Below are 55,917 nucleotides of genomic sequence, written 5' to 3' on the forward strand. Positions count from 1 at the left end.
GCGACCGGGCGGCCGGAACGGACGCGCTGGATCAACAGCCGCCTGCCATGAACAGTCAGCCGGGCATTACGGTGGGACACGAAGACCTCCGTGTGGTGCAGTCCTAGACAGCTCCACCACACCGGAGGTCTTCGCCTTTGATCAAGACCCCCGTGTCAACAACGCTCGTGATCAATACATCTAGGGCGTGTTCCGGCCCTCGTCCGTCAGCTCACGCGGCGGGCCCGGTGCTTGACGCCGCGCAGCCTGACCGTGGCGGGCAGGCTCGCGAGGCCCGCCGAGTCCCGGGCGTGGGCGAGGGTCTCGGCGCTGAAGCGGTGCAGTGCGTCGGCGGGCGCGGCGTGGGGTTGCAGGGCGAGGTCCGCGCGCGCCCGCGGCCTGCCGCGCCGCCCGGTCAGGACGACCCTGGCCCGCTCGACGCCGTCCCGCGTCTCCGCCTCGCCGGCCATGGCGTTCTCCAGGGCGCGCCCGCGCAGCAGGGCGCCCTCGCCGTCGCCGGTCTCCACCAGGACCTCCGCGAGGCGGCGCCTGCGGAGCTGGGCCGCAAGCCACCACAGCGTGAGCAGCACGAGCAGCGCGAGGGCGCCGATGACGACCGGCCAGAACCATCCGGCGTCCCGCCAGCGGGTCCGGTCCCCGGCGTCGAGCAGGACGTCGTGCCGTCCGTCGTGCATCCACCAGGAGGGCGGCGGCGCACCGAGCCCCACGGCGAGCACCGAGCCGCCGAGGACGAGCAGGACGAGCCCCGCCAGGGCCAGGAGTACGCGGTTGACGGTGCGCAGCATGGCGTTCACCCCTTCCTGCCGGGCCGGGCGACATGGATCGAGACCCCGGGCGGACGGACGAGCCCGAGGTCGTGGACGCCGTCGGCCAGTGCCGCGTCGAGGTCGCCGCGTACGTCGTCGGGGTCGCGGAAGTGCGAGACGGCACGCACGCGCACCTTGGAGCGCTTCACGCGGACCCGCGCGGACTGCACGCCCGGCACGTCCATCGCGCGGTCGCGCAGCATCGTGGCGGCGGCGGTCCGTGCCAGCCCCGCGTGCACGTCGGAGTCGGTGCGCCGCATCGGCAGGAGGCCGCGCTGCCCCGGGGTGACGGCGAGCAGGAGCAGCCAGAGGCCGAGCGCCGCGGCCACGCCCGCCCCGACGAGGACCGCGGTGTCGTCGAGGGGTCGCTCCCCCAGCTCCCCGGCGAGCTCGCGCCGCCAGTGCATCGCGGGGCGGTCGGCGCGTACGGCGACGACGTCGTACAGGAGCAGTCCCGTACCGGCGAGGAACAGGACGGCGAGCAGCGTGGCGGGCACCCGGCGGCGGGACCAGAACCGTCCGGACCCGCGGCCCTCCCCGGCGAGCGTGGGCGGCGGCCCGTGTCCGCCGGCGGAATCCGGCCGGCCCGGCTCGGCCCCGGGCCGTGTCTCCTCGGGCCGTGTCTCCATGGGCCGTGTCTCCTCGCCGTGGGCCTCTTCGGAGCGGGCCTCTTCGGCGAGCGGCAGCGGCCGGGTGCCGTCGCCGTCCTTGGCCTCCCTCATCGTGTCCTCCCCTGTGCCGCGGCGCGGACCCGCGCCGAGTGCAGCCGCTCCACCTGGACCGCCACTTCGGGCACCTCCATGCCCGCCAACGTCCGCACGCGCTCGGCGACATGGCGGCGCACCTCGCCGCAGCGGCCGCCGATGTCGCAGGGGTAGTCCAGTTCGAGGCTGACGCGGACGCGGGCGCTGCCCTGGTTCACGGCGACCGTGGCGTGCGGCGGTGAACCGTCGGCCGGCACCTCGTCCACGGCCTCACGCGCCGCCCGCGCGGCGATCTTCGCGACGACCCGGTCGGCGATCCGGGTGGCGCCGCGCTCCCCCGGCGCGACCTGTGCCGCCACCGCTCACCCCCGCCGGTCGCCGCGCGAGCGGAAGAACTCGCCGGGTTCCAGGTCCCCCTCCAGGAACCGCCCGGCCACGAAGCCGACGGCGCCCAAGGCTGCCACCAGCAGGAACGCCCCGAATCCACCGAAGTATCCGGCGAAGCCGAGCGCCATCCCTGCCACCATGCCGATCACGGCCATGCTCATCGTGCGCTCCTCATCGTGCACTCCCTGCTGGTGCTACTGGAGGCGGCCCTCGGGTTCCTCGTCGTCCTCGTCGGGCAGCTTCACATCGCTCACGGCGATGTTGACCTCGACGACCTCAAGACCGGTCATGCGCTCCACGGCGGCGACCACGTTCTCCCGCACGTCACGGGCGAGATCGGCGATCGAGACGCCGTACTCGACGACGATCTCCAGGTCGAGCGCGGTCTGCACCTCGCCGACCTCGGCCTTCACTCCGCGCGAGACGGACTTCGTGCCGCCGGGCACCCGGTCGCGCACGGCGCCGAAGGTCCGCGCGAGGCCGCCGCCCATCGCGTGCACGCCCTCGACGTCACGCGCCGCGAGCCCGGCGATCTTCTCGACGACGCCGTCCGCGATGGTGGTCTTGCCGCGGCCCCCGGGGGCGCCGCCGCCACTCGTATGCCCGGTCCGGCCTCCCGCCGAAGCTTCCGTCGAGGAGTCCTGCCGCAGCGTCTGAGACGTCTTCCGCTGTCCGATGTCGGTCATCGCCGTCTCCCGTCCGTTCCGAAAGGGGATCTGTCTTCTTCCGCCACATTAAGTCCGGTTACGCCGCAGCGCTCCGGGGATGCGGCAGGCTGGGGAGCATGACGGGTGACGGTTGGAGCCAGACGGTACGACGGCAGCTCGGGCTCGGCAGGGTGCTGCCGCTCGGTGGCCCGGAAGACGGCACATGGGTGACGGAGGCGGCGGCGGACGGAGCGCTGCGCGGGGCGGCGCGCGAGGTGAGCGGCGTACGCCTGGGCACGCTCCGCATCGCCCTCGCCGATCCGGAGGACACGCGGGCCCCGGCCGTGCCGCCTCCGCCGAGCGCGCTGCCGCCGGGGCCGCTGCGGATCACGGCGGACTTCGCGGCCGTCTCGACCGCGCCGCTGCCCGCCGCGGCCGACCGGCTGCGCGCGGCGCTCCGTACGGCGGCGGACCGGCTCGGCCTGGTCGCCCCCGAGGTGGACCTGCGCGTGACGGCGCTGCTCGACGACGCGGACGGAGCCGAACGGGTGACGCCGGGTGCTCCGGCCGGCGTACGCCAGGAGCCGGACGAGGGTGCGGCTGCGCCTGACGGCCACGGCGACGCGTCGCGTGCGGGACGTGCGGCGCTCGCCGTTCCCGGGGTGGTCCGGCTGACGCGCGCGCTGGGCCCGGCCGTGCACATCGAGGAGCGCCCCTCGGCCCACGCGCTGCCGCGCCGTCACGCGCGCGTGGAGCTGGCCACCGGCGGCGGCCACCGCGCCCTCGACGTGGCGCTGGCGGTCCGCGCGGCGGTGGCGGCGGCCCTGCCGGACCATCCCTCGGTGGCGGTACTGGTCACCGACGTGGACTGAGAGCCTGTGTCATAACCCCGGCCGGGCTCACGGCACGGGCTCGCTCAGGGGACGGGCCCACACGTGGCGCGGGCCTTCAGTCGCCGAGGCCCGCGAGGTCGCGGAGCCTGCGGCCCTGAGCGGCGCGCTCGGCGGTGCGCTGCTCCTCGTACGTGCGGTCCGTGGCGCCCTGGAGCAGCGCCTTGGTCTCGATGACGGCGTCGCGTGGCGCGGCGACGAGGGCGGCGGCCAGGTCGTTCGCGGCGGCGCCGAGCTGGTCCGCGGGGACGACGAGATTGGCGAGGCCCACCCGCTCGGCCTCGTCCGCGTGGACGAAGCGTCCGGTGGCGCAGATCTCCAGGGCGCGGGCGTAGCCGACGAGGCCCACCAGCGGATGTGTGCCGGTGAGGTCGGGGACCAGGCCGAGGCTGGTCTCGCGCATGGCGAACTGCACGTCGTCCGCCGCGATCCGCAGGTCACAGGCGAGCGCGAGCTGGAAACCGGCACCGATGGCGTGCCCCTGGACGGCGGCGATCGACACGATGTCGCTCCGCCGCCACCAGGTGAACGCCTCCTGGTACTCGGCGATCGTGGCATCGAGGACACGGTCCTCGCCGCGTGCCATGTCTATGAAGGACGGCTCGCCGTCGAAGCCCTCGGGCGTGAACGCCTGCCGGTCGAGGCCCGCGGAGAAGGACTTGCCCTCGCCGCGCAGCACCACGACACGGACGCTGCCCGGCAGCAGCTGACCCGCCTCGGCCAACGCCCTCCACAGCGCGGGAGATTGGGCGTTTCGCTTGGCCGGGTTGGTCAGCGTCACCGTGGCGACGGCCTCGTCGATGGTGAGGCGTACGCCGTCCTTGTCGAGAACCGGTGCGAGCTCGCTGTCGGTCGAAGCCATGGGTGCCTCCGGTGGGGTGCGGTCGGGCCGGGCGCGCCTGAGCGCCCGTAAGTGACTGCACAGTAACCACCCGGCCGATCGCGTGACCGACCGGGTGGCCACCATCGGACCATGGAGCAGCGCGCCGCCGAGATCAGCCGGCGGCGGCCTTCTTGCCTCGCGTCGCCCCGCCGCGTCCCCGCAGCGTGACGCCGGACTCGCTCAGCATCCGGTGCACGAAACCGTACGAACGGCCGGTCTCTTCGGCCAACGCCCGGATGCTCGCACCGCCGTCGTACTTCTTCTTCAGGTCTGCCGCGAGCTTGTCGCGCGCGGCGCCGGTCACCCGGCTGCCCTTCTTCAGAGTCTCGGCCACCCGTGCCTCCTCATGGGAAGTGCGCTCTGGACTTCTCATGATCACCCCTCGTGGGCTTCCTGGCCACCCATTCGGCAAGGTCGGTACGACGATGTTCGGCGCTCCGGATGCGTCCACCACGAGTGGAATTAACGATTCCGCACCAGGGAATTTCCGCACGAGAACCGGCGCCACGGAGAACAAGCAGGTCAGGGGCGTCCGAAGCAGGCGCCTTCCCCACCCCACAGCGGGGCGACAAAATCCGTGTAGGACACACCTCGGTACGAGGACAGCTCACACAGATGAGGGATCACGGATCGGCCGAATGATCCATACCCAGTGGATCAGTGGTTCGATCACGCGGAGTGGACGCCGTCGCGGGCGGCGGGGCGACCGCCGCCGCGACGGGGCTCAGGCGAGGGCCACCAGGTCCGCGTAGTCCTGGCCCCACAGGTCCTCCACGCCGTCCGGCAGCAGGATGATCCGCTCCGGCTGGAGGGCCTCCACCGCGCCCTCGTCGTGGGTGACGAGGACGACCGCGCCCTTGTAGGTGCGCAGGGCGCCGAGGATCTCCTCGCGGCTCGCCGGGTCGAGGTTGTTGGTGGGCTCGTCGAGGAGCAGGACGTTGGCCGACGAGACGACCAGGGTCGCGAGCGCGAGCCGGGTCTTCTCACCGCCGGAGAGCACCCCCGCGGGCTTGTCGACGTCGTCCCCGGAGAAGAGGAACGAGCCGAGCGTCTTGCGCACCTCGACCAGGTCGAGGTCGGGGGCGGCCGAGCGCATGTTCTCCAGGACCGTGCGCTCGGGGTCCAGGGTCTCGTGCTCCTGTGCGTAGTAGCCGAGCTTGAGGCCGTGGCCCTCGATGACCTGGCCCGTGTCCGGCTTCTCGGCGCCGCCGAGCAGCCGGAGCAGCGTGGTCTTGCCCGCGCCGTTGAGGCCGAGGATGACGACCCGCGAGCCCTTGTCGATCGCGAGGTCGACGTCGGTGAAGATCTCCAGCGAGCCGTACGACTTCGAGAGCCCCTCGGCCATCAGCGGCGTCTTGCCGCACGGCGAGGGCTCGGGGAAGCGGAGCTTGGCGACCTTGTCGCTCTGGCGGACCTCCTCCAGGCCCGCGAGGAGCTTGTCCGCGCGGCGCGCCATGTTCTGCGCGGCCACGGTCTTGGTGGCCTTCGCGCGCATCTTGTCGGCCTGCGAGTGCAGGGCGGCGGCCTTCTTCTCGGCGTTCTGCCGCTCGCGCTTGCGGCGCTTCTCGTCGGACTCGCGCTGCTGCTGGTAGAGCTTCCAGCCCATGTTGTAGACGTCGATCGCGGAGCGGTTGGCGTCCAGGTAGAAGACCTTGTTGACGACCGTCTCGACGAGGTCGACGTCGTGGGAGATCACGATGAAGCCGCCGCGGTACGTCTTCAGGTAGTCGCGGAGCCAGACGATCGAGTCGGCGTCGAGGTGGTTGGTCGGCTCGTCCAGGAGGAGCGTGTCGGCGTCCGAGAAGAGGATGCGCGCCAGCTCGATGCGGCGGCGCTGACCGCCGGAGAGCGTGTGCAGCGGCTGGCCGAGCACGCGGTCGGGGAGGTTGAGCGCGGCGGCGATGGTGGCGGCCTCGGCCTCGGCGGCGTAACCGCCCTTGGTGAGGAACTCCGTCTCCTGGCGCTCGTACTGCTTGAGGGCCTTCTCGCGGGTGGAGCCCTGGCCGTTGGCGATGCGCTGTTCGTTCTCGCGCATCTTGCGGATCAGCGTGTCCAGGCCGCGCGCGGAGAGGATGCGGTCGCGGGCGAGCACGTCGAGGTCGCCGGTGCGGGGGTCCTGCGGGAGGTAGCCGACCTCTCCGGAGCGCGCGATGGTGCCGCCCGCGGGGGTGCCCTCGCCCGCGAGGCACTTGGTGAGGGTGGTCTTGCCCGCTCCGTTGCGGCCGACGAGGCCGATGCGGTCGCCCTTCGCGATACGGAAGGTGGCGTTCTCGATGAGGATGCGGGCGCCGGCGCGCAGCTCGATGCCGGAAGCGGTGATCACGGGGGTACTCCTGAACAGGGTGGACGGCGAGAGGGACGACTGCGGGTGGTCGGGACCGGTGTCTACGCCGTCCAACTGAGGAGAGGAGCTGCCATGGCAGCCATTCTAACGGCCCGACGCAACTAGTTTTCTGGTCGCCCGGCGCCGCCGTCCCGGCCGCCGCCGCCCACGGCGCCGCGCCCGCCGTCGCGCCCCGGCACGCCGTTGCCGAGGGGGGTGCGGCCCGGAACGATTCTCCCGTAGTCGTCGACCGCGATGACCTGGGAGGTCCAGGGGACGGCCCGGCCCGTGCAGGGCTGGGCGACCATGAGGGCCCCGCCCCGCCGGAGCGCGCGTGCGGGCTCGAAGGCGCAGCCGGGGCGGGCGGGCAGCACCCAGCGCAGATCACCGTCGGCGGCGCGGTAGGCGGCGATGCGGTGCGGGGTGACGACGGCCAGCATGCGGGCGCCGGGGCTCAGCGGGCGCAGCACTCCCGCGCCGCCGCGGGCCCCGGGGGTGCGCAGCCAGGCGGCGCCGGCCGGGATGGCGCGGTGCCAGCGCACGGAGCCGCCGTCGCGGGCGGTGTCGGTGACCAGGCCGTCGCTCCAGAGCGCGAAGGCGTGCCCCGGAGCGGCGAGCAGCGTGACGGAGGCGCGCCCCTTCCGCGTGTACGTCCAGCGGGCCGCGCCGCTTCCCCGGTCGTACGCCTCCACGGCGCCGCCCCTGGTCCGCAGCCCGGTGGCGCCGCCGTCCCCGGGCGCGTGGACGGTGAGGCGGTCGCCGTAGGGGGCCGGCCGCGAGTGGTGGGCGGCGGTGATCAGTGGCACGGCGAGCAGCGCGAGGGCCACGGGCAGGGCGATACGGGTGCCCCGGCGGGCGGCGGGCGGCGGAGCGGACATGGGCCCCCCTTCGGTACCTGTGCCACGGATCAGGCGCAGAGCGTAGCGGCGGGGTCCGCACGGGCCGCCGGGGGCGCGGGCGACACGGCGGGCGGGGCGGCCCCCGTCGCCCGTTCGGCTCTGGGCCGGGGGCCGCTCACTCGCCGCCGGTGTGCACCTGGAAGGCGGCACGGCGCACGGCCTTGGCGAGCGCCGGGTCGGGGTGCGCCGCGGCGAGCGCGACCAGGACCTGGACCGTACGGGGGTGTCCCGCGCGGCGCACCTCGTCGAGCAGGGCCGGGACCGTGGGCTGGACCGCCGACTCCAGGTGCCGCACGAGCAGGTGGGCCTCGCCGTGGTCCGCGACGGCCGCCGCGGTGTCGATCCAGAGCCAGGTGGACTCCTCGCGGCTCAGGACGAGGTGGACGTCCTCGGGGTCGGCGCCCTCCTGCTCGGCGAGCCAGAGCAGGGCGTACGGGCGCAGGGACGGCTCGTCCACCACGGTCCTGACGTCGGGCTCGGCCGGGGCGCCGACCACGCGCAGGGCCTCGAAGGCGAGGCCGCGCAGCAGGGCGTCCTCGCCGCGGGCGGCGGTGAGCAGGTCGGTGACGGCGCTGCCGACGGGGCGGGCGGCGAGCCAGGCGCGGTATTCGGCGCGGGCGGCGTTGGGCCGCAGGCGCGCGCAGCCGCGCAGCATGTCCTCGGCGGACTGCTCGATGTGCCCCGCGGGGCTCTGCGCGGCGACGCAGATCTGCTCCAGCTTGACCCAGACCGCCCAGCTGCCGAGCGGGGTGAGCGTGGCCTGCCCCTCGGCGTAGGTCAGCGCGCCGACGGCGGCGAGGCCGCGCAGGGCCCAGTCGAGCAGGGCGGGCAGCGGGACCGCCTCCGCGCTCTGGTCGGCCGCGGGTTCGGGCTGGTCGTAGGGGATCTCGCAGCGCTCCGTGCGCAGTTCCTCGACACGCTGCTCCAGGAGGTCGAGGAGCTGCGGCACGGGGACGGGCCCCGCCGAGAGCTGGAGGAAGGAGAGCAGCTGCGGCATGGCCTCGACGGCTTCGGCGACCGCGGCGGGCGGCAGGTCGGCGGGCGCGGGGTGCGCGAGCGACCAGGCGTCGAAGAGGGCGACCCAGCCGCGCAGCACGGCGGTGTCGTCGCGGTTCCAGGCGCGCAGCCGCCAGCCGGGGCGGGCGCTGTCGCCGTGCACCTCGATGAGGCCCGCGAGGCGTGCGGTGTCCCAGTGGGCCCGCACCTGACCGGGGGTCAGTCCCAGCTCCGCGGCGGCCCGTCGGGCGGTCGCGTCCGAGAGGGTGCCCTTGCCGTCGGGGGTCGCGCCGCCCGGGCCGGGGCGCAGCGCGGCGTCGGCCCAGCGGGCGATCCGCACGGCGTCGGCGAGGCCCGCGCGCGCCCCGCGCGCCAGCTCCGACGGCGGCGGCGTGCCCTCGGGTGGCCGGGGCGTTCGCCGGCGCGTGCGCCGGTGGCTCACCGCGCCCGGGGCGGCGGAGAGGGGGCGCGCTGGGTCGCGCTGGGCGTCTCCTCGCCGGTCGGCCCTCGGGGAGGGGGCGCGGACGAGTCGGAGCCTGGAGTCGCGCGGGGTACGGGACGTCACGGGAGCAGTCTTCCTGTTGACGGTCCGAAAACCCAAACGGAATGGCGACGGCGGCTCTTGGGGCCCGCGCCCGGGGGCCGGGGACTCCTCCTCGTCATGGTGGCCGAGGGGTCACATCAAGGGGACGAGGAAGCGGCGCAGCGCCTCCTCGTAGCCCGCGGGGTCGGCGTTCCACATGGCGCCGTGGGGCGCGCCGTCGACGGTGTGGGTGGTGACGAGGTCCGGGCGGCGCCCGGCCAGTGCGCGGGAGAGGCCCCAGGGCGCGACGACGTCGTCGGGGCCGTGCACCAGGAGGGCCGGCACCCGCAGCGCGCCGGGGTCGGCGGCCGCGGGGGCGCGGTCGTCGCGCAGGCCCGTGCGCCCCTGGGCGGCGCGCACCGCGAGCGGGAGGAGCGGGCCGGGGGTGCGCCGGGCCGAGGCGAGGGCGCGCAGGGTGGTCTCCCAGTCGAGCACGGGGGAGTCCAGGACGAGGCCGCTGATGTGCTCGCGCAGGGCCGAGCGGGCGGCGGCGTGCAGGCACATGGTGGCGCCGGTGGACCAGCCGTGCAGGACGACGTGGCGGGCGCCGCCGCGCACGGCGTAGCGGATGGCGGCGTCCACGTCGCGCCACTCGGTCTCGCCGAGGTGGCCGAGGCCGTCCGGGGAGCGGGGCGCGCCCGGGTCGCCGCGGTAGGCGATGTCGAGCACCGGGAGCCCGAGCCGCCGCAGGAAGTCCAGGACGACCATCGGGTGTTCGCGGGTGGTGCCGAGGCCGTGCACGGTGATGACCCAGGTGTCGCGGGTGCCGGGCACGAACCAGGCGGGCAGGCCGCCGAGCTCGCCGGGGACGACGACGTCCTGGTGGTCGATGCCGAGCGCGGTGCGCGGGTCGCCGACGTGGACCTGCGGGGTGAGCCTGACCTTCGCCCCGGCGTGCAGGGTCCCCCGGGTGACGGCCCGGAGGCGGCGTACGACGGTGTCGGCCTTGTGCGGCACCGATTCCAGGACGGGGCCGACGACGGCGTGGACGCCGTCGCCGGTCAGTCCGTAGGTGCCGGGACGCCGGCTGGCGATGGCGCGGGTCAGCGTGACCCGGTCGGGGGTCGTGGCGTGCACGGTGAGCCGGGGCTCCGTCGGCAGGGGGCGGCCCGCCGGGGCCCTGAGGGCGGCGTCGCTCGCGAACCGGCCCGCAGCGATCGCGGCTGCGGCCGTCCCCAGGGCGGCGGTGACTGCGGTGACGGCCGCTGCCGTCGCTTTGGCTGGACGCACCGCTCCAGTGTCCGGGCCGGGGCGCCGGGGGGCCAGTGGGCGGCGGCCACGGGGTGACGTGGCGGCGGAACGCCAGCGGAGCCGCTCCCCGCTCCGTCGGGCCGCGGACCAGGGGCCGAAGTTGCGTATCGCTCGTGCCATGGAGACCTTCTGCCCGCGATGGGCGGCGGCACCGTCGCGGATGACGGCGCGGATGACGGCGGCGGCCGGGCGGCGGCACCGTCAGGGTCGCGGCTGCCCGTATCCCCGCAGGCGCTCCTGGGCCGCCTTGAGCTGGTCTCCGGTCAGGAGCGAGGGGGTACGGCCGGGGACCGAGGAGGCGGTGAGCCAGAGGCGGCACATCCACTCCAGCTGGGCGGTGCGGTCGTAGGCCTGGGTCAGGGAGGTCCCGTAGGTGACCGTGCCGTGGTTGCGCAGGAGGCAGCCGGTGCGTTCCCGCAGGGCGTCCAGCATGGCGTGGGCCAGTTCCTCGGTGCCGTAGAGCGCGTAGGGGGCGACGCGGACCGGGCCGCCGAGGAGGCCCGTCACGTAGTGGACCGGCGGCACCTCGTCCACCAGCAGGGACACGGCCGTGGCGTGCACGGCGTGGGTGTGGACGACGGCCTTCGCGTCGGTGGAGCGGTAGACCGCGAGGTGCATGGGCAGCTCGCTGGTCGGCGCCAGGCCGCCGATGACCTGCCGGCCCGCCAGGTCGACGCCGACCACGTCCGCCGGGCGCAGCCGGTCGTAGGGGACACCGGTCGGGGTGATCAGGACCGTGTCGCCGACGCGCACGGAGACGTTGCCCGACGTGCCGACGACGAGTCCGTCCCGCACGGTCCTGCGTGCGGTGTCCACCAGCTCGTCCCACGCCGCCCCGACCGCCTCGTCCGGGGCCGCCTCGTCCGGGGCCGCCTCGTCCGACGCCGCGCCGTCCGGGGCCGCCCCGGGGACGTTCCGCTCCGTGCCCTGCCCGGGGTGCTGCCGCTGCTCGGTCATGCGGCGATCCTGCCAGCCGGAGGGGGCGCGCTGAAGGGGTCCGCGCGCCGGTCCGTACGTCTTTCCGCCCCTCCGGTCGCGGGGCGCGGGTGACGCGCGAGCGGCCTTCGCCGGACGTCGGGTGACCAGGATCTCCTCGCCGGTTTCCGGGGCCGCACGAGGACCCGGGCCCGGGCGTGCCCCCAGATGGCGGAGGGCGACACTCCGCCCGATTTGCAGGGCCCGGAGGGTCCGTCCGTACTCTCGGAAACGGAGGCTCGGTCGATGCGGAGCGAACGCACTCCACTTCGGGTCACCGCACCGCCCGGCCGAGTTCATCTTCCGTTCACCCGGGTTACCTAACTTCCCATTGCCACTGACGTCCAACAGAAGCCTGGGTAAATGGAACACATCACGCTTCTCCTCGGGATCGTGATCGTCACCGCTCTCGTGTTCGATTTCACGAACGGTTTCCACGACACTGCCAACGCGATGGCGACGACCATCTCGACCGGCGCTCTCAAGCCCAAGACGGCGGTGGCCATGTCCGCCGTGCTCAATCTCGTCGGCGCCTTCCTCTCCGTCGAGGTCGCCAAGACGATCTCCGGCGGCATCGTCAACGAAGACGGCCTCAAGACCGAGGTCATATTCGCCGCGCTCGTCGGCGCGATCCTCTGGAACCTGCTGACCTGGCTGGTGGGCCTGCCCTCCAGCTCCTCCCACGCGCTCTTCGGCGGCCTCATCGGCGCCGCGGTCATGTCGATGGGCTGGTCGTCGATCAACGGCGGCACCGTCGTCACCAAGATCCTGATCCCGGCCCTCGCCGCGCCGCTCGTGGCGGGCCTCGCCGCGATGGTCGCCACGCGCCTGACCTACCGGATCGGCCGCGACACCGACACCAGGGCCACCGCCAAGGGCTACCGCGCGGGCCAGATCGCCTCCGCCGGCCTGGTCTCGCTGGCCCACGGCACGAACGACGCGCAGAAGACCATGGGCATCATCACGCTCGCCCTGGTCACCGGCGGAGTCCTGAACCCGGGCGCGAACCCCCCGATGTGGGTCATCGTCTCGGCCGGTGTGGCCATCGCCCTCGGCACCTACCTCGGCGGGTGGCGCATCATCCGCACCATGGGCAAGGGCCTGACCGACCTCCAGCCGCAGCAGGGCTTCGCCGCCCAGACCAGCGCCGCGACGGTCATCCTCGCCTCCTCGCACCTCGGCTTCTCGCTCTCCACCACCCAGTCCTGCTCCGGTGCGGTGATGGGCGCGGGCCTCGGCCGCAAGGGCGGCGTGGTCCGCTGGTCCACGGCCACCCGCATGTTCGTCGCCTGGGGCCTGACCCTGCCGGCCGCGGGACTGGTCGGCGCGGGCGCCGAGCTCCTCACCAAGCAGGGTGCCTGGGGCGTCGCGGCCACCGCCGCGTTCCTGATCGCCGGCTCGGCCGTCATCTGGGTGCTCTCCCGGCGCAACGCGGTCGACCACACCAACGTCACCGCCGACGAGATCCGCCACGACGACGGCGGCCCCGCGGAGCCCGCGGGTGTCGTGACCACCGCGATCGCCGCCGTCACCCCGCCCCCCGCGGGCCCGGTGACGGCCGCCGACGCCTCCACGGACGACCCGGTCAAGGCCACCATCGCGGGCCCGACCACCGCCACGACCGGAGCCATGGCGGACCCCGCCCGGCCCGCGACGGTATAAGGACGGATCAGCATGAACATCGACTGGGCAGCACTCGGCTCCGTCTTCGGAGTCAGCCTCGTGGTCACGGTGGCCCTGGTGGGCCTCTTCACCCTCGGCATCGTCGGCCTCTCCAAGCAGGAGACGGCCTCCGCGTCGGGCGGCGGCTCCGCGGCCCTGGCCCGCACCGGCGCGTACGCCTGCTTCGCGCTCTGCGCGGCGGCGGTGGCGTACGGGATCTTCCTGATCGTCGTCTGACGAGCCGGGCCCGAGAGGGGCGCGTGGCGTACTGAACGCCACGCGCCCCTCTTGCGCGTACGCACCCCTCATGCGCCTACGGGCCCCGGCGCGGCATGTGGGCCCCGACACACTCCTCCGGCGCAGGTCAACGGCGAGTTGACGGGCGTTCGCGAGGCGTGGTGGACTGCCGGGGCCAACTACGGCGGCAGCAGAGGAAGCCGGTGCGAATCCGGCGCGGTCCCGCCACTGTCAGCGGGGGAACTCCCCCGCGAGCCAGGAACTCTCACCGCCGATCACGTCGAACCAGGGCGCGGACACCCTGAGTGAGGACATCTGCCATGCGCGGCGATCGTGACTTCGCGTACGGCGCCGCCGCCGGATTCCTCGGTGACCTGCTGCTCGGCGATCCCCGCCGCGGCCACCCGGTCGCCGCGTTCGGACGTGCCGCGGGCGCCGTCGAGCGGGTGCTGTGGCGCGACCACCGCGGGTGGGGCGCACTGCACACCGCGGTATGCGCCGGAGGCGCCGCCGGGGCCGCCGCCCTCGCCTCCGCCCTCGTACGCCGCTCACGCGCAGGCTCGGTCACGCTGACCGCCGCCGCGACCTGGTCCGTGATCGGCGGGACCTCGCTCGGCCGTGAGGCGCGCGCCATCGGCGGTGCCCTGCGGGACGGCGACATCGAGGCGGCCCGCGAACGGCTGCCGCACCTGTGCGGGCGCGACCCCCAGGCCCTCGACGCGGACGGCATCGCGCGGGCCGTGGTGGAGTCCGTCGCCGAGAACACCTCCGACGCGGTGGTGGGCGCGCTGGTCTGGGGCGCGATCGGCGGTGTGCCGGGACTCGTCGCCTTCCGCGCCGTCAACACCCTGGACGCCATGGTGGGCCACAAGTCCCCCAGGTACCGCCGCTACGGCTGGGCCTCCGCCCGTCTCGACGACGTCTTCGGCTGGCCCGGCGCCCGGCTCACCGCCGTACTGGCCGTCCTCGCGGGGGACTCGCCGCGCGGGGCGGTACGGGCGTGGCGCGCCGACGCCGCGCGGCATCCGAGCCCCAACGCCGGTCCCGTCGAGGCCGCCTTCGCCGGGGCGCTCGGGGTACGGCTCGGCGGGACCCTCTCGTACGCGGGGCGGGTCGAGCACCGGCCGGTCCTGAACACCCACGGCCGCCCCGTCGGGGGCGGCGACATCGAACGGGCCGTGCGGCTCTCCCGGCGGGTCGGCCTGCTGGCCCTCGGCGTCTCGATCGCCGCACGGGCGGGACTGCGTGCCGTCGGCAGCAAGAGGAAGGGGCTCCCCTCATGAGTGGTGGACTGCTCGTCGCCGGGACCACGTCGGACGCCGGGAAGAGCGTCGTCACCGCGGGCATCTGCCGGTGGCTGACCCGCAAGGGCGTGTCCGTCGCGCCCTTCAAGGCGCAGAACATGTCCCTGAATTCCTTCGTCACCCGCGAGGGCGCCGAGATCGGCCGGGCGCAGGCCATGCAGGCGCAGGCCGCCCGCGTCGAGCCGACCGCGCTGATGAACCCGGTGCTGCTCAAGCCCGGCGGAGACCGCTCCAGCCAGGTCGTGCTGATGGGCAAGCCGGTGGGCGAGATGAGCGCGCGCGGCTACCACGGGGGGCGCCAGGCCGCCCTCCTCGACACCGTCGTGGGGTGCCTGGAGGAGCTGCGGGGCACCTATGACGCCGTGATCTGCGAGGGAGCGGGCAGTCCCGCCGAGATCAACCTGCGGCGCACCGACATCGTGAACATGGGCATCGCGCGGGCCGCCCGCTTCCCCGTCCTCGTGGTCGGGGACATCGACAGGGGCGGGGTCTTCGCGTCGTTCTTCGGGACGACCGCGCTGCTGAGCGCCGCGGACCAGGAGCTGGTCGCCGGGTACCTGGTCAACAAGTTCCGGGGCGACGTCTCCCTCCTCGAACCGGGGCTCGACATGCTGCTCGGCCTCACCGGCCGGCGCACGTACGGCGTGCTGCCGTTCCAGCACGGGCTCGGCATCGACGAGGAGGACGGCCTGCGCGTCTCGCTGCGCGGCGCGGTCCGCGAGTCCGTTCTCGCCCCGCCGGTCGGCGACGACGTGCTGCGGGTCGCCGTGTGCGCGGTGCCGCTGATGTCCAACTTCACGGACGTGGACGCGCTGGCCGCCGAGCCGGGCGTCGTCGTGCGGTTCGTGGACCGGGCCGAGGAGCTGGCCGACGCCGACCTCGTGATCGTGCCGGGCACGCGCGGCACCGTGCGCGCCCTGCGGTGGCTGCGGGAGCGCGGCCTCGCCGACGCCCTGGCGCGGCGCGCCGCCGAGGGGCGGCCCGTGCTCGGGATCTGCGGCGGCTTCCAGGTGCTCGGCGAGCACATCGAGGACGACGTGGAGTCGCGGGAGGGCTCCGTGGACGGGCTCGGACTGCTGCCGCTGCGGGTGCGGTTCGCCCGCGAGAAGACGCTGGCCCGACCGGTGGGCGAGGCCCTCGGGGAGCCGGTCGAGGGGTACGAGATCCACCACGGCGTGGCCGAGGTCGGCGGCGGCGAGGCGTTCCTCGACGGCTGCCGGGTCGGGGAGGTGTGGGGCACGCACTGGCACGGGTCGCTGGAGAGCGACGGCTTCCGGCGCCGCTTCCTCGCCGAGGTGGCGCGCGCGGCGGGGCGCCGCTTCGTCCCCGCGCCCGACACCAGCTTCGCCGCGCTGCGGGAGGAACAGCTCGATCTGCTCGGCGACCTGATCGAGGAACACGCGGACACGGACGCGCTGCTCGGCCTGATCGAGAACGGGGCGCCCGCGGGGCTGCCGTTCATACCGCCGGGGGCGCCGTCGTGAGCACCCCCGAAGTCACCCCCGTCACCTCAGTCAAGGAGGCCCCGTGAGTACCCCGTATCCCTTCACCGCCCTCGTCGGGCAGGACGATCTGCGGCTCGCGCTGCTGCTGAACGCCGTCTCGCCCGCCGTCGGCGGCGTGCTCGTACGGGGTGAGAAGGGCACCGCCAAGTCCACCGCCGTGCGCGCCCTTTCGGCGCTGCTGCCCGAGGTGCCGGTCGTCGCCGGGTGCCGGTTCTCGTGCGACCCGGCCGCTCCGGACCCCAACTGCCCCGACGGGCCGCACGAGGCGAGCGGCGCGACCGCGCGTCCCGCGCGCATGGTGGAGCTACCGGTCGGCGCGTCCGAGGACCGGCTCGTCGGCGCCCTGGACATCGAGCGGGCGCTCGCGGAGGGCGTGAAGGCCTTCGAGCCGGGGCTCCTCGCCGAGGCGCACCGCGGCATCCTCTACGTGGACGAGGTCAACCTCCTCCACGACCACCTGGTCGACCTCCTCCTGGACGCCGCCGCGATGGGCGCCTCGTACGTGGAGCGCGAAGGCGTCTCCGTGCGGCACGCCGCGCGGTTCCTCCTGGTCGGCACCATGAACCCCGAGGAGGGCGAGCTGCGCCCGCAGCTCCTCGACCGGTTCGGGCTCACCGTCGAGGTGGCCGCGTCCCGTGAGACCGACCAGCGCGTGGAGGTCGTACGGCGCCGCCTCGCCTACGACGACGACCCCGAGGCGTTCGCCGGCCGCTGGGCCGGCGACGAGGCCGCGCTGCGCGAGCGCGTCGTCGCGGCGCGGGCGCTGCTCCCCCGGGTCACCCTGGGCGACGGCGCGCTGCGCCAGATCGCGGCGACCTGCGCGGCGTTCGAGGTCGACGGCATGCGCGCGGACATCGTGATGGCCCGCACGGCGACCGCGCTCGCGGCCTGGGCGGGGCGTACGGACGTCGAGAGCGAGGACGTGCGGCAGGCCGCGCTGCTCGCGCTGCCGCACCGGAGGCGCCGCAATCCGTTCGACGCCCCGGGGCTCGACGAGGACAAGCTTGACGAGACGCTGGACGAGGCGCGCGAGGACGACGGTCCCGAGCCCCCGGACGGCGACGGCGGGCCCGGCGGCGGTGGCGGCGGGCAGCCCCCCGCCGACGGCGGCCCCGACTCCCCCGGCCTGCCGTCCCAGAACCAGGGCGAGGGCGAGGGCTCCGGCCAGGAGGACGCGCCGGCCCCGCAGGCGCCCGCCCCCGGCGGCCCCGGCGAGCAGCAGGCCGTACCCGCCACCGAGCCGTTCCGCACGAAGGCGCTGAGCGTCCCCGGCATCGGCGAGGGCGCGGCCGGGCGGCGCTCGCGGGCCCGCACCGAGCATGGGCGCACGACGGGTTCGCGGCGGCCCCAGGGCTCGCTGACCAAGCTGCACCTGGCCGCGACGGTGCAGGCCGCCGCCCCGCACCAGCGGGCGCGCGGGCGTTCGGGCACCGGTCTCGTCGTACGCCGTGACGACCTGCGGCAGGCCACCCGCGAGGGGCGCGAGGGCAACCTGGTGCTCTTCGTCGTGGACGCCTCCGGTTCGATGGCGGCCCGGCAGCGCATGAGCGCGGTCAAGGGCGCGGTGCTCTCCCTGCTCCTCGACGCCTACCAGCGGCGCGACAAGGTGGGTCTCGTGACGTTCCGCGGCTCGGCCGCCGAGGTGGCGCTGCCCCCGACGTCGTCGGTGGACGCCGCCGCCGCGCGCCTGGAGACGCTGCCGACCGGTGGGCGCACGCCGCTCGCGGCCGGGCTGCTCAAGGCGCACGACGTGCTGCGCGTGGAGCGGCTGCGGGACGCGGCCCGGCGTCCGCTGCTGGTGGTGGTGACCGACGGGCGGGCCACGGGCGGTGTGGAGCCGGTGGCGCAGGCGGGCCGCGCGGCCCGGCTCTTCGCGGCCGACGGCGTGGCATCGGTGGTCGTCGACTGCGAGTCGGGCTATGTACGGCTCGGCCTCGCGGGCCGGTTGGCGGGCGAACTCGGCGGGACCGCCGTGACGCTCGACGAGCTGCGGGCGGACTCGATCGCCGGGCTCGTCAAGGACGTACAGGGACACGGAAACCACTCCAGGAAGGCCGCGTAATGCCGCAGGGACAGCCGAGTGTCGTACCGGACGACGGACTCACCACGCGGCAGCGCCGCAACCGTCCGCTCGTCTTCGTCCACACGGGCATCGGCAAGGGGAAGTCGACCGCCGCGTTCGGGCTCGCGCTGCGGGCCTGGAATCAGGGGTGGCCGATCGGTGTGTTCCAGTTCGTGAAGTCGGCGAAGTGGAAGGTCGGCGAGGAGAACGCGCTGAAGGTCCTCGGCGCCTCCGGCGAGGGCGGCACGGTCGCCTGGCACAAGATGGGCGAGGGCTGGTCGTGGATCCAGCGCGCCCCCGCCGAGGGCGAGCAGACCAACGAGGACAAGGCCCGCGAGGGCTGGGAGCAGGTCAAGCGGGACCTCGCGGCGGAGACGTACAAGCTGTACGTGCTCGACGAGTTCGCCTACCCCATGCACTGGGGCTGGATCGACGTCGACGAGGTCGTCCAGGTCCTCCGCGACCGTCCCGGCACCCAGCACGTCGTCATCACCGGCCGCAACGCGCCGCCGGAGCTGGTCGACTTCGCCGACCTGGTGACCGACATGTCGAAGGTCAAGCACCCGATGGACGCGGGCCAGAAGGGCCAGAGGGGCATCGAGTGGTAGCTCGCCTCGTCATCGCGGCGCCGTCGTCCGGCAGCGGCAAGACGACCGTCGCGACGGGCCTGATGGCCGCCTTCGCGGGGGCCGGGCTCGCCGTCTCCCCGCACAAGGTCGGGCCCGACTACATCGACCCCGGCTACCACGCGCTGGCGACCGGCCGCCCCGGCCGCAACCTCGACGCGTACCTGTGCGGGCCCGACCTGGTCGCGCCGCTGTTCGCGCACGGCGCGGCCGGGTGCGACCTGGCCGTCGTCGAGGGCGTGATGGGGATGTACGACGGGGCCGCGGGCCAGGGCGAACTGGCCTCCACGGCCCATGTCGCGAAGCTGCTGCGGGCGCCGGTCGTCCTGGTCGTCGACGCCTCGTCGCAGTCGCGTTCGGTGGCCGCGCTGGTCCACGGCTTCGCCTCGTGGGACCCCGGGGTGCGGGTCGCGGGCGTCATCCTCAACAAGGTCGGCTCCGACCGGCACGAGGCGCTGCTGCGGGAAGCCCTGGACGAGTCCGGGGTGCCGGTGCTCGGTGTGCTGCGCCGGGCGGCGCGGGTGAACACGCCCTCGCGGCACTTGGGCCTCGTGCCGGTCGCCGAGCGGCGGGCGGAGGCGGTGGATTCGGTCGCGGCGTTGGCCTCGCAGGTGCGGGACGGGTGCGACCTGGACGCCCTGTTCGCCCTGGCGCGCAGTGCGGGTCCCCTGCCGGGGGAGGCATGGGAGCCCGCGTCCGCGCTCGGGGCGTCACCGGCTTCGCCGCGTCCGTCCTCGAACGCCGGACGGGCTCTGTCCCGCCCCGTCGTCGCCGTCGCCGGCGGGGCCGCCTTCACGTTCTCCTACGCCGAGCACGCCGAGCTGCTGCGCGCCGCCGGCGCGGAGGTCGTGACGTTCGACCCGCTGCGCGACGAGCGGCTGCCCGAGGGCACGGCCGGCCTCGTCATCGGGGGCGGGTTCCCCGAGGTGTACGCGCCCCAGCTGTCCGCCAACGAACGGCTGCGCGAGGCCGTGGCGGAACTGGCGCTCTCCGGGGCGCCCGTGGCCGCCGAGTGCGCGGGGCTGCTGTATCTGACCCGTGAGCTGGACGGGGAGCCGATGTGCGGGGTCCTCGACGCCAAGGCGCGCATGTCGGAGCGGCTGACCCTCGGCTACCGGGAGGCCGTGGCCGTCTCCGACGGTGTCATCGCCGCCGCGGGCACGCGGATGCGGGGGCACGAGTTCCACCGCACCGCGGTCGAGCCGGGGGCGGGGGCGTCGCCCGCCTGGGGCCTGCACGCGCCGAAGCGCCGCGTCGAGGGCTTCGTCCAGGGGAACGTGCACGCCAGCTACCTGCACACGCACTGGGCCTCGGAGCCCGGCGTCGCGCGGCGCTTCGTCGAGAGCTGCGCGCCGTGACCGCACGGCGGCGCGGCTCAGCCCGCGACACCCACCACGAGCCAGATGAACGCGGCCCCGGCCACCGTGCACAGCAGTGTCGAGCGCGCCGGGTGGTCGTGGTGCGCCTCGGGCAGGATCTCGGCGGCGGCGAGGTAGAGCAGGGCTCCGCCGAAGAAGCCGAGGTAGCCGCCGAGCAGCCGCTCCGGGATGGTGAAGAGCAGCGTCGACGCGGCGCCTGCCACCGGGGCCGCCGCGTCCGCGAAGAGCATCGCGAGCGCCTTGCGGCGGGCGTTCCCGTACAGGCTGGTGATCGTGTACGTGTTGAAGCCGTCCGCGAAGTCATGGGCGACCACCGCCAGCGCCACGGCCACGCCCATGCCGCCGCCGACCTGGAACGCCGCACCGATCGCGACGCCGTCCATGACGCTGTGCCCGACCATCGCCGCGGCGGCCGTGAGCCCCACCTGGGGGACCCTGCCGCTCTCGTGCTCCCCCGCGCCGTGGGCGGCCTGGCGGCCCGCCAGGAGCCGTTCCACCAGATGGGCGACGAGGAAGCCGGCCACGAACAGGAGCAGGGCCGCCGGTACGCCGAAGACGGGCCCGCCCGTGGCCTCCAGCGCCTCCGGCAGCAGGTCGAGGCCGACGACGCCGAGCATGAGGCCGCCGGCGAGGCCGAGGACCAGATGGCGCCGGTCGGTGACCCGCTGGGCCGTCCAGCCGCCCACCAGGGTCATGAGGAAGGCGCCGAGCGCCACGAACACCGCCATGCGCCCTTGCTAGCGGATTGACGCCCCCTGAGGCGCGTACGCCACCCGGTTTCCCCCACGTTTCCCGTCCTGCCTCCCACCACCTCGTACGAAAGGCCCCCTCCATGGATGACGCCCAGGTTCTCGTCGTGGGTGTCGGCGCCTGTGAGGCCGCCCCGGAGGAGGAGGTGCTCGGGCTGATCCGGGACACCGTCCGCGCCGCCGGTCTCTCCGAGCGGTCGATCGCCGCGCTGGCGACGGTGGACGTGAAGGCGGCCGAGCCGGGGATCGCCGGTGCCGCGGCGCGGCTCGGGGTGCCGGTGGTGGCGTACGCGGCGCGGGACCTCGCGGAGGTCTCCGTGCCGAACCCGTCCACGGCGTCCAGCGCCGCCGTGGGCACGCCGTCCGTGGCGGAGGCGGCGGCGCTGCGGGGCGGCGGCGAACTCCTGGTCCCCAAGCGGAAGTCGGCGCCGGCGGGCCGCCCGCCGATGGCGACGTGCGCGATCGTCCGCAGGCCGGCGCGTCTCGCGTACGAGGAGCAGCCCGCCGCCGTGCCGCACACCGACCCGGAGCCCGTGCCGGGGCCCGACCTGCGGCACCACGGGGACGCGGAGGTGCGGGACGGCGGGGCCGGCCTCACCGACCTCGCGGTCAACGTGCGGTCCGACACTCCTCCCGCCTGGCTGAAGGAGAAGATCGCCGCCTCGCTGGACGATCTGGCGGCCTACCCCGACGGGCGGGCCGCGCGGGACGCGGTGGCCGCGCGGCACGGTCTGAGCCCGGACCGCGTGCTGCTCACCGCGGGCGCGGCGGAGGCCTTCGTCCTGCTCGCGCGGGCGCTGAAGGTGCGTCATCCCGTGGTCGTGCATCCGCAGTTCACCGAGCCCGAGGCGGCGTTGCGGGACGCGGGGCACGAGGTGGAGAGGGTGCTGCTGCGGGAGGAGGACGGTTTCCGTCTCGACGCGGCGGCCCTGGAGCGGGTCCCGGAGTCGGCGGATCTGGTGATCGTCGGCAATCCCACCAACCCCACGTCCGTCCTCCACCCGGCGGCCTCCATCACCGCGCTGGCCCGCCCCGGGCGCGTCCTCGTGGTCGACGAGGCGTTCATGGACGCGGTGCCGGGCGAGCGGGAGGCCCTCGCGGGCCGCACCGACGTGCCCGGGCTCGTGGTGCTGCGCAGCCTCACCAAGACGTGGGGCCTCGCGGGGCTGCGGATCGGCTACGTCCTCGCCTCCCCCGACGTGATCGCCACGCTGGAGCAGGCGCAGCCGCTGTGGCCGGTGTCCACGCCCGCGCTGGTCGCGGCGGGGGCGTGTGTGGCGCCGCGGGCGCTGGCGGAGGCCGGCCACGCGGCGCACCGCGTGGCCGCGGACCGGGCCCACCTGCTGGCGGGCCTCGCCTCGCTCGCGTCCCGCGGGGTGCGGGTGGTGGGCCCCGCGGAGGGGCCCTTCGTCCTCGTACGGGTGCCCGGGGCGGAGGCGGTGCGGGAGCGGCTGCGGGGGGCGGGGTTCGCGGTGCGGCGCGGCGACACGTTCCCTGGCCTGGGGCCCGGCTGGATACGGCTCGCGGTCCGCGACCGGGCCACCACGTCCCGCTTCCTCCCCGCCCTGGCCGCGGCGCTCCCCTGAGCCCGCGGGGCACCAACCCCACCACTCCGCGGCGGATTCTTTCCCACCACCCGCCCGTCTCTCCGCGGCCGACACGGCGACGTAGGGGCGGCTTCGTCGCCGGCCCGGGCCCCGAACCGCCTCGCCCCTACGCCACGACCCGCCCGTTGAGGATCACCCTGCGCGGTGTCGCCAGTGTGCCCACGTCCTTTCGGGGGTCCGTCCCGTAGACCACCAGGTCGGCCGGGGCGCCCTCCGTCAGGCCCGGGCGGCCGAGCCAGGTGCGGGCGGCCCAGGTCGTGGCCGAGAGGGCCGCCACCGGGGGGATGCCCGCGCGGGTCAGTTCGGCGACCTCCGCGGCGACCAGGCCGTGGGCCAGGGAGCCGCCCGCGTCGGTGCCCGCGAAGACGGGGATTCCGGCGTCGTAGGCCGCGCGGACCGTGTCGTAGCGGCGTTCGTGGAGGCGGCGCATATGGGCCGACCAGCGCGGGAACTTCTTCTCGCCGCCCGCGGCCAGGTCGGGGAAGGTCGCGATGTTCACCAGCGTGGGGACGATCGCGACGCCGCGCTCCGCGAAGAGCGGGATCGTGTCCTCCGTGAGGCCCGTCGCGTGCTCGACGCAGTCGATGCCCGCCTCCACCAGGTCCCGCAGCGAGTCCTCCGCGAAGCAGTGGGCCGTCACGCGGGCGCCGAGCCGGTGGGCCTCCGCGATGGCCGCCTCGACCGCGTCGCGCGGCCAGCAGGCGGTCAGGTCGCCCGCCTCGCGGTCGATCCAGTCGCCGACGAGCTTGACCCAGCCGTCGCCGCGCCGCGCCTCCCTGGCGACGTACGCGACGAGGTCGTCGGGTTCGATCTCATGGGCGTAGTTGCGGATGTAGCGGCGCGTGCGCGCGATGTGCCGGCCCGCGCGGATGATCTTCGGCAGGTCCTCGCGGTCGTCGATCCAGCGGGTGTCCGAGGGGGAGCCCGCGTCGCGGATGAGGAGCGCGCCGGTCTCGCGGTCGGTCAGCGCCTGCTTCTCCGCGGTGGCGGCGTCCACGGGTCCGTGCGCGTCCAGGCCCACGTGGCAGTGCGCGTCGACGAGGCCGGGCAGGGCCCACCCCTCCACGGTGACGGTCTCCGTGGCCGGGGTGACCGGGCGGTCGTACGTCACCCTGCCGCCGACCACCCACAGTTCGTCCCGTACGTCATCGGGCCCGACGAGCACCCGCCCCTTCACGTGCAGCACCGCGTGATCACTCATGGCAGCAGCTTAGGAGGCGGTGCCGACGGGCGGTACGGGGCGCAGGGAAGCCCCGCTGCGGGGCGTCGGGAACGCACCGTATGCGGCGGTCGGTAGGCTCGTGCACCGCAGCCGGACGAACTCGTGAGCGAAGTGAGCAGTGACGTGAGCAGTACTGTGACGCACCCCTTTCTGGACCTGGCCCCGCTGAGCGCCCGGCACTTCGCCGCCATCGAGGCGCGCGTCGCCCGGCTGCTCGGCACCGAACAGGACGTCGTGATCATGCAGGGCGAGGCCCTGCTGCCCCTTGAGGGGTGCATCCGCTCCGCGGCGCGGCCCGGCACGACCGCGCTGAACGTGGTCACGGGCCCGTACGGGCAGACCTTCGGGAACTGGCTGCGGGACTGCGGCGCGGACGTCGTCGACCTCGCCGTGCCGTTCCACACCGCCGTCACCGCCGAGCAGGTGCGCCGGGCCCTCGCCGAGCGCCCGGAGATCGACTTCGTCTCGCTGGTGCACGCGGAGGCCGCCACCGGCAACACCAACCCCGTCGCGGAGATCGGCGCGGTCGTGCGCGAGCACGGCGCCCTGTTCATGCTGGACGCGGTCGCCTCGGTGGCCGCCGAGCCGCTGCTCCCGGACGCGTGGGGCGTGGACCTGTGCGTGATCGGCGCCCAGAAGGCGATGGGCGGCCCGGCCGGCGTCTCCGCGGTGTCGGTGAGCGAGCGGGCCTGGCAGCGGATCGCCGCGAACCCGCGGGCGCCCCGCCGTTCCTACCTCTCCCTCCTGGACTGGAAGGAGCGCTGGATCGACGCCGGGCGCAAGGCCCTGCTGCACGCGCCCGCGCAGCTGGAGATGCTGGCGCTCGAAGCGTGCGTGGAGCGCATCGAGACGGAGGGCCTCGACGCCCTGATGGCGCGGCACGCCACTGCCGCCGCGGCGACCCGCGCGGGCGCGCTCGCGCTGGGCGGCGGGCTGCGCCCGTACGTGCACGAGGCCGCCGACGCGGCTCCGGTCGCCACCACGCTGCGCGCGCCCGAGGGCGTCGACGCCTCGGCTCTCGTCGCCGCGGCGCTCGCCGCCGACCCGGTGCTTCCGCTGGTCGCCGGGGGCGGTGCCCTCGCCAAGGAGATGATCAGGGTCAACCACTACGGGCCCGACGCCACCCGCGGCGTCGTCCACGCCTCGCTGGCCGCGCTCGGCGCCGCCATGGGCGAGGCCGGTCTCTCCGTGGACCTGGAGGCGGCCCGGCGTGCGGTGACGGACGCCTGGAACTGACCGGCGACGGCCCCCGCGCTGCGAAAGCGCGCCGGGGCCCCTTCCCCCGGAGCGCTCCCGCATGGCAGCGTGCCGGGCATGACCACGTTGCCGGACGGACGCCGCATTCCTCCGCTGACCGCCGACGAGCCGGCCATGCTGGCCGCTTGGCTCGATCTGCACCGCGCCACGCTGGCCGTGAAGTGCGCGGGGCTCGACGACGAGCAGACACTGCGCACCCCGGTGGAGCCGTCCACGCTCTCGCTGTTCGGGCTGGTGCAGCACCTGGCCGAGGTCGAGCGGAACTGGTTCCAGCGGGTGTTCGCCGGGCGTGACGTCCCGCTGCTGTACGGGATGCCGCCCGGCGGGTTCGCCGTGGACAGGTCGCGGACGTTCGCCGACGTGCTCGCGGTGTGGGAGCGCGAGGTCGCCGTGAGCCGGGAGATCTGCGCGGGGCGCGGCCTGGACGAAACGGGCCTGCTCGACCCCGAGCAGACGGCGGTCACCGGCGGCGAGAGCGTGGTCAGCCTGCGCTGGATCCTGGTGCACCTCATCGAGGAGTACGCGCGCCACAACGGCCACGCGGATCTGATCAGGGAACGCATCGACGGCGTGACAGGAACGTGAGGGGGACATGCAGGAACATGAGGGGGACATGAGGGCACCCGGAGCGCCGGCCGCGACCGATAAGCGGGGCCGGAATCGGAATCGGGTGTTCTATTGCAGCGCTCTCCGCACCCCTTCCGCCAATTCACCCGCACATTCTCATGAATTCTTTATCAGCACAGCTTCCCGTATTCTTCTGCCCGCTTTCCCGGGACCTAAACACTAAGATTTCGACAGCGTAAAACACCGCAATCCGGACGCGTTCGCCAGAGGTTGCAGCTCTGTGACGTACTCCACATCGCGGGCGTTTTGTCCGCTATAACCCGGCCAAATCAAGACAAAAGCCCGTGACTTCATGCGTGCGCGCACCCCCGCGTGATAACACATGATCCGCGCTTGTGTAACCCCCTTCCCCGATGCAATCCGAGAAATTGCTCGGTAAATTCAATCCGCATGACCGCTGCACAAGCCGATCTACCGACCGACCTGCAAGCGAAATTCCTGGAAATGCCCGAGGGGTTGCGCATCGACAGCCCCGCCGTCGCCGACGGCGCCGCGATCTGGCGGATCGCCCGCGACTCCAAGGTGCTCGACCTCAACTCCTCGTACAGCTACCTGCTGTGGTGCCGCGACTTCGCGGAAACCTCCGTGGTGGCCCGGGGCGCCGACGGGGAGCCGGTCGGTTTCATCACCGGCTACTTCCGGCCCGAGCGCCCGGACACCCTGCTGGTCTGGCAGGTTGCCGTCGATCACGCACAGCGCGGCCGCGGTCTGGCCGGCGCCCTGCTCGACGGGCTGACCGCGAAGGTCGCCGCCGCGCACACGCTGACCACCATCGAGACGACCATCACGCCGGGGAACACCGCTTCCGAGCGGCTGTTCCTCTCCTACGCGCGGCGCCACGGCGCGGCGGTCGAGCGGAAGATCCTCTTCGACGCGGGTCTTTTCCCCGATGACGGGCACGAGCCAGAGGTGCTCTACCGCATCGGGCCGATCGGCCACTGACCGGTTTCGCTCCCCCCGCATGTCCGCAACCCCCCACTCCCACGTCTTTCCATCTCCCAGGAGATCCGCTGTGACCATCACCCAGCCCGACCTGAGCGTCTTCGAGACCCTGGAGTCGGAGGTGCGCAGCTACTGCCGCGGTTGGCCTACGGTCTTCGACCGCGCGCAGGGCAGCCGCATGTTCGACGAGGACGGCCACGAGTACCTCGACTTCTTCGCCGGAGCCGGTTCGCTCAACTACGGCCACAACAACCCGGTCCTGAAACGCGCGCTCATCGACTACCTGGAGCGCGACGGCATCGCGCACGGGCTCGACATGTCGACGACCGCCAAGCGCGCCTTCCTCGAATCGTTCCAGAACATCATCCTGCGCCCGCGCGACCTTCCCTACAAGGTCATGTTCCCGGGCCCGACGGGCACCAACGCCGTGGAGTCGGCGCTGAAGCTGGCCCGCAAGGTCAAGGGCCGCGAGTCGATCGTGTCGTTCACGAACGCCTTCCACGGCATGTCGCTCGGCTCGCTCGCGGTGACCGGCAACGCCTTCAAGCGGGCGGGCGCCGGCATCCCGCTGGTGCACGGCACGCCGATGCCCTTCGACAACTACCTCGACGGGCAGACCCCGGACTTCATCTGGTTCGAGCGGCTCCTGGAGGACCAGGGCTCCGGTCTCAACCAGCCCGCCGCCGTCATCGTGGAGACGGTGCAGGGCGAGGGCGGCATCAACGTCGCCCGCGCCGAGTGGCTGCGCAAGCTCGCCGACGTGTGCGAGCGCTGGGACATGCTCCTGATCGTCGACGACATCCAGATGGGCTGCGGCCGCACCGGCGCGTTCTTCTCCTTCGAGGAGGCGGGCATCACGCCGGACATCGTGACGGTGTCGAAGTCCATCAGCGGCTACGGCCTGCCCATGTCGCTCTGCCTGTTCAAGCCGGAGCTCGACGTGTGGGAGCCGGGCGAGCACAACGGCACCTTCCGCGGCAACAACCCGGCGTTCGTCACGGCCGCCGCCGCCCTTGAGGCCTACTGGACCGACGGCTCCGCCATGGAGAAGCAGACCCGCGCCCGCGGCGAGCAGGTCGAGCAGGTGCTGGCCTCGATCGTCGAGGAGAACCGCGCGGACATCAAGGAGTTCCGCGGCCGCGGCCTGGTCTGGGGCATCGAGTTCCTGGACAAGGACCGCGCGAGCGCCGTGGCGAAGCGGGCCTTCGAACTGGGCCTGCTCATCGAGACCTCCGGCCCCGAGGGCGAGGTCGTCAAGCTCCTGCCGGCGCTGACGATCACCTCGGAGGAGCTGGACGAGGGGCTGCGCACGCTGGCCCGCGCGGTACGCGAGACCGCCTGACCCGGCGCCTGACCGAGTCCCTCACCCCGTAAGAGAAAAGGAACCAGAACACCGTGATCGTCCGTTCGTTCAAGGACATTGAAGGCACCGACCGGCACGTGAAGGCCGCGTCGGGCACCTGGGAGAGCAAGCGCATCGTCCTCGCCAAGGAGCGGGTGGGCTTCTCGGTGCACGAGACCATCCTGTACGCGGGGACCGAGACGTCGATGTGGTACGCCAACCACATCGAGGCCGTCGTCTGCACCAAGGGCGAGGCCGAGCTGACCGACGACACGACCGGCGAGAAGTACACGATCACACCGGGGACCATGTACCTGCTCGACGGGCACGAGAAGCACACGATGCGGATCAAGGAGGACTTCCACTGCATCTGTGTCTTCAACCCGCCCGTCACGGGTCGTGAGGACCACGACGAGAACGGCGTGTACCCGCTGCTCACGGAGCCGGACGAGGCCTGAGAGCCGCGTGAGTCGGTCGCGGCCGGCTGATATCCCGCACAGGGCCGTACGAGAGGAGAGGCAGGCAACACCATGACCACCGCACCCGAACGCACCACAGACCTGTACCCGACCCGAGGCGCCGAAGAGGTGCTCATCGAACGCAAGGACCCCGTCGTGTGGTCCGAGCCGGGTGCCGAAGGGCCGATCTCGGCCGGGGATCTGGCGGGGTTCGAGCGGGACGGTTTTCTGGCCATCGACCAGCTGATCACCCCGGACGAAGTGGGCGTCTACCACGCCGAGCTGGAGCGGCTCGTCAACGATCCGGCGATGCGCGCCGACGAGCGTTCCATCGTCGAGCCCCGCTCGCAGGAGATCCGCTCCCTGTTCGAGGTGCACAAGATCAGTGAGCTGTTCGGCAAGCTGGCAGCCGATCCGCGCGTGGTGGGCCGGGCCCGGCAGATCCTCGGGTCCGACGTGTACGTGCACCAGTCACGGATCAACGTGAAGCCGGGCTTCGGGGCCACCGGGTTCTACTGGCACTCCGACTTCGAGACCTGGCACGCGGAGGACGGCCTGCCGAACATGCGGACCGTATCGGTGTCGATCGCCCTGACGAAGAACCACGACACCAACGGCGGTCTCATGATCATGCCGGGGTCGCACAAGACGTTCCTCGGCTGCGCGGGCGCCACTCCGAAGGACAACTACAAGCGGTCGCTGCAGATGCAGGACGCGGGCATCCCGTCGAACGAGACGCTGACCCACCTCGCGTCCGACCACGGCATCCGCCTCTTCACGGGCGAGGCCGGTTCGGCCACGTGGTTCGACTGCAACGCCATGCACGGCTCCGGGGACAACATCACCCCGTACCCGCGGTCCAACGTCTTCATCGTCTTCAACAGCGTGGAGAACACCGCGGTGGAGCCGTTCGCGGCACCGGTCCGCAGGCCCGAGTTCATCGGCGCGCGGGACTTCACCCCGGTCAGGTGACCGGGGGTCGGGTCCGCCCGGCCCGACGTGCCCGGGGAGCGGCCCGGCACCCCTCGTGGGTGCCGGGCCGCTCCCCGTTCGGCTCAGCCCGCCAGCACGTCGAGGAGCCGGTCCACGTCCGCCTCGGTGTTGTACAGGTGGAACGTGGCCCGCAGGTGTCCCGCGCGGGCCGCGACGACGATGCCCGCGCGGGCCAGCTCCGGCTCGCGGTCGGCGAGTCCCGGTACCGAGACGATGGGCGACGTACCCGGCACGGGCGCGTGGCCGAGGCCGGCGAGGCCCGCGCGGTAGCGGGCTGCGAGGGCCAGGTCGTGGCGGTGGATGGCGTCGACGCCGATCTCCTCGATGAGGGCGAGCGCCGCCGCGGCCCCGTGGTAGGCGAGGAAGGCGGGCGGCTCGTCGAACCGGCGGGCGTCGGGGACGACCTCGCCGATCGGGCCGTAGGTCGAGTTCCAGGAGTCGGCCGCGGCCAGCCAGCCGCCGTGCAGCGGAACCAGGGACTCCTGCGCCGCCTCGCCGACCGTCAGGAAGGACGTGCCGCGCGGGCAGAGCAGCCACTTGAAGGCGCCGGTCACGGAGTAGTCGTACGCGCCCGCGTCGAACGGCAGCCAGCCCGCCGACTGCGTGGTGTCGGCCAGGGTGCGCGCGCCGTGGGCCGCCGCGGCCTCGCGGATCGCCGCGCAGTCCGCCGTACGCCCGTCGGCGGACTGCACGGTGGAGAACGCCACGAGCGCCGTCTCCGGCCGTATCGCGTCGGCCAGCTCGTCCAGCGGCGCGAACCGCGGCTTCAGGTCGCCGCGCAGCACGAAGGGGTTGATCAGGGAGGAGAAGTCGCCTTCGGGGAAGAGCACTTCGGCGCCCGCGGGGAGGGACGCCGCGACGAGGCCGACGTGCACAGCGACCGAGCCGCCCGTCGCCACGCGCGAGGGGTCCACGCCGGCGAGACGGGCGAAGGAGGCGCGGGCCTCGTCGACGGTGGCGAAGTCGCCCGAGCCGCTCCGCCGGCCGGAGACGAGCTCCGCCGTCAGGGCCTGTACGGCCTCGACGGCGCGGCGCGGCAGCAGGCCGCGGACCGCGGTGTTGAGGAAGGTCGTCTCCGGCGCGAACTCGGCGCCGGCGTGGTGGCTGATCCCCGTGGAAGTCATGGGATCAACCTACGGCGCCGGGTCAGGCCCGCGGAACCGCGCATCCGTCGGGGCCGCACGCCTCGCCGTCGCCGGCGTCCGCGAGGGTGGTCAGCGGCGAACGGCTGCCCCACGCCTGTTCGAGGGCCTGGGTGAACACCTCGGCGGGCTGGGCGCCGGAGACGCCGTACGTGCGGTCGAGCACGAAGAACGGCACGCCGTTCGCCCCCAGCTCGGCGGCCTCGCGCTCGTCGGTGCGGACGTCGTCGGCGTACGCGTCGGGGTCGGCGAGGACGGCGCGCACCTCGGCCTCGTCGAGGCCCGACTCGACGGCGAGCTCCACGACCCGCTCGTCATCGGCGAAGACGGACCGCTCCTCGGCGAAGTTCGCCCGGTAGAGCAGGCCGAGCAGCTCGTCCTGCCTGCCCCGCTCCTTGGCGAGGTGCAGCACGCGGTGCATGTCGAAGGTGCTGCCGTGGTCGCGGCCCTCGGTGCGGTAGTCGAGGCCCTCCGCGGCGGCGTTCTCCCCGAGGCGCCGCTCGCCCTCGCGGGCCTGCTCCTCGGTCATGCCGTACTTGTTCATGAGCATCGGAAGGACCTGCCCGGTGTCGCCCTTGGCGCGATGGGGGTCCAGTTCGAAGGACCGGTGCACGACCTCCACCGCGTCGCGGTGCGGGAAGGCGGCGAGCGCCTTCTCGAAGCGGGCCTTGCCCACGTAGCACCAGGGGCAGGCATGGACCAACGAAGCCATAACCGCACTGACCTGGGGTTTTCGGTTCGTCTCCCTCTCCCGCGCTAGCTACTCGCTCGCGGAAGGGGAGGGCCGTCCCAGTCACGCGCGGTCCGACTTCGGAGATTGGACCAAGACAGATGCACCGCGACGACTACCCGGCGTTGCGTTCCCTCGGTTTCGAGGACGACGAACTCAAAGAGCTTGGCCTCTGGGAACCGGCCATAGGTTCCCCCGCAGACCTGGCGGAAATGTACGTCCGCCGCTCCAAGAAAAAGGACTCCCTTAGCGCGCTCAAAGAGCAAGTCCGCCGCATGTGCGCGCACGCTGCCAGGGAAAGCAAGCGCATCCGCCACGTCTGGTTCGAGCAAAAGAGCGCAAGCAAGAGCTACATCCGGCGCGAGGAATTCGAAAAGGCAACAGCGGCCGTCACGGAAGCTGGACTATCCAAAGCGCTTTACGTCTACAAGACCTCTCGCCTTTCCCGCCGTGGCATGGGTCAAGTCGGCCTCTTGCTCGACACGTTCGAGGAGCAAGGCGCATACATTTTCGTCGTGTCCGAGGGGCTGGACTCTCGCACCTCCCGTACCGTGCTCGCGTTCCTGAGTGAGCAGGCCCGCGACCAAGTGAAAGACCTTGGCGATTTCGTGAAGCTGGGGATGGATTCCCACAAGGCAGACGGCAAATGGACCGGTGGAGTAACGCCCTACGGTCTGCGCGCTGTGAAGGGTGAGGGACGCCTAGAGCATCACCCCGAGGAATACCGGACCGCCCGGCGGATTGCTGAGTATCTGTTGGACCGAAAAACTCCGGCATGGATCGCTGCCACTCTCAACGAGGAAGGCTTGAAGACTCGCCACGGCCGCAATTGGCAGGCAACCGGAATCATCGCGCTTGCCCACGCTGTTACTTGGGCCGGACTCGTCGCACAGCGGGAAAGGATGCTCGACAAGAACGGCCAATGGCACGGGAAGTATCACCGGGGCGGGACTCCGCTGCTGAACAAGAACGGCATCACGATTCCCTGCGGTGAGGGCGTGATCACGTTCGCAGAACACGTCAAGATCAAAGCCATTCTCGCAAGCCGCGCGCAGAAGAACGGGCCGGTAGGAAACCGCGAACGCGGGAAGCGGGAGATATCCAATCTCCTGTCGGGCAACATGTACTGCGGTCGCTGTAGTGCAAAGGAAGTCAGCAGCGGACCCGCTTACCGCTGCTACGCCCGGACCAACGAGGGGGCTCACATCTGCGAGGGCGTTTCCATCGGGCGCGAGCGGGCCGACGATGCCGTAACGCAAGCATGGTTCGGCCACATTCTGAGCCTGTCCCCCGAGTCCGCCACGCTTCACGAAATCGCCCGTGAGTGGCTGGCCTACAAGGACCCGGAAAAGGAAGCGCGTAAGGCGCAAGTAACTGCCTCCCTTGAGTCGGCGGTAGAGCGTGAAATGAAACTCAGAAAAATGTTCATCGTTGCTGGCCGGATGAGTGAAGCGGAGTACGAGAGCCTACAGCGGGAGATTGACGCACAGATTGAAAGCCTTAAAGCCGAACTTGCCGAACTGACGCGGGAAGCGGACCTCACTCCGCTCACGGAGCCCGAGACACTGGCCGCGCTGTGGAACGGGGCCGGAATCGCCGGACAACGGGCATTGCTCCGAGCCGCGCTGACAGACAAGGGAATCGTCCTCGCGCCGTCCAAGGGTCGGGGGCACCGAGTACCCGCCGCTGACCGCCTCACGTTCCATTGGCGGGAGGCCAGCGACCCGGCAAAGGGAGCGGCGTTTGTAGCGGGAGCGAGGCACGCCGACAAAACGCGGGAGCGGAACAGCTAGACGGCCACGTAAGGCACTCTAAGGGGCCCGGCGGGAAACCCTCCGCCGCGCCTTTCCCATGCCCGCAGACGGCCGTACAGCCGTTCTCTGGCGCACCGTCAGGCATGGCCCGGCTTAACCGGCTCACCTCGGGGCCCGTGGCGCGACGCTTTAGCGGATCACTCCTCCCTACACAGCGAGACCACCGCGCAACCCGCACGATCTCTGAATACCAGAGGTGAGCAACACCCTTTCCGGCCCCCGGCTATGCACCGGGGGCCGTTGTGTTCCTTGTTTCGTGCAAGAAACACAACTCCGCTTCTTGCACAGCTTGCCGTGCGTGTGTCGAGTGTCGTTCCCGCACCAACGCACCTCTAAGGCCGGTCCCAAACCGCAAGGGTTACTTGCATGACTTGCATACCCCCTGGTCAGCAGGGAGTTCTCTCTATGTGTTTCTAGCTTCCGGTGTGCCTACTTCCTGCTACATCCTTGCTCAACAGCGCTATAAGGAGTCGCTTTCTCATGGTCCACCGAATCCGAACCAGTGACATTCCCGAGGTTTCCCGCATCCTGACGCGCATTGCCGCTACGGAGCCCCCGCCCGTCATGTGGTCCAGCGCTAAGGCTGGTTGGATTGACGCCAATTCCGCCCCGCTAGATCCTGCGCTGTGGCGTCCCCGCATGGCCGAGTACCTGTACGCCATTGACACGAACGGCCCCGCTTCCTACGGCCTCCCGGACTTGCCCATGCGCCCGGACGGCTACCCGCTGTCTCTCGATGGTGGCCGCCTCAAGAGTTGGCACGACCTAGGCGAGTCCATCCGCTATCTGTCGGCACCAGTCGTGCGCGACCTAAAGGAAATCCTCTCGGGTGAACCCACGTTCCGCCAAGAATCCGGCATGACCCCGGAACGCTGGCTCTCGCAGTGCGCGCAGTCGGCAGCCGGTTTCACCTCTCGCGCTGACTTGCTCGCCGCATTCCGTGCGACGTGCCCCGACGCCGCTATCGGCCAGCGCGCATTCCTTGCACTTGCTCGGCAGCTACTCGGACGAGACGGCCGATTCGGCCCCAGGGGCGCTAAGGGCCCTTGGGGATTCCGCGTAACCCTCCCCTAGCGACCACCCCTCAACGTTAAGGGGTGACCAATCTGCCCGAATTCACTTACCCCCAGCCGGCCTGGATATGGGGGTTTTCTTATTGGAGGAATTGCATGTCTTTCCTGCCTGCCCCAGATTGGGCCGCCGCAGCGTCGCTACTAGGAATCGAATACGACCCGTCGGCCATGTCGGCAAAGTCCGCGATTGAAGAATCCGGGTACATCGTCCGCGACCTACCAGCCGAGGCCGAGGCGGAGTTGCGCCGTGAGCGGGGCCGGTGGGCCGACGCATCGCAGCCGTACCCCGAAGTCGCTGTGAGGGCGTCTGAGGCCCGTTCGCTGCGTGACGCGATGGATGACCCCTGGCGGCCCCTGTGGGAGCTGGACAGCGCCGCAGAGCGCCTTACCCGCCTCGCTGTCCGGCGTGCCGCTCAGACGGCCGCTGTGTCCAAGTCGTGGGCCGTATCGACCGGTTGGGTTGAGATGAGCGGGGGGCGTAAGCAGTTCACCGGGACATGCCGCGAGTGCAGTCACGAATTCACGGTGAGCCGTCCCGCTGTCTCGTCTCGGCGCTGGCCGCAGATATGCGACGGATGCAAGTTGGAGCGGGAGCGTTCCCGTAAGCGCGAGTGGGCACGGCGTAAGCGTGCGGCTGAATCAAGCGCCGCGTAGACGCTTACTTATGACTATGGGCCGGGGGGGTTAACCGGTCCGTCCTATAGAAGTAGCGCGGTTAGTTGGTAACGCCCCCTGGCGGTCATTGCGACTGCCAGGGGGCGTTTCATTTTGATTGGAATTCCCTTGTCTCCAGAACTCAAGGCAGACGCACAGTATGCCTTTCATCAGTACCGCACGGGCGCTGTAGATGACCCGTACGCCGTTCTCGACTCTCACCGCCTATTCGCGGTTGAGCTGCTTTGCGACGGTCTAGTAACCGGCGACGACGTACGCGAGTCGGTCAACGGCCTCATCGCTGTTCTCAACATCGTGACCGACTACCGCAAGACGCAGCCGGTCAACACCGTTCTTTCTGAGGAGGTCTGACAATGGCCAACATCTTTGCCGTAAGCCACGTCGTAGCCAAGAATGCAGCATCACTACTCAAGGCCGAGCTAGTTCTAGGTCGTCTCGTATTCCGTGACGCCGAGTCCGATTTCATCGGCGGTCGGGGCGACACGGTGAGTGTTCGCATTCCGCGCATTCTCCAGGCTTCCAAGTTCACCGGCTCCACCTCGGCTATCAGTACGCCGCTGAATGAGCAGACGGTTTCCGTCACGCTCAACACGCACGCGATGCAGCCGCTAGAGCTGACCGCCAAGGACATGACGCTTGAGGTTGAGAATTTCTCGGCGCAGGTTCTTATGCCGCAGGTTGCCGGTGTGGCCGAGATGATCGAAGAGGAGATTGCCACCGTGATGCAGCCGGTTATTGCCGGTGCCACGCTGACGATCGATCCGGCCAACCCACGTGACGCGATCACCGAGGCTGGCGAAATTCTCGACACCCGCAAGGTCGGCGCTAAGTCGCGCGTCCTGGTAGTGAGCCCGAACGTAAAGCGTGCGCTACTCATGGACCCGAACCTAAGCGCTGTTGATTCGGCCGGTTCGCCGTCCGCTCTCCGTGACGCCATTGTGGGCCGCCTGCATGGATTCGACGTTTACATGTCGCCATTCATCACCGATGGCGCTGTTGCCATGACCCGTGAGGCTTTCGCCGCTGCTATGAAGGCACCGGCTAAGCCTGAGTCGGTTTCCGGCGCGTCGGCCACGGACGATGACGGCCAGGGTTACGCAATGACTTGGTTCGTCTCCTTCAACGGCGAGACCCGTACGGAAATGAGCGTCGTTGAGGCGTTCGTGGGTGCGACTGTCCTTGACGCACAGCGCGCGGTCGGCCTCAAGTTCGTTCCGGCTGCGTGAGGAGGGGCGATTGTGGCCGAGGTAGAGAACACGCCTGAGACGCCACAGGAGCCCGCTGGAAGCCTCGTTGAGGCCCCGGAGGTGGAATCGGTCCCCGAGGCCGGTTCCATCCCGCCTGCGGGCACTGAGAGCGTTTCTGAGCCGTCGCTAGATGATCTGCGGGCCGAGGTGGAGCAAGCCGCTACGGCACTCCGCACGTCCGAGGATCTACGGCAGCAGCTCAATTCACAGTTGGACGACGCCGAGGAACGCGTTAAGGCGGCCGAGGTTGCGCTAGAGCGGGAGCGGGTCGGCCGTCGCCACGGATTGCCAGATGAGCTAATGGAGTTTCTGCGCGGCGACTCCGCCGAGGCACTAGAAGCTCAGGCAAAGAAGCTCGCCAAGTATGCGGCTGCGGGCCGTTCCACGCTCGGGTACGGCGGTCTCGAACCGTTCGAAAGCCACTCCAACGGAATTGAAAAGATCCTGCGCAACGCTCGGGAGTTCTAGTGAGTCGGCAGTCCGATTTCAACGCGGCTGCGCAGGATTACTACACAGCACAGGTAGATATCTCCGAATCGCTATTGGAGCGGGTCATGTCCTGGTGGCGTGGCCTGTCTCCGCAGCGAGCGGCCGAGGGTTCATCCGCTGTCGTGCGGGAGTTTCAGACTCTCGTGAATTCCTCGCGCAGTCGCTCATACGCCGAGGGCGTGAAGTTCCACAATGCAGCGCGCGAGGCAGCGACCGGCGAACCGGCCCCGGATTCCACTTGGGACGGCCGAGACTTGGCCGCCGAGGCTGGCCAGTCGAAGACTTCCTATTACGTCCACACGGCACCGCTCCGCGAGGAAATGAAGCGGGGCCGGTTGGATGACCGGGAATTCCTTAAGTCCCTTGACGAGACGATGGAAAGCGCCGGACGGAACCTAGCCCTAGATGCGGGCCGACTAGCCGAGTCTGGGGGTCGTGACGCGCTGGCAGAGGCACGCGAGAACGACGCCGAGGTAATCGGTTGGTACCGCCGTACCGACGCCGACCCATGCGGTTTCTGCGCGATGCTCGCTAGCCGTGGCGGAGCATTCACTAAGTATCTGGAGCCGGACCAATTCCACCGTGGCTGTCACTGTCAGACACTCCCACTTTTCCAGGGTGTCGAGATACCGGCCGAGGATGCCGCCAAGCGGGATGAGTACCTAGCCCGCTGGAATGCCACCCCCGGCAGTGGTGCGGATCAGTTGAAGACTTTCCAGCGGGAATTCAATGCAGAACGAAAGGCGCGACGTGATGAGCAGTGATCGGAGGGTGTTCTGTCAGCACTGCGACGCCGAGGAAATCGACCCCCGGTGCCCCATGCGAATCATGCGGGGCATGGGTCCACGCTGGCCCGTGTGCCGTCTGGTCTCAACGATGACGCGACACGAATATGAATTGCGGAAGGCCGATCGCATGGCGGATCGTCGCAACTCGCAGTGACTCTGAGTGCGCATTGACCCTGGGGGGTGGGCCCAAAACCGCCCCTTTCCCAACCGCAAGGTGATGGCACCTCTCTCCTGGTACGGGTTTCGGAGTCGCCCAACCGCCCCGCCACTTACAGCGAGTGATGCAAGGAGGTAGCGAATGCCCAACCCAATTCGCGTCGTGTGGACAGCGGACGGATGGCAGGAGTCCGACGCACCGGCCCCGCCCGGTAAGGTCGCATGGCGCTTTCCGCGCTCGCTGCGAATCGTCCGCCCCGTTGCCGAGTCAGCCCCTCGCTTCCCCCGGCGAGTGCATATCAGCGGCCACCCGCGTAACTGCGGCACACGATGACCTCCCCGTAAAGTTACGGGTGCTCGACCCCCGATGGACCGTCCCGCTGTGGGTTCGGACCGTCGGGGGTTTTCTGCGTTTCCGGGGCACCTTCGAAAGAAGGGCGGGTATCCCAGCCGGCGTGGGGGTGCCAGTTGCCGACTTCCCAGCAATACCAGGGATTTTCGCCCCCTTCGTTTCTTAGGCTGCTTCGACTGCTCGGCGCAATGCGTCCTTGTGTTCCCACGACCAAGGGGCGTCGCGCAGTTCCTCGGGCAAGCCAGCGAGACCGGTGCGCAAATGGTCGGCCGCCTCGCTGTATCTGCCGAGGGCGAGCGTGGCTAGCCCCATGTTCAGCCGGTTGAAACTCGGGGTGAGCCAATACGCGGTTGCCGGTGGCGGGAGTGCTGCGGCTTTGTCCATGAGCCTTTCCGCTTGCTCCACCGTGCGTAGCGCTCCGTCTGCGTCGCCCAACTCCGCGAGTCCGGCCGCCGCTTGTAGGTAGTCCCCGATTCGCTGTGCGGGGTGTGCGCCGGGAGTGTTCGCCGCTGCACCAAACCAGCGGGCAATTCCTTGGGGCCGTCCCTGCTGTCGCGCAATGTAGCCCTTGAAATTGAGCGCTTGCGCGGCAAGGGTCCCGTTCCCTGTCTCGTCGGCAAGTTCTACGGCGTCATTCAAGAGCCGTACGCCGTCTTTGTATTCACGCGTTTGTGCGAATAGCCATCCTGCGAACTGGACCCATTCTGACGCTACGTCAGAAAGTCGATCCCTTTGCGGGCCGCGTGCTTCCTTGAGCATCCGCGTAACCTCCCGCATTTGCGCCATAGTCGCCGGAATGACGCTGCGCGGGGGTGCCGTGTCGTCTAGGCGGCGGTAAGCGGCCAGCGCACCAGCGAGAGCGTCAACGGTTCCGGCATCCAGTCGAGAGGGGTTCTCGGCACTGCGGGCAACGCGTTCGCTGTCATCCTCGCTAAGCAGCGTTCCGGCCAGCGCACCCCCGGCACCAACGAGGGAATCCAGCGCGTGAGCGAGGTTTTCCGAGGGACGCTGTTTGCCATTCAGGACACGCGAGAGATACGCCGGGTCATAGTGTATTTCCCGCGCTGCGGCTTTCATGGAATACCCGGCGTCCCGGAGTGCCCGGCGGGCAAGGTCGGGGAAGTCGTCACGCATAGCGAACCTCTGGGGGTTGACTGGCAGTGCTTCAAGAGTAGTCAACCCTGGTCAACTCCCGTGTGAGCATTGCCATTCCGGATCATGTCCCGCATGACGGAGGCGAAGCGATACCCCAGCGCGCCGGTCGAACTCCCGCTGATGGAGCCGGGGCCGGAGCCTGAACCGGCCGAAGGGTGTGCCGGGTGCCGGGAGTTGGCCAACGTCCGGGATCGGGCGCGGGTCGGTAACGACCGGACGACGGTTGCTGACTGCAACGTCCTCATGGCCCGGCATCCGGACGGGCATTAGATGAGCGCCCCCGTGAGGCCGCAGAAGCGCCGTACGCGGCCTCTCCCGGACCCTGAGCTAGTCAGCCTCATAGATGAGCCGGGGAGTCCGTACGCGGGCTCTCCGGCCGGTTGGTGGGACCAGTACGGCGGAGCGCTGGACGTGCGCTCGGGAGTGGTCTACCTCCCCGGCCCGGCTCATCCCCCGTCCCCGTTCCATTCCGACGACTGCCCGAACTGCGTTCCCTTGGAGAGTGCCGAGTGAGCACCATGCCTAATGACTTCTACACCTGCGCGGAACGCCAGGAGGCGGAAGAGGCGGGTTACGCGCTGGTCCAAGCACTCGAAACCCTGGGGGTACTGCTCACTGACACAGAGATCATGTCCCCGTGTGTCAACTGCTCCCCGAACGCTGGCTACAGGATCAACCTTGGCAACGTTCGCGCCGACGAAGCACGCGAGATGACACGCGTGTTCCGAGACCTTGCCGCATCGCGCCCGAAGGTGGACGCCGAATGAGGGCCCGCTACGCGTTCAGGGACTACACCTTGTGCCCGGACACGGCCGAGGAATCCGAGCCCATTGTGTTCGGCATGGAATGCAAGAACTGCGGAGATAGCAGCGACGGCAGCGAAGATCCGGCCAACGGGACCGAATGGGCCGCCGATCACCTAAAGGCCAATCCTGAGCACCTGACCTACCGAGAGCACATCACGCGCTCTTATCGGTTCGAGCCGGGGGCGTGGCAGTGACGCGCTGTCTGGCCGCGCTGGCACGGGTCGCCACAGTGGCGTTTCTCGTGGCCCGAGGCGCAGCCGCATAGACCCCCTGGGACCGGGCTGCACCCTCGGTCTCAGGGTGTAGGGCCCCGCTTGTGACGCTCCCCCCGTGGCGCATGGGTGGGCCCTTCGTGCGTCTGTGCAGGTCAGACCCGGTGCGCTAACCTATGGCTCTGTTGGTCCACGGCCAGGCGATGTCGCTCCAGATCTCGACGCGCATGTGTGGCTCTTCTCCAGGTCGTGCGGTACGCGGGTGCGTGACGGTCGGCGCGGAGGAACCCGGAGGGTCCCTCCGCCACCGGCGTCAACACACGGGCGAACCGTCGCATTCCCCTACGAGCCGTCCATGCGTTCCCTACGAGCCGTCGCGCAGGCCCTTCGGCCAGTCGGGGCGGAACTCGATGTGGTCGTACGTCACCACGCACCCCTCCCCCACCGGCGACTGCGCCATGAAGCCGACGAGGGCGGCGCCCGCCGACTCCTCGTCGCCGAGCGAGAAGATCCGCACGAACGTCCACCGCTCGCCGTCCCGCGACGCGTGGAAGGCGAACGCCGAGCCCGTGCGGCTGACGCGCAGCCAGGCGCTCGTGCCGTCCACGACGAAGGCGTTGGCGTCGTCGGAGCGGCCGCGCGTCACGACGGTGCAGACCGTCGGCTCGTCCGGGGAGCGCTCCAGGCAGAGCTTGGCCCACTCCCGCTCGCCCACGTGGAGGTAGAGCACGCCCGCGTCGAAGGGCGCGGCGAAGCCGACCGTGACGCGGGCGATCAGCTGGAAGTCTCCCTCCGGGGCGCCGAGCAGGCGCGGCGCGTCGGCGGCGGGGTCGAGCGCCTCGCCGGTCGGCGGCACGAAGCGGTCCTGCCGTGCGCCCGCCCAGCCGGTGAGCACCCCGTCCTCGTAGGACCAGTGTCCGTCGGGGCCGTAGCCGCGCAGGGGGAAGGGGAGCTGGGGGAGGTCGAGGTCCATGGCGTCAGTGTTCCAGGGTCCCGTCGACCCGCCGCGGCAGCCCCAGCGGATTGTCGTCGCGCAGCTCGGGCGGGAGCAGGGGCTCCGGGGTGTTCTGGTAGGCGACGGGGCGCAGCCAGCGCTCGATGGCGGTGCCGCCCACGGAGGTCGACGTGGACGTGGTGGCCGGGTAGGGGCCGCCGTGGTGCTGGGCGGGGGCGACGGCGACGCCGGTGGGCCAGCCGTCGACGAGGACGCGGCCCGCGAGCGGCGTGACCTCGGCGAGGAGTTCGGTGCCGCGGGGGCTCACGCCCGCCGCCTCGTCGGAGGAGAGCTGCACGGTGGCGGTGAGGTTGCCGGGCAGGCGGGAGAGGACGGCGGTGATCTCCGCGGCGTCCTTGTAGCGGGCGACGACGGTGACGGGGCCGAAGCACTCCTCGATGAGCAGGTCGTGCTCGCCCCCGGTGGCGAGCCGTGCCGCGGGGACGGTGAAGAAGCCCGCGCTCACGGTGTGCTCGCCGCCCGCGCCGGGCGTGACGGGGGCGTCGACGTCCGCGAGGGCCGCGCGCTCGCGGACCCCGGCGACGAAGTTGTCCCGCATCCGGTGGTCGAGGAGCACCCCCGCGTCGGTGTCGCCGACCGTCTCCGTCAGGGACTTCACGAGCCGGTCGCCGCCCGCTCCCTCGGGGGCGAGGACGAGGCCGGGCTTGACGCAGAACTGGCCGACGCCGAGCGTCATCGAACCCGCGAGACCGCTGCCGATCTCCTCGCCGCGCTCGGCGGCGGCGGCCTCGGTGACGACGACGGGGTTGAGGGAGCCCAGTTCGCCGTGGAAGGGGATCGGCACGGGCCTGGCCGCCGCCGCGTCGAAGAGGGCGCGTCCGCCGCGGATGGAGCCGGTGAACCCGGCCCCCGCCACCAGCGGGTGCTTGACCAGCTCGACGCCCGCGTCGAAGCCGTGCACCAGGCCGACGACGCCCTCGGGGATGCCGTGCCGGGCGGCGGCCTCGCGCAGTACGGAGGCGACGCGCTCGGAGGTGCCGGGGTGGTCGGGGTGGGCCTTGACGACGACCGGGCAGCCCGCGGCCAGCGCGCTCGCGGTGTCGCCGCCGGGCACGGAGAAGGCGAAGGGGAAGTTGGACGCGGAGTAGACGGCGACGACGCCGAGCGGGATCTTGTAGCGGCGCAGGTCGGGGATGGGCGGGGTCGCCGAGTCGTCGGGGTGGTCGATGACGACGCCGAGGAAGGCGCCCTCGTCGACGATGTCCGCGAAGGCGCGCAACTGGAAGCAGGTGCGGGCGAGTTCCCCGGTGAGCCGGACGGGGCCGAGCGCGGTCTCGGCGTCCGCCGTCTCCACGAGCCGGTCCCCGGCCTCCTGGAGGAGGTCGGCCGCGGTGCGCAGGAAGGCGGCGCGCACCGCGCGGTCGGCCAGCGCGGGGGCGGCGTCGCGGGCGGCGGTGACCGCCAGGCCGACCTCCTCGGCCGTGGCTTCCGCCGCGACCTGCTCGCGCTGCTTCCCGGTTCGGGGGTCGACACTCCAGACTGGTGCTGCTGCCACCGTGGATTCCCTTTCCAGAGGTGATGCAAGAGGTGCCGCTCACCCGGGCTGTTCGATATGCTGAACACTGTCTCTGCTGATGAATGAGCGGGGGCTTCGGAGACTATTTCTCGGCGAACTAAGGGGTCAAGGGCGATGTCGGCTGGCGAGACCGGAGGCGGCGCGCAGGTCAAGTCCGCCGTACGGACGGTGGAATTGCTGGAGTACTTCGCGGGCCGCCCCGGCATGCACTCGCTCGCGGCCGTCCAGGAGGCCGTGGGCTATCCGAAGTCGAGCCTGTACATGCTGCTGCGCACCCTGGTCGAGCTGGGCTGGGTGGAGACCGACGCCACCGGCACGCGGTACGGCATCGGCGTGCGCGCGCTGCTCGTCGGCACGTCCTACATCGACGGCGACGAGGTGGTGGCCGCGGCACGGCCGACCCTCGACCGGCTCTCCGACGACACCACGGAGACCATCCACCTGGCGCGGCTCGACGGCACCAACGTCGTCTACCTCGCCACCCGCCAGTCCCAGCACTATCTGCGGCCGTTCACGCGCGTGGGCCGCAGACTGCCCGCGCACTCCACCTCGCTCGGCAAGGCGCTGCTCGCCACCCACACCGACGAGCAGGTCCGCAAGATGCTCCCGGAGACGCTGCCCGCGCTCACCGAGCACACCATCACCGACCGCGAGAAGCTCATCGAGGAGCTGCGCGCGGTGCGCGAGCAGGGCTTCGCGGTGGACCGCGAGGAGAACACCCTGGGGCTGCGCTGCTTCGGCGTCGCCATTCCGTACCGCACGCCCGCGCGCGACGCCATCAGCTGCTCGGTACCGGTGGCGCGGCTCACCCCGGCCCACGAACAGATGGTCAAGGACGCCCTGTTCGACGCGCGCGACCGGCTGACCCTGGCAACTCGTAGGCTCTGACGCATGGATGTGTGTCTGCGCGAGGTCCACGACAGCGATCTGCCCGTCTTCTTCCGGCAGATGAGCGATCCCGAGTCCCGTCACATGGCGGCGTTCACGCCCGAGGGCCCCCTGGACAAGAACCGCTTCGACGCCCACTGGAAGCGGATGCTGGGCTCCGCCGACGTCGACGTGCGCACGGTCCTCGCGGACGGCGACGTGGTGGGCAGTGCCGCGGTCTACGGCGCGCCGGGCGAGCGCGAGGTCACGTACTGGATCGACCGCGCCCACTGGGGCCGTGGTCTGGCCACGGCCGCGCTGCACGGGCTGCTCGCGCTGGTCCCGGAGCGCCCGCTGTACGCCCGCGCGGCGGCGGACAACGCGGGCTCGCGGCGCGTCCTGGAGAAGTGCGGCTTCCGGGAGAGCACACGCGAGCGGGGGTTCGCCGCGGCCCGCGGGGCGGAGATCGACGAGGTGGTGCTCGTCCTCGACGGCGGCTGACCCTCCGCCGCGCGGCCGATGCGGATCATCAGGGCGCAGGAGGCGGGGGCCCGGCCGCGGGCGGGAGCGTTGAGCCATGACGCAGACACTGCCCGCCGCCCCGCGGGGCGCCGCGGCCCCGTCCCCCCGTACCCGTTTCCGCCGCGCCCTGCGGTTCGCCGCCCTGGCCGCCTGTGTCCCGTACCTCTCCCTCAAGGTGGCCTGGATCGCCGGGAGCCGGATCGGCATCCCCGAGGGCAGCACGCTGCTCGACCACCGGGCCCTGATGGTCTTCGCCAACGGCCTGACCGTCCTGATGGACGGCGCCGTCGTCGTCCTCGTGCTGCTGCTCACCGGGCCGCGGGGGACGCGGACACCCGCCCGGTTCCTCGTACCGCCGATGTGGGCGGCGACCGGCCTGCTCGTGCCGATCGTGGCGGGGGTCCCGCTGACCCGACTGGCCAGGGCCTTCGGCGGCAGCGGCGGCGGGGACGGGGGCGGCGGGACCGCCGAGCCCTTCCTCGACGCGTGGGTCTTCGGCGTCGTCTACACCGGCTTCATCGTGCAGGGCGTCGCCCTCGGCGCCCTCTTCGTCCTCCACGCCGGGGACCGCTGGGGCCACCTGTGGCGTGGCCGCCCGGGGGACCTGCCGCGCGGCGGCGGCCGGGCCCGCCGCGCCGCCGCCCTCGCCGCCGCCCTGCTCGCGCTCTGCCCCACCGCCCTGCACCTGCTGTGGGCCACCGGCGCCACCACCGGCCTGAGCGCGGCACGGATCGAGGAGCGCGGCTCGGACTTCGCCGTCCTTGAGGCCCTGAACGCCCTCTACCTCGCCGCGGCCGCGGCGGGCGGCCTCATCCTCGCCTTCCGGTGGCGGCCCGCGCTCCCGGTGAAGGTGCCGCTCGCGCTGACCTGGCTGGGTTCGGGCGCGGTGGCCTGCTGGGGCGGCTGGCTGCTGTTCGGCTCGCTGATGACGCTGGACGATGCCGGCGGACGGCCCACCGGCACGATGGTCCTGACCTACGCTGTCCACGTGATCGTCGGGACACTGGTGGCCGCCGTCGGGGCGCGGTTCCTCACCGAGCGGGCACGCGCGTCGGCCGACGGCTCGGGGGGCGGGGTGTGAGAGCCGTCCGCACCGCCCTCTTCGGGCGCCGTGCGCGCCGCCGGTGGGTCCATCTGATCCTGGGCGGCGCGCTCGCCATGCCGTACGTCTTCGTGGGCTCCGTGGTCATCGGGCCGCTCATCGGCGACGACCACGTCTTCGGGTCGCTCACCGCCCAGCTCAGCTCGTTCGCGGTCGGGCTGCCGCTCGCCGCGGTCACCGCGCTGTTCCCGCTGACCCGGCCCATGTCGGTGGCCGCCGTGCGGGCGCTGTGCGGGGTGCCGGACGACGCCCTCGCCGAGGGTCCCGCGCGCTCCCGCCCGGCGCGGGGCCGCACCGCCGCGTGGTTCACGCTGCACCTGGGCGTCGGCGGGGTCATCAGCGGCATGTCGCTCGCGCTGCCGCCGTTCGCGGCCGTGCTGATCGCGCTGCCGTTCTTCGCCGTCCTGCGGGACAGCCGCCTCGGCATGCCCGCGGGCTTCGACGAGCCCTGGGTGCTCGCGCTCTGCCCGCTCATCGGCGCCGCGTCACTGGTGGCGCTCGCGGCGTGCGTGGCGGCGGCCGGCGGTCTCCTCGCGCACTGGGCGCCCCGGCTGCTCGGCCCGACGCCCGCCGACCGGCTCGCCGAGGCGGAGCGGCGCGCCGCCGACCTGGCGGTGCGCAACCGCCTGGCGCGCGAGCTGCACGACTCGGTGGGCCACGCCCTGAGCGCCGTCACGCTCCAGGCGTCCGCGGCCCGCCGCGTCCTCGACCACGACCCGGAGTTCGTACGGGAGGCGCTGGCCGCCATCGAGGACACCACGCGGCGCACGGTCGGCGAACTGGACGCCGTCCTCGGGGTGCTGCGGGAGGCCGACGGCGCCCGCCCCATGGCCCCCGCGCCCACCCTCGCCGCCGATCTGGACGGCCTGCTGCGCCGCACCGGGGCGGGCGGCCTGCGCGTGAGCGCCACCGTCGACGTGGACCCCGCGTCCCTGCCCCCGCTGGTCTCCCGCGAGGCCTACCGCATCGTGCAGGAGGCGTTGAGCAACGCCCTGCGCCACGGCGGCGAGGCGACCTCCGTCGCCCTGCGCATCGCCACGGCGGGCCCCGACCTCACCGTCACGGCCGAGAACTCCCTGCCCGCCCACTCCCCGGACGCCGGCTCCCCGGACGCCCACTCCCCGGACGCCCGCCCCGGCGGCGGCCACGGCCTGCGCGGCATCGCCGACCGGGCACGCCTGCTCGGCGGCACCGCGTCCGCGGGCCCCGCGGCCGGGATGTGGCGGCTGACCGTACGACTCCCGCTCCTCCCCCCGAAGGGACACGCATGACGACCACGCCCGAAGGCGCGGGCCCCGGCCGCGCGGCCATCCGCGTCGTCCTCGCCGACGACGAGCGCATGGTGCGCACCGCGCTGCGCGCGATCCTCTCCGCCGAGCCCGGCATCGAGGTCGTCGGCGAGGCGGCGACCGGCGCGGAGGCGGTGTCCGCGGTCAGGGAGCTGCGGCCCGACGTGGTCCTGATGGACGTCCGCATGCCGGAGGTCGACGGCATCCGCGCCACGGAGCAGATCCTGCGCACGATGCCGGAGCCGCCGCGCGTCGTCGTCGTGACGACGTTCGAGAACGACTCCTACGTCTACGAGGCGCTGCGCGCGGGAGCCGCCGGCTTCCTCCTCAAGCGGGCGGACGCGGACTCCCTGGTCCAGGCGGTGCGCATCGTCGCGCACAGCGACTCCCTGCTCTTCCCCGCGGCCGTGCGCGCCCTGGCCGCCGAGCACGGCCGCGCCGCCCCCGAGCCGCCCGCCTGGGTGGCGCGGCTCACCGCACGGGAGAGCGAGGTGCTGCGGTGGATGGCGACGGGCCTGACCAACGCGGAGATCGCCGGGCGGATGGGCGTGGGCGCGTCCACGGTGAAGACCCACGTGGCCTCGGTGCTCGCCAAGACGGGCGCGCGGGACCGTACGCAGGCGGTGATAGCGGCGTACGAGTCGGGCTTCATGACCGCGGACCGCCCCGGACCGCCCCCGGAGAGCCATCTGAGAACCGTCTGAGAACTGTCTGAGAAAACGGTCGTAAGCCCATCAGAAGGGAACGAACGGGCCCCGCTCGTTCGTCATCCCGTGAGATGAACAAGACGATCAGGCACGCCTCGGTCTTCGCACTGCTGCTCGTGCTCGCCCTGCTCCTACGGGCGACATGGGTGCAGTTCCACGACGCGAAGGCGCTGGCGGACGACAAGCACAACCGGCGGAACGTGATCGAGCAGTACGCGAACCCGCTGGGCGACATCATCGTGGGCGGTGAGGCCGTCACCGGCTCCGCGCGGACCAAGGGAGGCGACCTCGCCTACAAGCGCACGTACAAGGACGGCGAGCTCTACTCCCCCGTCACGGGCTACAGCTCGCAGGTGTACGGCGCCACACAACTGGAGGGCATCTACAAGGACCTCCTCGACGGCACCGACAACCGCCTGAAGAACCCGCTCGACACGGTCACGAACAAGCGCGCCGACCCCGGCGACGTGGTGACGACCATCGACCCCGCGGTGCAGAAGGCGGGGTACGAGGCGCTGGGCGACAAGAAGGGCGCGGCGGTCGCCATCGACCCGGAGACCGGCCGCATCCTCGGCATGGTCTCCACGCCGTCGTACGACCCGTCGCGGATCAGCGGCTCCACGGACTCCGCGGCGTGGCGTGAGCTGACGGCGGACGAGGAGAAGCCGATGGTGAACCGCGCGCTGCGCCAGCCGCTGCCGCCCGGTTCGACGTTCAAGCTGGTCGTCGCGGCGGCGGCCCTGGAGGACGGCCTGTACTCCTCGGTCGACGCGGCGACGGAGAGCCCGAACCCGTACACGCTGCCGGGCACGGCGACGGTCCTGCGCAACGAGAACCAGGCGGCGCCCTGCGAGGACGCGGACATCCGCACGGCCCTGCGGTACTCCTGCAACAACGTCTTCGCGAAGATGGCCGTCGACCTCGGCCAGGACAAGGTGAAGGCGATGGCGGAGAAGCTGGGCTTCAACGCGGAGAAGCTGGACGTCCCGGTGCGCGCGGGCAAGAGCGTGTACCCCTCGGACATGGACAAGGCCCAGACGGGCCTGTCCGGCATCGGCCAGTTCGACGTCACGGCGACGCCGCTCCAGATGGCGATGGTCTCGGCGGCCATCGCCAACGGCGGCGAACTGGCCGCTCCGCACATGGTTTCGCGGATCACCGACTCGGGCGGCGACGTCCTGGAGACGTACGACGACGGCGACGGTCGGCGGGTGATGAGCGAGGGCACGGCGGAGGGCCTGGAATCGGCGATGGAGACGGTCGTCGAGGAGGGCACCGGATCGAACGCGCAGATCGCGGGCGCGAAGGTCGGCGGCAAGACGGGCACGGCCCAGCACGGCGAGCGGAACAGCAAGACGCCGTACGCCTGGTTCACGTCGTACGCGAAGAGCGGTGACGGCGGTGGCGAAGGCAAGGAGGTCGCGGTAGCCGTGATGATCGAATCGTCGAACGCGGCCCGCGACGAGGTGAGCGGCAACGGCCTGGCCGCCCCGATCGCCAAGGCGATGATGCGGGCCGCCCTGGAGTCCTAGGGCGTGTTGCGAAAGTGGCGTCGTCCGCCCGGAGGGCGGGTCCGGCGGCGCCCGGTGCGTGCGATCGCACGACGGAGGGTCGCCCCGGTACTGGTGGTATCGGGGTGATCCCGACAACGCCGCGAGTGTGCGTGCCAGACGCCGCCGGACAGACGGGACTTTCGCAACACGCCCCAGGACCGGGCGGGACGCGGACACATCCCGGTGGCACGCCGTACCGCCCGGCGCGTCACCGGGACGTCTCCTGCACGCGCCCCTACGACCGCCGGGCCCGCCGTCTCCGGTACGCCCCTCGCGTCCGGCGGGCCGCCGCCCTCAGCCGCCCGCCGTCCACCGCGGGTCGCGGCCGCTCAGCCCGATCACCTGGTCGAGCAGGGGCGCGTCCCGCGGTACCGGTACCGGTGGCCCGAAGAGGCCGCCCTCCGCTTCGTCGCCGTCGGCGGGGGTGAGGAGCGCCCGCGCGCCCTCCAGGCTCGCCTCGTCGGGCGCGTACTCCTGGCCGGTGGCGCGCGCCAGGTCCCAGCCGTGCACGACCAGTTCGTCGAGGACGACGAGGCCCGCGACCTCGCCCGGCAGGTCGACGCCGCCCGCGCGCGTCATGCCCTGCCGGGCCGCCGGGTCGCGCCACGCCTCGACGAGGGCGTCCAGGGCCTCCGGCAGCTCGCCGCGCCAGCCGGGGCCGATGTCGGGCACGACGCTGCCGGGGTCCCGGTCGAGGACGGGCCGGAAGTCCTTCCGCGCGGCCAGCTCGAAGGCGCGGGAGAGGCCGATCAGGTGCCCGAGCAGGTTGCGTACGGCGAATTCGGGGCACGGCGTGGGCGCCGCGAGCCGGTCGTCGCCGACGCGTTCGGCCACGCGCGCCACGAGCCGGGCCTGCGGGCCGAGGTCGAAGGTGTCGTCGGTCATGGTGCCTCCAGGGTCCACATGTCACGTGCCGCGCGCCTTCTGAGGCGGCGGACTCGGTACGTCTCCCCGGTAGACCCGCCCCGGGCCGGCAACTCATCGCCGGCCCCTAGGGAATCCGCCCGATCCCGCCGCCGGTTCCTTAGAACCACCATCACCAGGCATGGCATCGACGACGATCGGGCGTGTCCTGCGGGACCGCAACGCGGGGCTCTACCTGGGCGCGGTGCTGGTCTCCGGCTTCGGGAGCACCGCGCTCGGGCTGGTCTCCGGCATCTGGGTCAAGGAGCTGACCGGCTCCGACGGCCTGGCCGCGCTCTGCCAACTCGCCCTCTGGACGCCCACCCTCCTCGGCCCGCTGCTCGGCACGCTCGCCGACCGCACGCGCCGCAGGCCGCTGCTCGTGACCGTCTGCCTCGCGCTCGCCGCGCTGCTCCCGGCCCTGTTCGCCGTCGACGGCGCGGGACGGCTGTGGATACTCTTCGCGGTGCTCCTCGTCCACGGGGCGTGCGGCGTCGTCACTGACGCGGCGGAGGCGGCCCTCGCCCCGGCGGCCGTCGGCAAGGAGCTGCTCGGCGACTTCAACGGCCTGCGGATGGCGGCCAACGAGGGCATGAAGCTGGTGGCGCCCCTCGCGGGCGCGGGCCTCTTCGCCGCGTACGGCGGGGCCGGGGTGGCGCTCCTCGACGCCGCGGCGTTCGCGCTCGCCGCGGGGATGTACGCGCTGCTGCGGGTCCGCGAGCCCGCGCCGGCCCCCCGGCGCACGTCGGTCCGGGCGAGGACCGCCGAGGGGGCGCGGTACCTGTGGGGGAACGCGCGGCTGCGGCCCCTCGTCTTGGCGGGCGGCCTGACCATGCTGACGTCGGGGGTGAGCGGCGCCGCCGTCCACACGATCGTGGAAGGGCTCCACCACGCGCCCGCGTACACGGGCGTCCTGTACGTCGTGCAGGGCGCGGGGTCCGTCGCGGTGGGCGTGGCGTCGGGTGCCCTGCTGCGGCGCCTCGGCGGGCGGCGGTTCTCCGCCGGGGGCATCGCGCTGACCGGCGCGGGTCTGGTGTTCAGCGCGCTGCCGAGCGACGCGGCGGTCCTCGCGGGCAGTCTCGCGAACGGCGTCGGGCTGCCCTGCGTGCTGATCGCGGGGCTCACGGCCGTGCAGCGCGAGACCCCTGACGCGCTCGTCGGCCGGGCGGCGGCGACCGCGGGCACGCTGATGTTCGCGCCGACCGCGCTCGGCATCGCGGCGGGGGCGGCGCTGGTGGAGAGCGTGGACCTCCGCGTGCTCCTTCCGCTGCTCGCGGGGGCGCGGCTGCTGATCGCCGCGCCCCTGCTGCGCCCGGCCCCGGGCGCTACTCCACGCCGGCCCACCGCTTGATCGTCGCGATGGCCCGCGACTGCTGCGGCTCGGGCAGCTTGGCGATGGACGCCCCGTGGTTGGCGCCCGGCACCTCGTAGAGGTGGGAGTCGTGGCGGCTGGGGGTGAAGCGCTCGGCGCTCCAGGGGTCGTTCTGTCCGTAGACGAACATCATGCGCCGGCCGTGCTTCTTCACCCACCGGTCCACGTCGGCCATGGTCCTGTTGTCGTACGTGCCGCGCATGGCCTCGGGCAGCACCGAGTTGGGCTGGTAGACGTCCGGGTGGCGGCGGACGTCCTTGAGGTGGCTGAACCGCAGGTCGGCCCAGCCGAGCTGGGTCGCGGCCTGGCGGTAGTACGGTCCGGAGCCGTTGGTGCCCAGCTCCTGGTCGCGGTAGACGCTGAAGCCGTGCTTCTTCGACCAGTCGTACAGCTCGTCGTCGGTGGCCTTCCCGGCGTCCGGCACGGTCGGGCAGTCGGCGGCGGTGCCGCTCTGCCAGAAGTTCCACACCTGGTCGAGCACCGCGAACTCGTAGGCGCGGCCGGTGGTGCCGAGGGTCTGGTCGAAGGTGCTGCCCTCGGCCTTCGCCTCCCTCTCGAACCTGGGGAGGAGGGTGTCGCGGCGTACGAGCATCTCGCGCTGCACGGCGTTCAGGGCGTCCCGGCACTCCTGGGTGCCGACCGTCCTGAAGAAGCGCTCGTAGCCGCTGTCGTCGCGGTTGTCCGCGTCGTTGGGCGCGACGAAGGCCACGACCGCGTCGAGGTCGCCGGGGTGGAAGCGCTCGTGGTAGGTGGCCGTCATGCCGCCCTTGCTCGTGCCGGTGCCCAGCCACTTGCCCTTCTCGATGGTGCGCAGGGCCCGGGTCAGGCGGTGCTCGTCGGCGGCCTCCTGCTGGACGGTCATCTTGGACCAGTCGTCGCCCGCGGCGCCCTGGGGCCGGGACTCGGCGAAGTAGCGGTGCTCGACGCTGACCTGGTTGGCGTCGATCAGTCTGGTCAGGGAGGCGGTGCCGCCGGCGAGGGTGTAGCCGCCGGTGTAGAGGACGGTCGGCCTGGCCGTGGACTTGTGCCAGAGGGTGGCGCGCTGGGTGAAGGTGGCGCCGTGGGGCCTGCGGTGGTCGACGGGCTGCCGGTACGTCAGCGAGTAGAGGGGGTGGCCCTCCCGTTCCGCGACGGAGACGACCTTCATGCCGGGCAGCTTTTCGAGTCTGGCCCTGATGTCGGCCGTCGTGTCCTTCGCCGTACCGGCCCCCGTGTCCGCCGCCCGCGCCGCCGTCGTGGCGTGCGCGGTGGCGGGCGACACGCCGCCGAGCACGGCGGCGCCCGCCATCAGTCCGGCGCAGGCCAGCGCGGATATCCCCTTGTTGCGCACCTTGTCTCCCTTGTCCCCTGGTCGTACTGGAGCGACGGTCGTGGTGCGCGGATCGTATCCGCGATCACTCCAGGCGCGACAGGGCCTTCGCGACCAGCGCCAGGTCGCCGTCCGAGGCCAGTCCCGCGTGGTAGAGGCGGAGTTCGGTGGCTCCGTGCCCGGCCGCCCGCGCCGCGTCGTCGGCGAGGCGGGCGGGGCTGCCTCCCATGCCGGCGACGACGGGGAAGTTGGCGGCGAGCACGCCCCCGCCGTGGCCCCTGAAGGGCGTGAGCAGCTCCGGTCCGCCCCCGCAGGGCACGACCACGCCGTCCGCCACCCCGAGGATGTGCTCCGGGTCGACGCCCGCGTTCGCCCCGCAGTGGTACGGGACGGGGTCGGCGTGCAGCAGGACCTGGAAGTCCGGCGGGGCCGCCGCGCGGACCGCGTCGACCGCCGCCTCCTGGAGCGTGCGGGCCGCCCCGTCGCGCCACGCGCGCGTGGCCGCCGCCCGGTCCGCGCCGAGGAGCTTCTCGACCCCGGCCCAGCCCGGGTCCTCGCCGCCGCCCCGCCAGACGGGCTCCATGGCGTCCCGCACGGCCGCCGCCAGGGCGTCCGGATCGAGGCCGGCTCCCCCGTACCCCGCGCGGCAGGAGCCGCAGAAGCACAGGGACATCAGGTACTGGCCCGCCTCGCCGAGTCCGACGCCCGCGGTCTTGTCGTGGGCGTGCGGATGCGCGAGGCCGTACCAGCCGCACGACTCCAGCTCGGTGCCGCGTGCGCCGGGGCGTACGGCGGCCTCGGCGGCGAGGTCGACGAGGTAGGCGCGCGTGGCCTCCTGCGCGATGCAGGGCGCCCAGGGGTAGCGGTCGCCGTAGGCGTTGACGACGGAGGTGTCCGGGTGGTCGTCGCCGAGGCGGGAGCTGTGGGCGAGGACCACCCAGCTGTGCACGTCGATTCCGGCGGCGGCCAGGGCCTCGGCGGCCTGTCCGTAGGCGTCGCCGGGCGCCCACTCCCCGGCCGCGTACGGCCGCGGGGCGCGCCCCCGCCACCGCTCGCCCGGCGGGTACAGCACGGCGGCGTGCGCGGCCGTGACGACGCGGTGGCGGGGGTGGCGCGGGGTCAGGGCGCGGGTGGAGTGGTAGGCGGCGGCGAGGGTGACCTGCCGGATGCCGAGGCCGGTGAGGCGGCCGGGGGCGTCGGGGTCGCCGACGACGTCCCAGGGGTAGAGGAACGCGGCGGCCTTCACGCGTCACCCCGCCGCGTCTCCCCGGCGTCCTGGCCCGGCAGCCGGGCGAGCAGCGCCCGGCCGTGCTCGACGAGTTCGGCGAGGCGCTTGACGTGTTCGGCGGCGGGTTCGTCCAGCGGCGGGCGCACGCCGCCGACGTCGAGGCCGCTGAGCCGCACGCCCGCCTTGACGAGGGAGACGGCGTAGCCGCGGCCGAGGGACCGCAGGTCGACGAAGGGCCGGTAAAAGCCGTCGACGAGGCGGTTGACGGTGGCGTCGCCCGCCGCGGTGCCGGCGCCCAGCGCCCGGTGGAAGGCGAGGGCGATGTCGGGGGCGAAGCAGAACACGGCCGACGAGTAGAGACTGACGCCGATGCCACGGTAGGCGAGGGCGGTCAGTTCGGCGGTCGGCAGGCCGTTGAAGTACAGGAAGTCGCCCGGCGCCTCGCTGCGGACGGCGCTGACCGTGCGCTGCATCAGGTCCATGTCGCCGAGGCCGTCCTTGAAGCCGATGACGCCCTCGGCGCGGGCGAGCGCGACGACCGTCTCCGGGGTGAGGACGGCGTTGTCGCGCTGGTAGACGATGACGTCGAGCGAGGTGGCCGCGGCCAGTTGGGTGTAGTGCCGGACCAGCCCCTCCTGTCCGGCGACCACGAGGTAGGGCGGCATGGCGAGCAGCCCGTCGGCGCCCGCCTCCTCGGCCAGGCGCGCGAACCGCACGGCGAGGGCGGTGCCGTACCCGGCGCCCGCGACGACCGGCACGCGGCCCGCCGTCTCCTCGACGGCGGCGGCGACGCAGTCGCGGAACTCCTCGGGGGTCAGGGCGTGGAACTCGCCCGTGCCGCAGCAGGCGAAGACGGCCGCCGCGCCCGCGTCGACGCCCGCGCGGACGTGGGCGCGGAAGGTCTCCAGGTCGATGGCGCCGTCGGGTCCGTAGGCGGTGACCGGGAAGAACAACGGCCCACTGGGAACGCGGAGGCGGGAAGCGAGAGGGGCTGGCGTCACGGGCTCTCCCTAAGCGTGCACGTTTCTGATTGATGTCCATATCTCTGAACGCGACCACGCTAAGGCGCCCTCTCGTCCCTGGTCAAGCGGATCTCCCGCGCGCACGGGCGCGGATTTCCGGTGTGCGCGCGACACTTGACGCGGCTGCGGCCAGATCCCTAGCGTGTTCATGGCTGTCCACGGTTGTGAATTCTGTACGTGGATGCGCACGAATCGGTGCGCGGACGAGTACGCCCCGGAGCCACGCCCCCGCCCCCGCCGCCCGCGCACGGCCGTACGAGGAGACCCCGCATGCCCGCTTCCCGCACCGTCCTGCTGACCGGCGCCGCCGGGGGCCTCGGCACCCTGATGCGCGGGCTGCTGCCGGCCCACGGCCACGACCTGCGCCTGCTCGACGTGCGCGGCATCGAGGGCGAGCCCGACGCGATCACCGCCGACCTGGCCGACCGGGACGCGCTGCGCGAGGCCGTGCGCGGCGTCGACGCGGTCCTCCACTTCGCGGGCATCTCCCTGGAGTCCACCTTCGACAAGATCCTCCGGGCGAACATCGAGGGGACGTACAACCTCTACGAGGCGGCCCGCGAAGAGGGCGTGCGGCGCATCGTCTTCGCCTCCTCCAACCACGCCGTGGGCTTCACGCCGCGCCCCCGGGGGGACGACCCGCTCATCCCGCTCGGCACCCCGCGCCGCCCGGACACCTTCTACGGCCTCTCCAAGTCCTTCGGCGAGGACCTCGCCCAGCTCTACTGGGACAAGCACGGCATCGAGACGGTCTCGGTCCGCATCGGCTCCTGCTTCCCCGAGCCGACGAGCGTGCGGATGCTGTCGGTCTGGATGAGCCCGGACGACGGCGCGCGCCTCTTCCACGCGGCCCTCACCGCCGAGGACGTCGGACACACCGTCGTCTACGGCTCCTCCGCCAACACCCGCCTGTGGTGGGACCTCTCCTCCGCCCGCGCGCTCGGCTACGAACCCCGGGACGACTCCGAGCGGTACGCGGAGAAGCTCGTCGCCGAACAGGGCGAACTCGACCCCGGCAACCCCGATCACGCCCATCTCGGCGGCCACTTCTGCACCAACCCGCCGGTCTGGCCGTACTGACACGGAGACGGCCGGGGAACGCCCGCGCCCGTACGGGCGGCAACCGGGCACCCCGGCCCCCCGAGGCGGGCACGAACGGCGCCCGTACCCCAGGCCAACGCCGCGTGATGCGGGCACATACGGGCAGCATCGTGCCCGGATGGCACCTTCACTCGTCCGTGCGGGCACGGTAGAACGTTCCCCAAGGGCCCGAACGGGCAGAGCGAGACCCAGGGGAAGCAGGTGGCGCCGATGACCGCGGAGGAGCGTCAGCGGCGGATCGTCAACGCGGCCCGGGCCTCCGGTTCCGTCGACGTGACGGAACTCGCCGCCCGGCTCGGCGTCGCGAAGGAGACCGTCCGCCGCGACCTGCGCGCCCTGGAGGACCACGGCCTGGTCCGCCGCACCCACGGCGGCGCCTATCCCGTGGAGAGCGCAGGGTTCGAGACCACCCTCGCCTTCCGCACGACCATGCACGTCCCCGAGAAGCGGCGCATC

55 protein-coding genes, 1 pseudogene and 1 riboswitch (1 of these 57 only partly in view) are annotated in these 55,917 nt (G+C 72.2%); of the genes and pseudogenes, 31 read left to right on the top strand and 25 right to left on the bottom strand.

Annotated features, from left to right (window positions below):
- The 6 genes from AB0I16_RS00005 to AB0I16_RS00030 form a co-directional block, all read right to left on the bottom strand.
- On the bottom strand, positions 1–80 hold an 80-nt coding region (locus AB0I16_RS00005), incomplete at its 3' end, for a leucine zipper domain-containing protein (protein WP_363247295.1).
- 126 nt (positions 81–206) lie between these two features.
- Positions 207–785 (bottom strand): alkaline shock response membrane anchor protein AmaP, encoded by a 579-nt coding sequence (amaP, locus tag AB0I16_RS00010; protein ID WP_363246977.1) that lies wholly within the window; start codon positions 783–785, stop codon positions 207–209.
- A gap of 5 nt (positions 786–790) precedes the next feature.
- Positions 791–1,528: a DUF6286 domain-containing protein gene (locus AB0I16_RS00015; RefSeq protein ID WP_363246978.1), complete on the bottom strand. Its 738-nt coding sequence runs from the start codon at positions 1,526–1,528 to the stop codon at positions 791–793.
- Complete coding sequence (locus AB0I16_RS00020; RefSeq protein ID WP_363246979.1) at positions 1,525–1,869, bottom strand: hypothetical protein; 345 nt, start codon at positions 1,867–1,869, stop codon at positions 1,525–1,527. Before AB0I16_RS00020 ends, AB0I16_RS00015 begins: the two co-directional genes overlap by 4 nt.
- Before the next feature lie 3 nt (positions 1,870–1,872).
- Complete coding sequence (locus tag AB0I16_RS00025; protein ID WP_363246980.1) at positions 1,873–2,058, bottom strand: hypothetical protein; 186 nt, start codon at positions 2,056–2,058, stop codon at positions 1,873–1,875.
- Positions 2,059–2,091: 33 nt separating this feature from the next.
- Positions 2,092–2,583 carry an Asp23/Gls24 family envelope stress response protein gene (locus tag AB0I16_RS00030; protein ID WP_363246981.1) on the bottom strand — a complete coding sequence of 164 codons (492 nt, stop codon included), beginning with the start codon at positions 2,581–2,583 and terminating at the stop codon, positions 2,092–2,094.
- A 98-nt stretch (positions 2,584–2,681) separates the two neighbouring features.
- Between AB0I16_RS00030 and AB0I16_RS00035 the strand changes: the two genes are divergently transcribed.
- Complete coding sequence (locus tag AB0I16_RS00035) at positions 2,682–3,416, top strand: nucleopolyhedrovirus P10 family protein (RefSeq protein WP_363246982.1); 735 nt, start codon at positions 2,682–2,684, stop codon at positions 3,414–3,416.
- A 76-nt stretch (positions 3,417–3,492) separates the two neighbouring features.
- On the opposite strand, the gene AB0I16_RS00040 is transcribed toward AB0I16_RS00035, so the two are convergent.
- The 7 genes from AB0I16_RS00040 to AB0I16_RS00070 form a co-directional block, all read right to left on the bottom strand.
- A complete protein-coding gene (locus tag AB0I16_RS00040; RefSeq protein ID WP_363246983.1) occupies positions 3,493–4,296 on the bottom strand; it encodes an enoyl-CoA hydratase/isomerase family protein in 804 nt (267 codons plus the stop codon).
- Between the two features lie 133 nt (positions 4,297–4,429).
- Complete coding sequence (locus AB0I16_RS00045; protein ID WP_055550175.1) at positions 4,430–4,651, bottom strand: helix-turn-helix domain-containing protein; 222 nt, start codon at positions 4,649–4,651, stop codon at positions 4,430–4,432.
- Positions 4,652–5,041: 390 nt separating this feature from the next.
- On the bottom strand, positions 5,042–6,640 hold the full coding sequence (gene abc-f / locus AB0I16_RS00050; protein ID WP_062771902.1) for a ribosomal protection-like ABC-F family protein: 1,599 nt from the start codon (positions 6,638–6,640) through the stop codon (positions 5,042–5,044).
- 122 nt (positions 6,641–6,762) lie between these two features.
- Positions 6,763–7,518, bottom strand: coding sequence for a hypothetical protein (locus AB0I16_RS00055; RefSeq protein ID WP_363246984.1), 756 nt, complete (start codon positions 7,516–7,518; stop codon positions 6,763–6,765).
- Between the two features lie 136 nt (positions 7,519–7,654).
- On the bottom strand, positions 7,655–9,100 hold the full coding sequence (locus tag AB0I16_RS00060) for a hypothetical protein (RefSeq protein ID WP_363246985.1): 1,446 nt from the start codon (positions 9,098–9,100) through the stop codon (positions 7,655–7,657).
- Between the two features lie 111 nt (positions 9,101–9,211).
- Entirely contained in the window at positions 9,212–10,348 is a 1,137-nt protein-coding gene (locus tag AB0I16_RS00065) for a hypothetical protein (protein ID WP_363246986.1), read from the bottom strand.
- A gap of 222 nt (positions 10,349–10,570) precedes the next feature.
- Positions 10,571–11,326 carry a class II aldolase/adducin family protein gene (locus AB0I16_RS00070; protein ID WP_363246987.1) on the bottom strand — a complete coding sequence of 252 codons (756 nt, stop codon included), beginning with the start codon at positions 11,324–11,326 and terminating at the stop codon, positions 10,571–10,573.
- A gap of 381 nt (positions 11,327–11,707) precedes the next feature.
- Between AB0I16_RS00070 and AB0I16_RS00075 the strand changes: the two genes are divergently transcribed.
- The 7 genes from AB0I16_RS00075 to AB0I16_RS00105 all read left to right on the top strand — a co-directional run bounded on the left by AB0I16_RS00075 (position 11,708) and on the right by AB0I16_RS00105 (position 20,098).
- Positions 11,708–13,006 (top strand): inorganic phosphate transporter, encoded by a 1,299-nt coding sequence (locus AB0I16_RS00075; RefSeq protein WP_363246988.1) that lies wholly within the window; start codon positions 11,708–11,710, stop codon positions 13,004–13,006.
- A gap of 12 nt (positions 13,007–13,018) precedes the next feature.
- On the top strand, positions 13,019–13,243 hold the full coding sequence (locus AB0I16_RS00080; RefSeq protein WP_363246989.1) for a hypothetical protein: 225 nt from the start codon (positions 13,019–13,021) through the stop codon (positions 13,241–13,243).
- A gap of 192 nt (positions 13,244–13,435) precedes the next feature.
- Positions 13,436–13,508, top strand: a riboswitch (cobalamin riboswitch).
- Between the two features lie 55 nt (positions 13,509–13,563).
- Complete coding sequence (locus AB0I16_RS00085; RefSeq protein ID WP_363246990.1) at positions 13,564–14,526, top strand: cobalamin biosynthesis protein; 963 nt, start codon at positions 13,564–13,566, stop codon at positions 14,524–14,526.
- Positions 14,523–16,031 (top strand): cobyric acid synthase, encoded by a 1,509-nt coding sequence (locus AB0I16_RS00090; RefSeq protein ID WP_363246991.1) that lies wholly within the window; start codon positions 14,523–14,525, stop codon positions 16,029–16,031. Before AB0I16_RS00085 ends, AB0I16_RS00090 begins: the two co-directional genes overlap by 4 nt.
- 43 nt (positions 16,032–16,074) lie before the next feature.
- The gene (locus tag AB0I16_RS00095) at positions 16,075–18,114 is read left to right on the top strand and encodes a putative cobaltochelatase (RefSeq protein ID WP_363246992.1); all 2,040 of its coding nucleotides are present in this window, start codon (positions 16,075–16,077) and stop codon (positions 18,112–18,114) included.
- Positions 18,114–18,722, top strand: coding sequence for a cob(I)yrinic acid a,c-diamide adenosyltransferase (gene cobO, locus AB0I16_RS00100; protein WP_363246993.1), 609 nt, complete (start codon positions 18,114–18,116; stop codon positions 18,720–18,722). The genes AB0I16_RS00095 and cobO overlap by 1 nt, the downstream gene beginning before the upstream one ends.
- A complete protein-coding gene (locus tag AB0I16_RS00105; RefSeq protein WP_363246994.1) occupies positions 18,716–20,098 on the top strand; it encodes a cobyrinate a,c-diamide synthase in 1,383 nt (460 codons plus the stop codon). Before cobO ends, AB0I16_RS00105 begins: the two co-directional genes overlap by 7 nt.
- Positions 20,099–20,115: 17 nt before the next feature.
- Here AB0I16_RS00105 and AB0I16_RS00110 read toward each other — a convergent pair whose 3' ends face one another.
- Positions 20,116–20,847, bottom strand: coding sequence for a ZIP family metal transporter (locus AB0I16_RS00110; protein ID WP_363246995.1), 732 nt, complete (start codon positions 20,845–20,847; stop codon positions 20,116–20,118).
- A 104-nt stretch (positions 20,848–20,951) separates the two neighbouring features.
- Here AB0I16_RS00110 and cobC point away from each other — a divergent pair, with 104 nt between their 5' ends.
- Positions 20,952–22,454, top strand: coding sequence for an Rv2231c family pyridoxal phosphate-dependent protein CobC (gene cobC, locus AB0I16_RS00115; RefSeq protein WP_363246996.1), 1,503 nt, complete (start codon positions 20,952–20,954; stop codon positions 22,452–22,454).
- Positions 22,455–22,581: 127 nt separating this feature from the next.
- Here the strand turns inward: cobC and AB0I16_RS00120 are convergent, their stop codons facing one another.
- Positions 22,582–23,676, bottom strand: coding sequence for an amidohydrolase family protein (locus AB0I16_RS00120; protein WP_363246997.1), 1,095 nt, complete (start codon positions 23,674–23,676; stop codon positions 22,582–22,584).
- A 156-nt stretch (positions 23,677–23,832) separates the two neighbouring features.
- On the opposite strand from AB0I16_RS00120, the gene AB0I16_RS00125 reads away from it, so the two are divergent.
- The 6 genes from AB0I16_RS00125 to thpD all read left to right on the top strand — a co-directional run bounded on the left by AB0I16_RS00125 (position 23,833) and on the right by thpD (position 29,295).
- Positions 23,833–24,933, top strand: a complete 1,101-nt coding sequence (locus AB0I16_RS00125) for an aminotransferase class V-fold PLP-dependent enzyme (protein WP_363247296.1) — start codon at positions 23,833–23,835, stop codon at positions 24,931–24,933.
- Between the two features lie 78 nt (positions 24,934–25,011).
- Entirely contained in the window at positions 25,012–25,539 is a 528-nt protein-coding gene (locus AB0I16_RS00130; RefSeq protein ID WP_363246998.1) for a DinB family protein, read from the top strand.
- Between the two features lie 432 nt (positions 25,540–25,971).
- On the top strand, positions 25,972–26,523 hold the full coding sequence (gene ectA / locus AB0I16_RS00135; protein ID WP_363246999.1) for a diaminobutyrate acetyltransferase: 552 nt from the start codon (positions 25,972–25,974) through the stop codon (positions 26,521–26,523).
- 70 nt (positions 26,524–26,593) lie between these two features.
- Entirely contained in the window at positions 26,594–27,865 is a 1,272-nt protein-coding gene (gene ectB, locus AB0I16_RS00140; RefSeq protein WP_363247000.1) for a diaminobutyrate--2-oxoglutarate transaminase, read from the top strand.
- Between the two features lie 53 nt (positions 27,866–27,918).
- A complete protein-coding gene (locus AB0I16_RS00145) occupies positions 27,919–28,323 on the top strand; it encodes an ectoine synthase (protein WP_062771849.1) in 405 nt (134 codons plus the stop codon).
- A gap of 72 nt (positions 28,324–28,395) precedes the next feature.
- Positions 28,396–29,295 carry an ectoine hydroxylase gene (gene thpD, locus AB0I16_RS00150; protein WP_363247001.1) on the top strand — a complete coding sequence of 300 codons (900 nt, stop codon included), beginning with the start codon at positions 28,396–28,398 and terminating at the stop codon, positions 29,293–29,295.
- Positions 29,296–29,378: 83 nt separating this feature from the next.
- Here the strand turns inward: thpD and AB0I16_RS00155 are convergent, their stop codons facing one another.
- Together AB0I16_RS00155 and AB0I16_RS00160 are read right to left on the bottom strand one after the other, a co-directional pair.
- Positions 29,379–30,440: an aminotransferase class V-fold PLP-dependent enzyme gene (locus AB0I16_RS00155; RefSeq protein ID WP_363247002.1), complete on the bottom strand. Its 1,062-nt coding sequence runs from the start codon at positions 30,438–30,440 to the stop codon at positions 29,379–29,381.
- A gap of 22 nt (positions 30,441–30,462) precedes the next feature.
- Positions 30,463–31,170: a DsbA family oxidoreductase gene (locus AB0I16_RS00160; RefSeq protein WP_363247003.1), complete on the bottom strand. Its 708-nt coding sequence runs from the start codon at positions 31,168–31,170 to the stop codon at positions 30,463–30,465.
- A 230-nt stretch (positions 31,171–31,400) separates the two neighbouring features.
- On the opposite strand from AB0I16_RS00160, the pseudogene AB0I16_RS00165 reads away from it, so the two are divergent.
- Positions 31,401–31,826: pseudogene (locus AB0I16_RS00165) on the top strand (recombinase family protein); the annotation flags it as partial.
- Positions 31,827–32,389: 563 nt separating this feature from the next.
- Here AB0I16_RS00165 and AB0I16_RS00170 read toward each other — a convergent pair.
- Positions 32,390–32,464, bottom strand: a complete 75-nt coding sequence (locus tag AB0I16_RS00170; RefSeq protein WP_363247297.1) for a hypothetical protein — start codon at positions 32,462–32,464, stop codon at positions 32,390–32,392.
- 2,394 nt (positions 32,465–34,858) lie between these two features.
- Between AB0I16_RS00170 and AB0I16_RS00175 the strand changes: the two genes are divergently transcribed.
- Genes AB0I16_RS00175 through AB0I16_RS00190 form a run of 4 tightly spaced genes read left to right on the top strand, consistent with a single transcriptional unit; the run spans position 34,859 to position 37,250 of the window.
- A complete protein-coding gene (locus tag AB0I16_RS00175; RefSeq protein ID WP_363247004.1) occupies positions 34,859–35,101 on the top strand; it encodes a hypothetical protein in 243 nt (80 codons plus the stop codon).
- Positions 35,102–35,103: 2 nt separating this feature from the next.
- Complete coding sequence (locus AB0I16_RS00180) at positions 35,104–35,976, top strand: P22 phage major capsid protein family protein (protein ID WP_363247005.1); 873 nt, start codon at positions 35,104–35,106, stop codon at positions 35,974–35,976.
- A 12-nt stretch (positions 35,977–35,988) separates the two neighbouring features.
- A complete protein-coding gene (locus AB0I16_RS00185) occupies positions 35,989–36,465 on the top strand; it encodes a hypothetical protein (RefSeq protein ID WP_363247006.1) in 477 nt (158 codons plus the stop codon).
- Positions 36,465–37,250: a hypothetical protein gene (locus AB0I16_RS00190; protein ID WP_363247007.1), complete on the top strand. Its 786-nt coding sequence runs from the start codon at positions 36,465–36,467 to the stop codon at positions 37,248–37,250. The genes AB0I16_RS00185 and AB0I16_RS00190 overlap by 1 nt, the downstream gene beginning before the upstream one ends.
- Positions 37,251–37,944: 694 nt before the next feature.
- Here AB0I16_RS00190 and AB0I16_RS00195 read toward each other — a convergent pair.
- Positions 37,945–38,916 carry a helix-turn-helix transcriptional regulator gene (locus AB0I16_RS00195; RefSeq protein ID WP_363247008.1) on the bottom strand — a complete coding sequence of 324 codons (972 nt, stop codon included), beginning with the start codon at positions 38,914–38,916 and terminating at the stop codon, positions 37,945–37,947.
- 530 nt (positions 38,917–39,446) lie between these two features.
- Between AB0I16_RS00195 and AB0I16_RS00200 the strand changes: the two genes are divergently transcribed.
- Positions 39,447–39,704, top strand: a complete 258-nt coding sequence (locus AB0I16_RS00200; RefSeq protein WP_363247009.1) for a hypothetical protein — start codon at positions 39,447–39,449, stop codon at positions 39,702–39,704.
- Entirely contained in the window at positions 39,701–39,937 is a 237-nt protein-coding gene (locus AB0I16_RS00205; protein WP_363247010.1) for a hypothetical protein, read from the top strand. The genes AB0I16_RS00200 and AB0I16_RS00205 overlap by 4 nt, the downstream gene beginning before the upstream one ends.
- 382 nt (positions 39,938–40,319) lie before the next feature.
- Here the strand turns inward: AB0I16_RS00205 and AB0I16_RS00210 are convergent, their stop codons facing one another.
- Together AB0I16_RS00210 and AB0I16_RS00215 are read right to left on the bottom strand one after the other, a co-directional pair.
- Positions 40,320–40,928, bottom strand: coding sequence for a DUF1349 domain-containing protein (locus AB0I16_RS00210; protein WP_363247011.1), 609 nt, complete (start codon positions 40,926–40,928; stop codon positions 40,320–40,322).
- Between the two features lie 4 nt (positions 40,929–40,932).
- The gene (locus AB0I16_RS00215; RefSeq protein WP_363247012.1) at positions 40,933–42,465 is read right to left on the bottom strand and encodes an aldehyde dehydrogenase (NADP(+)); all 1,533 of its coding nucleotides are present in this window, start codon (positions 42,463–42,465) and stop codon (positions 40,933–40,935) included.
- A 135-nt stretch (positions 42,466–42,600) separates the two neighbouring features.
- Here AB0I16_RS00215 and AB0I16_RS00220 point away from each other — a divergent pair, with 135 nt between their 5' ends.
- The 6 genes from AB0I16_RS00220 (at position 42,601) to AB0I16_RS00245 (ending at position 48,505) form a co-directional block, all read left to right on the top strand.
- Positions 42,601–43,374: an IclR family transcriptional regulator gene (locus AB0I16_RS00220; protein ID WP_363247013.1), complete on the top strand. Its 774-nt coding sequence runs from the start codon at positions 42,601–42,603 to the stop codon at positions 43,372–43,374.
- A 3-nt stretch (positions 43,375–43,377) separates the two neighbouring features.
- Complete coding sequence (locus AB0I16_RS00225) at positions 43,378–43,854, top strand: GNAT family N-acetyltransferase (protein WP_363247014.1); 477 nt, start codon at positions 43,378–43,380, stop codon at positions 43,852–43,854.
- A 76-nt stretch (positions 43,855–43,930) separates the two neighbouring features.
- The gene (locus tag AB0I16_RS00230) at positions 43,931–44,956 is read left to right on the top strand and encodes a hypothetical protein (protein WP_363247015.1); all 1,026 of its coding nucleotides are present in this window, start codon (positions 43,931–43,933) and stop codon (positions 44,954–44,956) included.
- Entirely contained in the window at positions 44,953–46,248 is a 1,296-nt protein-coding gene (locus tag AB0I16_RS00235) for a histidine kinase (protein ID WP_363247016.1), read from the top strand. The genes AB0I16_RS00230 and AB0I16_RS00235 overlap by 4 nt, the downstream gene beginning before the upstream one ends.
- Positions 46,245–46,970 (top strand): response regulator transcription factor, encoded by a 726-nt coding sequence (locus AB0I16_RS00240; protein WP_363247017.1) that lies wholly within the window; start codon positions 46,245–46,247, stop codon positions 46,968–46,970. The genes AB0I16_RS00235 and AB0I16_RS00240 overlap by 4 nt, the downstream gene beginning before the upstream one ends.
- A 74-nt stretch (positions 46,971–47,044) precedes the next feature.
- Positions 47,045–48,505 carry a penicillin-binding transpeptidase domain-containing protein gene (locus tag AB0I16_RS00245; RefSeq protein WP_363247018.1) on the top strand — a complete coding sequence of 487 codons (1,461 nt, stop codon included), beginning with the start codon at positions 47,045–47,047 and terminating at the stop codon, positions 48,503–48,505.
- 315 nt (positions 48,506–48,820) lie between these two features.
- Here AB0I16_RS00245 and AB0I16_RS00250 read toward each other — a convergent pair whose 3' ends face one another.
- Positions 48,821–49,411 (bottom strand): TIGR03086 family metal-binding protein, encoded by a 591-nt coding sequence (locus tag AB0I16_RS00250; RefSeq protein WP_363247019.1) that lies wholly within the window; start codon positions 49,409–49,411, stop codon positions 48,821–48,823.
- A 160-nt stretch (positions 49,412–49,571) separates the two neighbouring features.
- On the opposite strand from AB0I16_RS00250, the gene AB0I16_RS00255 reads away from it, so the two are divergent.
- A complete protein-coding gene (locus AB0I16_RS00255; RefSeq protein ID WP_363247020.1) occupies positions 49,572–50,780 on the top strand; it encodes an MFS transporter in 1,209 nt (402 codons plus the stop codon).
- Here AB0I16_RS00255 and AB0I16_RS00260 read toward each other — a convergent pair.
- The 3 genes from AB0I16_RS00260 to AB0I16_RS00270 all read right to left on the bottom strand — a co-directional run bounded on the left by AB0I16_RS00260 (position 50,755) and on the right by AB0I16_RS00270 (position 54,339).
- Complete coding sequence (locus AB0I16_RS00260) at positions 50,755–52,131, bottom strand: S28 family serine protease (protein ID WP_363247021.1); 1,377 nt, start codon at positions 52,129–52,131, stop codon at positions 50,755–50,757. The two genes, AB0I16_RS00255 and AB0I16_RS00260, sit on opposite strands and share 26 nt — an antisense overlap.
- Before the next feature lie 64 nt (positions 52,132–52,195).
- Positions 52,196–53,356 carry a hypothetical protein gene (locus AB0I16_RS00265; protein ID WP_363247022.1) on the bottom strand — a complete coding sequence of 387 codons (1,161 nt, stop codon included), beginning with the start codon at positions 53,354–53,356 and terminating at the stop codon, positions 52,196–52,198.
- A complete protein-coding gene (locus AB0I16_RS00270) occupies positions 53,353–54,339 on the bottom strand; it encodes a 5-dehydro-4-deoxyglucarate dehydratase (RefSeq protein ID WP_363247023.1) in 987 nt (328 codons plus the stop codon). Before AB0I16_RS00270 ends, AB0I16_RS00265 begins: the two co-directional genes overlap by 4 nt.
- A 291-nt stretch (positions 54,340–54,630) precedes the next feature.
- Here AB0I16_RS00270 and AB0I16_RS00275 point away from each other — a divergent pair, with 291 nt between their 5' ends.
- Together AB0I16_RS00275 and AB0I16_RS00280 are read left to right on the top strand one after the other, a co-directional pair.
- Entirely contained in the window at positions 54,631–55,440 is an 810-nt protein-coding gene (locus AB0I16_RS00275; protein ID WP_363247024.1) for an NAD(P)-dependent oxidoreductase, read from the top strand.
- A 231-nt stretch (positions 55,441–55,671) separates the two neighbouring features.
- Positions 55,672–55,917 carry the 5' portion of a DeoR/GlpR family DNA-binding transcription regulator gene (locus tag AB0I16_RS00280; RefSeq protein ID WP_363247025.1) on the top strand. 525 nt of this gene lie beyond the right edge of the window, so only the first 246 of its 771 coding nucleotides appear in the window; its start codon is at positions 55,672–55,674; the stop codon falls past the right edge of the window.

Source organism: Streptomyces sp. NPDC050703, from assembly GCF_040654435.1.
In the GTDB taxonomy this organism is placed as follows: Bacteria; Actinomycetota; Actinomycetes; order Streptomycetales; family Streptomycetaceae; genus Streptomyces.

Bases quoted from the DNA above. Each gene is read 5' to 3' on its own strand.
- AB0I16_RS00180 (WP_363247005.1), top strand. From the start codon at position 35,104: ATGGCCAACATCTTTGCCGTAAGCCACGTCGTAGCCAAGAATGCAGCA.
- AB0I16_RS00240 (WP_363247017.1), top strand. From the start codon at position 46,245: ATGACGACCACGCCCGAAGGCGCGGGCCCCGGCCGCGCGGCCATCCGC.
- AB0I16_RS00025 (WP_363246980.1), bottom strand. From the start codon at position 2,058: ATGAGCATGGCCGTGATCGGCATGGTGGCAGGGATGGCGCTCGGCTTC.
- AB0I16_RS00155 (WP_363247002.1), bottom strand. From the start codon at position 30,440: ATGACTTCCACGGGGATCAGCCACCACGCCGGCGCCGAGTTCGCGCCG.
- AB0I16_RS00030 (WP_363246981.1), bottom strand. From the start codon at position 2,583: ATGACCGACATCGGACAGCGGAAGACGTCTCAGACGCTGCGGCAGGAC.
- AB0I16_RS00130 (WP_363246998.1), top strand. From the start codon at position 25,012: ATGACCACGTTGCCGGACGGACGCCGCATTCCTCCGCTGACCGCCGAC.
- ectA (WP_363246999.1), top strand. From the start codon at position 25,972: ATGACCGCTGCACAAGCCGATCTACCGACCGACCTGCAAGCGAAATTC.
- AB0I16_RS00160 (WP_363247003.1), bottom strand. From the start codon at position 31,170: ATGGCTTCGTTGGTCCATGCCTGCCCCTGGTGCTACGTGGGCAAGGCC.
- AB0I16_RS00090 (WP_363246991.1), top strand. From the start codon at position 14,523: ATGAGTGGTGGACTGCTCGTCGCCGGGACCACGTCGGACGCCGGGAAG.
- AB0I16_RS00035 (WP_363246982.1), top strand. From the start codon at position 2,682: ATGACGGGTGACGGTTGGAGCCAGACGGTACGACGGCAGCTCGGGCTC.
- AB0I16_RS00070 (WP_363246987.1), bottom strand. From the start codon at position 11,326: ATGACCGAGCAGCGGCAGCACCCCGGGCAGGGCACGGAGCGGAACGTC.
- AB0I16_RS00255 (WP_363247020.1), top strand. From the start codon at position 49,572: ATGGCATCGACGACGATCGGGCGTGTCCTGCGGGACCGCAACGCGGGG.
- AB0I16_RS00225 (WP_363247014.1), top strand. From the start codon at position 43,378: ATGGATGTGTGTCTGCGCGAGGTCCACGACAGCGATCTGCCCGTCTTC.
- AB0I16_RS00015 (WP_363246978.1), bottom strand. From the start codon at position 1,528: ATGAGGGAGGCCAAGGACGGCGACGGCACCCGGCCGCTGCCGCTCGCC.
- AB0I16_RS00230 (WP_363247015.1), top strand. From the start codon at position 43,931: ATGACGCAGACACTGCCCGCCGCCCCGCGGGGCGCCGCGGCCCCGTCC.
- AB0I16_RS00110 (WP_363246995.1), bottom strand. From the start codon at position 20,847: ATGGCGGTGTTCGTGGCGCTCGGCGCCTTCCTCATGACCCTGGTGGGC.
- amaP (WP_363246977.1), bottom strand. From the start codon at position 785: ATGCTGCGCACCGTCAACCGCGTACTCCTGGCCCTGGCGGGGCTCGTC.
- AB0I16_RS00195 (WP_363247008.1), bottom strand. From the start codon at position 38,916: ATGCGTGACGACTTCCCCGACCTTGCCCGCCGGGCACTCCGGGACGCC.
- AB0I16_RS00245 (WP_363247018.1), top strand. From the start codon at position 47,045: ATGAACAAGACGATCAGGCACGCCTCGGTCTTCGCACTGCTGCTCGTG.
- AB0I16_RS00080 (WP_363246989.1), top strand. From the start codon at position 13,019: ATGAACATCGACTGGGCAGCACTCGGCTCCGTCTTCGGAGTCAGCCTC.
- AB0I16_RS00075 (WP_363246988.1), top strand. From the start codon at position 11,708: ATGGAACACATCACGCTTCTCCTCGGGATCGTGATCGTCACCGCTCTC.
- AB0I16_RS00250 (WP_363247019.1), bottom strand. From the start codon at position 49,411: ATGACCGACGACACCTTCGACCTCGGCCCGCAGGCCCGGCTCGTGGCG.
- AB0I16_RS00120 (WP_363246997.1), bottom strand. From the start codon at position 23,676: ATGAGTGATCACGCGGTGCTGCACGTGAAGGGGCGGGTGCTCGTCGGG.
- AB0I16_RS00085 (WP_363246990.1), top strand. From the start codon at position 13,564: ATGCGCGGCGATCGTGACTTCGCGTACGGCGCCGCCGCCGGATTCCTC.
- AB0I16_RS00210 (WP_363247011.1), bottom strand. From the start codon at position 40,928: ATGGACCTCGACCTCCCCCAGCTCCCCTTCCCCCTGCGCGGCTACGGC.
- AB0I16_RS00275 (WP_363247024.1), top strand. From the start codon at position 54,631: ATGCCCGCTTCCCGCACCGTCCTGCTGACCGGCGCCGCCGGGGGCCTC.
- thpD (WP_363247001.1), top strand. From the start codon at position 28,396: ATGACCACCGCACCCGAACGCACCACAGACCTGTACCCGACCCGAGGC.
- AB0I16_RS00205 (WP_363247010.1), top strand. From the start codon at position 39,701: ATGAGGGCCCGCTACGCGTTCAGGGACTACACCTTGTGCCCGGACACG.
- AB0I16_RS00055 (WP_363246984.1), bottom strand. From the start codon at position 7,518: ATGTCCGCTCCGCCGCCCGCCGCCCGCCGGGGCACCCGTATCGCCCTG.
- AB0I16_RS00040 (WP_363246983.1), bottom strand. From the start codon at position 4,296: ATGGCTTCGACCGACAGCGAGCTCGCACCGGTTCTCGACAAGGACGGC.
- cobO (WP_363246993.1), top strand. From the start codon at position 18,114: ATGCCGCAGGGACAGCCGAGTGTCGTACCGGACGACGGACTCACCACG.
- AB0I16_RS00220 (WP_363247013.1), top strand. From the start codon at position 42,601: ATGTCGGCTGGCGAGACCGGAGGCGGCGCGCAGGTCAAGTCCGCCGTA.
- cobC (WP_363246996.1), top strand. From the start codon at position 20,952: ATGGATGACGCCCAGGTTCTCGTCGTGGGTGTCGGCGCCTGTGAGGCC.